General features: G+C 60.8%; 46 protein-coding genes and 5 tRNA genes (1 of these 51 running past the window's edge). 40 read left to right on the top strand and 11 right to left on the bottom strand.

The window, feature by feature from the left end:
• The 8 genes from gyrA to typA form a co-directional block, all read left to right on the top strand.
• Positions 1 to 1269: the final stretch of a DNA gyrase subunit A gene (gene gyrA, locus DXD77_RS04030; protein ID WP_199408999.1), read on the top strand. Its footprint begins 1443 nt before the window's first position; the window shows 1269 of its 2712 coding nt (coding positions 1444-2712); the start codon falls outside the window, past its left edge; the stop codon is at positions 1267 to 1269.
• 300 nt (positions 1270 to 1569) lie between these two features.
• A tRNA-Ile gene (locus DXD77_RS04025) sits at positions 1570 to 1646 on the top strand.
• A 67-nt stretch (positions 1647 to 1713) separates the two neighbouring features.
• Positions 1714 to 1789 (top strand) — tRNA-Ala (locus DXD77_RS04020).
• Between the two features lie 4 nt (positions 1790 to 1793).
• A tRNA-Ile gene (locus tag DXD77_RS04015) sits at positions 1794 to 1870 on the top strand.
• Between the two features lie 159 nt (positions 1871 to 2029).
• The gene (locus tag DXD77_RS04010; RefSeq protein WP_117647795.1) at positions 2030 to 2530 is read left to right on the top strand and encodes a bifunctional nuclease family protein; all 501 of its coding nucleotides are present in this window, start codon (positions 2030 to 2032) and stop codon (positions 2528 to 2530) included.
• Positions 2531 to 2560: 30 nt separating this feature from the next.
• On the top strand, positions 2561 to 2917 hold the full coding sequence (locus tag DXD77_RS04005) for a hypothetical protein (protein WP_117647793.1): 357 nt from the start codon (positions 2561 to 2563) through the stop codon (positions 2915 to 2917).
• A gap of 30 nt (positions 2918 to 2947) precedes the next feature.
• Positions 2948 to 3397 (top strand): hypothetical protein, encoded by a 450-nt coding sequence (locus DXD77_RS04000; protein WP_055251344.1) that lies wholly within the window; start codon positions 2948 to 2950, stop codon positions 3395 to 3397.
• A 117-nt stretch (positions 3398 to 3514) separates the two neighbouring features.
• Entirely contained in the window at positions 3515 to 5353 is a 1839-nt protein-coding gene (typA, locus tag DXD77_RS03995; protein ID WP_055287536.1) for a translational GTPase TypA, read from the top strand.
• A 129-nt stretch (positions 5354 to 5482) separates the two neighbouring features.
• Here typA and DXD77_RS03990 read toward each other — a convergent pair whose 3' ends face one another.
• The 4 genes from DXD77_RS03990 to DXD77_RS03975 all read right to left on the bottom strand — a co-directional run bounded on the left by DXD77_RS03990 (position 5483) and on the right by DXD77_RS03975 (position 8083).
• Positions 5483 to 6628 (bottom strand): polymer-forming cytoskeletal protein, encoded by a 1146-nt coding sequence (locus DXD77_RS03990; RefSeq protein WP_117564022.1) that lies wholly within the window; start codon positions 6626 to 6628, stop codon positions 5483 to 5485.
• Positions 6629 to 6734: 106 nt separating this feature from the next.
• Positions 6735 to 7406 (bottom strand): trimeric intracellular cation channel family protein, encoded by a 672-nt coding sequence (locus DXD77_RS03985; RefSeq protein ID WP_233506731.1) that lies wholly within the window; start codon positions 7404 to 7406, stop codon positions 6735 to 6737.
• 447 nt (positions 7407 to 7853) lie between these two features.
• A tRNA-Ser gene (locus DXD77_RS03980) sits at positions 7854 to 7944 on the bottom strand.
• A gap of 48 nt (positions 7945 to 7992) precedes the next feature.
• Positions 7993 to 8083: transfer RNA gene (locus tag DXD77_RS03975), tRNA-Ser, on the bottom strand.
• Positions 8084 to 8587: 504 nt separating this feature from the next.
• Between DXD77_RS03975 and rpsF the strand changes: the two genes are divergently transcribed.
• From rpsF to DXD77_RS03950, 5 genes are all read left to right on the top strand, one after another.
• Positions 8588 to 8881: a 30S ribosomal protein S6 gene (gene rpsF, locus DXD77_RS03970; protein WP_117647792.1), complete on the top strand. Its 294-nt coding sequence runs from the start codon at positions 8588 to 8590 to the stop codon at positions 8879 to 8881.
• A 48-nt stretch (positions 8882 to 8929) separates the two neighbouring features.
• Positions 8930 to 9382: a single-stranded DNA-binding protein gene (locus tag DXD77_RS03965; RefSeq protein ID WP_006235830.1), complete on the top strand. Its 453-nt coding sequence runs from the start codon at positions 8930 to 8932 to the stop codon at positions 9380 to 9382.
• Between the two features lie 72 nt (positions 9383 to 9454).
• Complete coding sequence (rpsR, locus tag DXD77_RS03960; protein WP_006235829.1) at positions 9455 to 9721, top strand: 30S ribosomal protein S18; 267 nt, start codon at positions 9455 to 9457, stop codon at positions 9719 to 9721.
• Between the two features lie 15 nt (positions 9722 to 9736).
• On the top strand, positions 9737 to 10276 hold the full coding sequence (gene rplI / locus DXD77_RS03955) for a 50S ribosomal protein L9 (protein WP_117647790.1): 540 nt from the start codon (positions 9737 to 9739) through the stop codon (positions 10274 to 10276).
• A 217-nt stretch (positions 10277 to 10493) separates the two neighbouring features.
• A complete protein-coding gene (locus tag DXD77_RS03950) occupies positions 10494 to 11576 on the top strand; it encodes an IS1595 family transposase (protein ID WP_158549079.1) in 1083 nt (360 codons plus the stop codon).
• Positions 11577 to 11647: 71 nt separating this feature from the next.
• Here the strand turns inward: DXD77_RS03950 and DXD77_RS03945 are convergent, their stop codons facing one another.
• Complete coding sequence (locus tag DXD77_RS03945) at positions 11648 to 12142, bottom strand: nucleotidyltransferase domain-containing protein (RefSeq protein WP_117629780.1); 495 nt, start codon at positions 12140 to 12142, stop codon at positions 11648 to 11650.
• Positions 12143 to 12332: 190 nt separating this feature from the next.
• Here DXD77_RS03945 and dnaB point away from each other — a divergent pair, with 190 nt between their 5' ends.
• The 12 genes from dnaB (at position 12333) to DXD77_RS03880 (ending at position 34678) form a co-directional block, all read left to right on the top strand.
• Positions 12333 to 13730, top strand: a complete 1398-nt coding sequence (dnaB, locus tag DXD77_RS03940; protein WP_117647787.1) for a replicative DNA helicase — start codon at positions 12333 to 12335, stop codon at positions 13728 to 13730.
• Between the two features lie 93 nt (positions 13731 to 13823).
• Positions 13824 to 15110 carry an adenylosuccinate synthase gene (locus DXD77_RS03935; RefSeq protein WP_055251352.1) on the top strand — a complete coding sequence of 429 codons (1287 nt, stop codon included), beginning with the start codon at positions 13824 to 13826 and terminating at the stop codon, positions 15108 to 15110.
• Positions 15111 to 15228: 118 nt separating this feature from the next.
• Positions 15229 to 16533 carry a phosphoribosylamine--glycine ligase gene (gene purD / locus DXD77_RS03930; RefSeq protein WP_117647786.1) on the top strand — a complete coding sequence of 435 codons (1305 nt, stop codon included), beginning with the start codon at positions 15229 to 15231 and terminating at the stop codon, positions 16531 to 16533.
• Positions 16534 to 16554: 21 nt separating this feature from the next.
• Positions 16555 to 17250: an NUDIX domain-containing protein gene (locus tag DXD77_RS03925; protein ID WP_199408997.1), complete on the top strand. Its 696-nt coding sequence runs from the start codon at positions 16555 to 16557 to the stop codon at positions 17248 to 17250.
• 184 nt (positions 17251 to 17434) lie between these two features.
• Positions 17435 to 19207, top strand: a complete 1773-nt coding sequence (locus tag DXD77_RS03920; protein ID WP_117647785.1) for an ABC transporter ATP-binding protein — start codon at positions 17435 to 17437, stop codon at positions 19205 to 19207.
• Between the two features lie 19 nt (positions 19208 to 19226).
• Positions 19227 to 20186: a hypothetical protein gene (locus DXD77_RS03915; RefSeq protein WP_117647784.1), complete on the top strand. Its 960-nt coding sequence runs from the start codon at positions 19227 to 19229 to the stop codon at positions 20184 to 20186.
• Positions 20187 to 20395: 209 nt separating this feature from the next.
• Positions 20396 to 21835 (top strand): glutamine-hydrolyzing carbamoyl-phosphate synthase small subunit, encoded by a 1440-nt coding sequence (gene carA, locus DXD77_RS03905; protein WP_117647783.1) that lies wholly within the window; start codon positions 20396 to 20398, stop codon positions 21833 to 21835.
• 1 nt (position 21836) lies between these two features.
• Complete coding sequence (gene carB, locus DXD77_RS03900) at positions 21837 to 25151, top strand: carbamoyl-phosphate synthase large subunit (RefSeq protein WP_117647782.1); 3315 nt, start codon at positions 21837 to 21839, stop codon at positions 25149 to 25151.
• Between the two features lie 947 nt (positions 25152 to 26098).
• Positions 26099 to 32479: a discoidin domain-containing protein gene (locus DXD77_RS03895; RefSeq protein ID WP_158549078.1), complete on the top strand. Its 6381-nt coding sequence runs from the start codon at positions 26099 to 26101 to the stop codon at positions 32477 to 32479.
• A gap of 217 nt (positions 32480 to 32696) precedes the next feature.
• Positions 32697 to 33161 carry a 5-(carboxyamino)imidazole ribonucleotide mutase gene (purE, locus tag DXD77_RS03890; protein ID WP_006235810.1) on the top strand — a complete coding sequence of 155 codons (465 nt, stop codon included), beginning with the start codon at positions 32697 to 32699 and terminating at the stop codon, positions 33159 to 33161.
• Positions 33162 to 33196: 35 nt separating this feature from the next.
• Positions 33197 to 34195, top strand: coding sequence for a class B sortase (locus DXD77_RS03885; protein ID WP_117647780.1), 999 nt, complete (start codon positions 33197 to 33199; stop codon positions 34193 to 34195).
• A 66-nt stretch (positions 34196 to 34261) separates the two neighbouring features.
• On the top strand, positions 34262 to 34678 hold the full coding sequence (locus tag DXD77_RS03880) for a molybdenum cofactor biosynthesis protein MoaE (protein WP_117564036.1): 417 nt from the start codon (positions 34262 to 34264) through the stop codon (positions 34676 to 34678).
• A 90-nt stretch (positions 34679 to 34768) separates the two neighbouring features.
• Here the strand turns inward: DXD77_RS03880 and DXD77_RS03875 are convergent, their stop codons facing one another.
• Positions 34769 to 35998: a putative ABC transporter permease gene (locus tag DXD77_RS03875; protein WP_117647779.1), complete on the bottom strand. Its 1230-nt coding sequence runs from the start codon at positions 35996 to 35998 to the stop codon at positions 34769 to 34771.
• Between the two features lie 294 nt (positions 35999 to 36292).
• Between DXD77_RS03875 and purF the strand changes: the two genes are divergently transcribed.
• The 11 genes from purF (at position 36293) to DXD77_RS03820 (ending at position 46525) form a co-directional block, all read left to right on the top strand.
• On the top strand, positions 36293 to 37963 hold the full coding sequence (purF, locus tag DXD77_RS03870) for an amidophosphoribosyltransferase (RefSeq protein WP_117647778.1): 1671 nt from the start codon (positions 36293 to 36295) through the stop codon (positions 37961 to 37963).
• Between the two features lie 157 nt (positions 37964 to 38120).
• Complete coding sequence (purM, locus tag DXD77_RS03865) at positions 38121 to 39224, top strand: phosphoribosylformylglycinamidine cyclo-ligase (RefSeq protein ID WP_117647777.1); 1104 nt, start codon at positions 38121 to 38123, stop codon at positions 39222 to 39224.
• Positions 39214 to 39915 (top strand): phosphoribosylglycinamide formyltransferase, encoded by a 702-nt coding sequence (purN, locus tag DXD77_RS03860; protein ID WP_117647776.1) that lies wholly within the window; start codon positions 39214 to 39216, stop codon positions 39913 to 39915. Before purM ends, purN begins: the two co-directional genes overlap by 11 nt.
• Before the next feature lie 125 nt (positions 39916 to 40040).
• Positions 40041 to 40505, top strand: a complete 465-nt coding sequence (locus DXD77_RS03855; RefSeq protein WP_117564041.1) for a PTS sugar transporter subunit IIA — start codon at positions 40041 to 40043, stop codon at positions 40503 to 40505.
• Between the two features lie 135 nt (positions 40506 to 40640).
• Entirely contained in the window at positions 40641 to 41861 is a 1221-nt protein-coding gene (locus DXD77_RS03850) for a peptidylprolyl isomerase (RefSeq protein WP_117647775.1), read from the top strand.
• 54 nt (positions 41862 to 41915) lie between these two features.
• Entirely contained in the window at positions 41916 to 42359 is a 444-nt protein-coding gene (locus DXD77_RS03845; RefSeq protein ID WP_117564043.1) for a GatB/YqeY domain-containing protein, read from the top strand.
• 345 nt (positions 42360 to 42704) lie between these two features.
• Positions 42705 to 43436: an amino acid ABC transporter ATP-binding protein gene (locus DXD77_RS03840; RefSeq protein ID WP_055251548.1), complete on the top strand. Its 732-nt coding sequence runs from the start codon at positions 42705 to 42707 to the stop codon at positions 43434 to 43436.
• An 8-nt stretch (positions 43437 to 43444) separates the two neighbouring features.
• The gene (locus DXD77_RS03835) at positions 43445 to 44320 is read left to right on the top strand and encodes a transporter substrate-binding domain-containing protein (RefSeq protein WP_082435536.1); all 876 of its coding nucleotides are present in this window, start codon (positions 43445 to 43447) and stop codon (positions 44318 to 44320) included.
• Between the two features lie 25 nt (positions 44321 to 44345).
• Positions 44346 to 45092, top strand: coding sequence for an amino acid ABC transporter permease (locus DXD77_RS03830; RefSeq protein WP_035136546.1), 747 nt, complete (start codon positions 44346 to 44348; stop codon positions 45090 to 45092).
• Between the two features lie 3 nt (positions 45093 to 45095).
• Positions 45096 to 45734, top strand: a complete 639-nt coding sequence (locus DXD77_RS03825) for an amino acid ABC transporter permease (RefSeq protein ID WP_055285379.1) — start codon at positions 45096 to 45098, stop codon at positions 45732 to 45734.
• Between the two features lie 167 nt (positions 45735 to 45901).
• A complete protein-coding gene (locus DXD77_RS03820) occupies positions 45902 to 46525 on the top strand; it encodes an AAA family ATPase (protein WP_055251542.1) in 624 nt (207 codons plus the stop codon).
• Positions 46526 to 46983: 458 nt separating this feature from the next.
• Here DXD77_RS03820 and gltA read toward each other — a convergent pair whose 3' ends face one another.
• The 5 genes from gltA to glmU form a co-directional block, all read right to left on the bottom strand.
• Positions 46984 to 48393 carry an NADPH-dependent glutamate synthase gene (gene gltA / locus DXD77_RS03815; protein WP_117647774.1) on the bottom strand — a complete coding sequence of 470 codons (1410 nt, stop codon included), beginning with the start codon at positions 48391 to 48393 and terminating at the stop codon, positions 46984 to 46986.
• Positions 48384 to 49223, bottom strand: coding sequence for a sulfide/dihydroorotate dehydrogenase-like FAD/NAD-binding protein (locus DXD77_RS03810; RefSeq protein ID WP_117647773.1), 840 nt, complete (start codon positions 49221 to 49223; stop codon positions 48384 to 48386). Before DXD77_RS03810 ends, gltA begins: the two co-directional genes overlap by 10 nt.
• Positions 49224 to 49596: 373 nt before the next feature.
• A complete protein-coding gene (gene pth / locus DXD77_RS03805) occupies positions 49597 to 50226 on the bottom strand; it encodes an aminoacyl-tRNA hydrolase (protein WP_199407887.1) in 630 nt (209 codons plus the stop codon).
• 239 nt (positions 50227 to 50465) lie between these two features.
• Positions 50466 to 51452, bottom strand: coding sequence for a ribose-phosphate pyrophosphokinase (locus tag DXD77_RS03800; RefSeq protein ID WP_089573682.1), 987 nt, complete (start codon positions 51450 to 51452; stop codon positions 50466 to 50468).
• A 192-nt stretch (positions 51453 to 51644) separates the two neighbouring features.
• A complete protein-coding gene (gene glmU, locus DXD77_RS03795; protein ID WP_099432438.1) occupies positions 51645 to 53057 on the bottom strand; it encodes a bifunctional UDP-N-acetylglucosamine diphosphorylase/glucosamine-1-phosphate N-acetyltransferase GlmU in 1413 nt (470 codons plus the stop codon).
• A 199-nt stretch (positions 53058 to 53256) separates the two neighbouring features.
• Here glmU and DXD77_RS03790 point away from each other — a divergent pair, with 199 nt between their 5' ends.
• From DXD77_RS03790 to tnpA, 4 genes are all read left to right on the top strand, one after another.
• Positions 53257 to 54144, top strand: a complete 888-nt coding sequence (locus tag DXD77_RS03790) for an energy-coupling factor transporter transmembrane component T (protein WP_233506729.1) — start codon at positions 53257 to 53259, stop codon at positions 54142 to 54144.
• A complete protein-coding gene (locus DXD77_RS03785; RefSeq protein WP_117564049.1) occupies positions 54144 to 55787 on the top strand; it encodes an ABC transporter ATP-binding protein in 1644 nt (547 codons plus the stop codon). Before DXD77_RS03790 ends, DXD77_RS03785 begins: the two co-directional genes overlap by 1 nt.
• A gap of 4 nt (positions 55788 to 55791) precedes the next feature.
• A complete protein-coding gene (locus tag DXD77_RS03780; RefSeq protein WP_117564050.1) occupies positions 55792 to 56505 on the top strand; it encodes a DUF6580 family putative transport protein in 714 nt (237 codons plus the stop codon).
• Between the two features lie 556 nt (positions 56506 to 57061).
• On the top strand, positions 57062 to 57532 hold the full coding sequence (tnpA, locus tag DXD77_RS03775; RefSeq protein ID WP_117647772.1) for an IS200/IS605 family transposase: 471 nt from the start codon (positions 57062 to 57064) through the stop codon (positions 57530 to 57532).
• The last annotated feature ends 139 nt before the right edge of the window (positions 57533 to 57671 follow it).

Below are 57671 nucleotides of genomic sequence, written 5' to 3'. Positions count from 1 at the left end.
ACGGCCATCCTCGAGATGAAGCTGCGCCGCCTGACTGGCCTGGAGCGCGACAAGATTCAGGAAGAGCTGGACGGCCTGCGCCGCGCCATCGCCTACTACGAGGACCTGCTGGCGCACGAGGAGAAGATCCTGGGCGTCATTAAGGAAGAGATGCGCGAGATCTCCAAGAAGTTTGGCGATAAGCGCCGCACCGAGATCAGCCAGGTCGAGAAGGACCTGGACGTCGAGGACCTCATTGCCGACGAGGACATGGTCGTGACCATCACCCACACCGGCTATGTCAAGCGCATCCCGGTGGCCGCCTACCGCGCCCAGAAACGCGGCGGCAAGGGCGTGTCGGGCGTCAACCTCAAAGAGGACGATGTCATCGACGAGATGTTCATCGCGTCCACGCACGAGTACGTGCTGTTCTTCTCGAGCAAGGGCAAGGTCTATCGCCTGAAGGTGCACGAGCTGCCGGTGGGTACGCGCCAGGCGCGCGGTACCGCGATCGTCAACCTGCTGCCCTTCGAGGAGGGCGAGAAGATCGCGAGCGTCATCAGCTGCCGCGAGTTCCCTGCCGACGAGTACCTGATGTTTGCCACCAAGAGCGGCATGGTCAAGAAGACCGTGATGAGCGCATATGACCGCAGCCGTCGCGACGGCCTGATCGCTATCAACCTGCGTGACGACGACGCGCTGCTGAACGTGCGCCGCGTGCGCGAGGGCGACAAGATTATCCTGGCCACCACCGCGGGCAAGGCGATCATGTTCTCCGAGGAGCAGGTGCGCGCCACCGGCCGCGATACCAGCGGCGTTCGCGGTATCGGTATGAAGGACGGCGTGAGCGTTCTGGGCATGGAAGTCACTAACGGCAACGGCGATCTATTCGTCATCACCGAGCGCGGCTACGGCAAGCGCACGCCGGTCGCGGACTACCCGGAGCAGAATCGCGGCGGCCAGGGCGTCTACACCATCCAAATGACCGAGCGTAAGGGTAACCTCGCGGCCATGAAGACGGTGGGCCCGCAGCACGAGCTGTTCATCGTGACGGAGGGCGCGACGGTCATTCGCGTCAAGACCGATGAGATCAGCCAGACTGGCCGCGCTACCCAGGGCGTCAAGATGATGACCGTCGACGACAACGACCGCATCTGCGCCGTAGCCCGCATGACGGCCGCCAAGGAGAAGCCCGAAGGTGAAAGCGCCGAGGCCGCAGCCGACACCGAAGAGGCCCCAGTCGACCTAGGCGACGGCAACGACATGCCAGAGGATCTCCTAGACGAGTAAGAGGCCCTAGCTGGTAGAAAATATCAGACCCCATATATCGGCGGTCGGCGCACTGCGCGTCGACCGCTTTTTTGAAAACTTTGGGACTCGCGTACGCCCCGGCCGCACGGCGGCATGTGAAGTCGATCGCGAGTTCCGCACGAGCCAGAGAGCACTTAATGTGCTCTCTGCGCGAGTCAGGACTGTCCGAGCAGGCGACTTCACATGCCGCCGTGCGGCCAGGGCGAACACCCTCCAAAGATTTTCAAAAAAGTTGTTGACGCGCGCGTAACGACTCGTCTAATATATCCCTTGCGCGATGGACCTGTAGCTCAGTTGGTTAGAGCGTCCGGCTGATAACCGGGAGGTCACAAGTTCGAATCTTGTCAGGTCCACCACTTTCTTTCGCAATAAACACCCCAGCGAGAGCCGAGTCGCCGCTGGGGTGTTTATTACTGTCTCCGTGGGGGTTTAGCTCAGCTGGGAGAGCGCGGGCTTTGCAAGCCTGAGGTCAGGGGTTCGATCCCCCTAACCTCCACCATGATGGACCTGTAGCTCAGTTGGTTAGAGCGTCCGGCTGATAACCGGGAGGTCACAAGTTCGAATCTTGTCAGGTCCACCATCAAAACTGTGAAGAGCCTCGGGGCAATTGCCTCGGGGCTTTTTTCTTGTCTGCGATAAATCTCATTTTGGTTTTGTGTGCTGGGCGAAAGATTGGGTAGTATAGCTATTCAATGCGGCGGGCTGCCGCGTGTTAACCGCTACGTACCGGAGGTGTTCCATGGTTCGTGTCGACATAGAGACCATCGTCATGGCCGCCGGTCCCGTGCCATCGCTTATCGTGCTTCGCGAGCGCTGCAGCAAATCGGACTCGCCCGCGCCACTGCGCTCCCTTTCCATTCAGACTGGTTCGTTTGAAGCTGCTGCCATCAGCCGCGGCATCGATAGCGGCCGCGCCGAGCGCCCGATTACCCATGACCTGCTGCTCGATACCGTTGACGCCCTGGGCGCCAAGCTCGAGCGCATCGAGATCGTTCGCGCCGAGCCGCCGGTGTTCTACGCGACGATCGTCGTACTGGCCGATGGCGCCGAGCGCAAGATCGACGCCCGCCCCAGTGACGCCATTGCCCTTGCCGTGCGCAGCAATGCCCCCATGTTTGTGGAGGACGACATCATGAATCGCCTGGGCACTGTTTCCACCCACGCCGAGGATGTCGACGACGAGCAGGAGTTCGAGAAGTTCGACGAGTTCGTCCATACGCTCTCCCCCGATGACTTCTAAATGTCTGGCACGCGAGCGGAGAGGTCGCTGATGGGTACCCGCGTATCGGCTGAAGCGGCCGCCATCGCGCGTGAAGCCCAGATGCGCTCGGAGGCTTCTGAGGCGGCTCGCATTGCCTATGTGACGCAGGCCCGCACGCTTCGCGAGCGCCGCGGCTCGTTTATCAAGATGGTTGTCGTCTCCGTCCTTGTCGCGGCAATCTGTTCGCGCCTTCGTGGTACAGTTGGTGCGCTTGGGTTTTCGATTTCAACAGGCTTGGTAATCTGGGGTGTGGTCGATGCAGTAATGCTGACCAGCCAGATCAAGGTACTCGACAAGCGCGCGATGGATATGATGCGCGCCCGCGACGCTGCCGCCAAGATCGCTGCCGAGGCACAAGAACTGTAACGACGCCAGACTCGATGGGAAGGTCTAAAGATGGCACAGGATATGCAGGACGCCGGTAACGTCTCCGCCGAGCTCGACGCCATGGTGTGTGACCTGATTGGTGCGTTCTTGGACGACCTTGCCGCCGGCGAGAATCCGGGTGTAGTTGTGGCGATCGAGGACGCTGCTTCCAACCGTTATCTGGCGGCGCTCGATGAGGATGGCGAGGAGGCGTGCCTCGAGGCTGCCACCAACTTTATCTCCGAGCACAAGATGGGTCTTAAGGACGAGGGCCTGGGCCGCATCGCCCGCTATGCCATCGGCTACACCGGTTGTGTCGAAATTGACGGCGGCTATCACGACGCCCTGCTCGTGAGTTTCTTTGAGACGGCGCTCGAGAGCGGTTTTTCGGCATACGTGCTGTATGAGGGCATGGGTGCCGGCGATGGTTTTATGTGGAGCGACCCTGAACCTGCAGGTGAGGAAACCCCTCTTATCTAAAATCGCTAAAATAAACGAGTTTTCGGTAAAAGGCTCAATATTCCCGCTGAGCGTTGTATCGCTGGGCGGGCCGCATACGCGTGCCGTTTGTATATGGATAGAAGATAGGGGAACTACATGCGCGTAGACAATCTGAGGAACATCGCCATCATCGCCCACGTCGACCACGGCAAGACGACGATGGTCGACAAGCTCCTGCGTGCCACGGACGCCTTCCGTGCCAACCAGCAGGTCGAGGACCGCGTCCTGGACTCCAACGACCAGGAGCGCGAGCGCGGCATTACGATTCTCGCCAAGAACATCTCTATCGAGTACAAGGACGTCAAGATCAACGTCATCGACACCCCGGGCCACGCCGACTTTGGCGGCGAGGTCGAGCGCGTGCTGCGTATGGCCGACGGCGCCCTGCTGCTGGTTGACGCTTTTGAGGGCCCCATGCCCCAGACCCGCTTCGTGCTGCGTCACGCTATCGACACCGGCCTCAAGATCATGATCGTTATCAACAAGATCGATCGTCCGGGCGCCAACCCCGAGAAGGCCTACAACGACTGCCTGGACCTTATGGCCGACCTGGGTGCCACCGACGACCAGCTCGAGTTCGCCATGGAGCACGTGGTCTACGCCAGCGCCATGAACGGCTTTGCCCGTCTTGACCCCAACGACGGCAACATGGACATGTATCCGCTGCTTGATATGATCATCGACGACATGCCCGCCCCCGAGGTTGACGAGAACGCCCCGCTGGCCATGCAGTGCGTGACCATCGACCACTCCAACTTTGTCGGCCGCATCGGCATCGGTCGCGTGTATTCCGGCGCCATTCACCAGGGCGATCAGATCCTGGTTGTCAAGAACGACGGCTCCAGCGCAACTGCTACCGTCAAGCAGCTCTTTACCTTCGACTACCTGGGCCGCACCGAGTGCCAGGAAGTCGGCGCCGGCGACATTGCCGCCGTTGTCGGTATTGACCGCACCGATATCGGCGATGTCTACACCGACCCCGAGAACCCCGTTGAGCTCGAGCCCATCGAGATCGACCCGCCGACTCTGTCCATCGTCTTTGAGGCTTCGACCTCCCCGCTCGTCGGTCGCGACGGCGACATCGTGGGCGCCCGTCAGCTCAAGGAGCGCCTGTTCAACGAGGCCGAGAACAACGTGACCATGAAGATCGAGGAGCTCGAGGACAAGAGCGGCGTCGAGGTCTCGGGCCGCGGCATCCTGCACCTGTCCGTCCTGATGGAGTCCATGCGCCGCGAGGGCTTTGAGTTCCAGGTCGGCCGTCCCCGCGTTCTGTTTAAGAAGGACGAGAACGGCAACAAGATGGAGCCCGTCGAGCAGGCCGTCGTCGAGTGCCCGGACGAGTACTCGGGCAAGGTCGTTGAGGTCTTCGGTACCTCCGGCGGTATCATGACGAGCATGGATACCTCGGGCATCGTGACGCACCTTGAGTTTAAGATCCCGACGCGTGGCATCATGGGCCTTAAGAACCGCATCATGAACGTCACCCACGGCGAGGGCGTGTTCTACCACACCTTCCTGGAGTACGGTCCCTACGCCGGCGAGATCGGCAACCGTCAGAACGGTGCCATGATCTCCATGACCACCGAGAAGGCCGTCGCCTACGCTCTGGGCACGCTGCAGGAGCGCGGCCAGCTGTTTGTTGAGCCGGGCACCGAGTGCTACGAGGGCATGATCGTGGGCGAGCGCAGCAAGGCCGGCGACATGGTCGTCAACATCGCCCGTACCAAGAACCTGGGCAACCAGCGTTCCTCGACCTCCGACATCTCCGTGCAGCTGGTGCCGCCTCGCACCTTCTCTCTGGAGGAGGCGCTGGAGTACATCGCCGACGACGAGCTGGTGGAGATTACTCCCAAGAACATCCGCCTGCGCAAGCGTCTGCTCAACGCCACCGACCGTAAGAAGGCAGCCGTCCGCGCCGGCCAGGTCAACAAATAAGCGCTGGGGCTTATAACTGCCAATAAGAAAGGGCGTCGACCGCAATGGTCGGCGCCCTTTTTGGTGCAATGGGATCAGGTTGCTTTGCGCCACCACAAAGGTGCCTGGCCCTTTTGTGGTGGTTGGCGGCTAGGCGGTGGGGAGTCCTGGCGTGTTAGCCGGCTGCTGCGGCTTGAGGTGGGCGTTGCGCCAGATGATCTGGATGGCGTAGCCGAGCGTGAAGACGAAGGCTACACCGCTGACAAAGTTGCCCATAAGAGGAAGTGCCGTGAGTGCGCCCGCGACGATACCGCCCACGGCGGCCATGGCGTAGCGGTTTTGGTTGTGTCCGACCATGCGCGCGACCGCGGTGCCCGTAAATGCCGCCGAGACCAAAGCGATGCCGATGACGCCGCACATGAGGGCGGCGGCGAGCGACAGGCCTGCAATCGAGATGATGAGCAGCAGCACGGCGGGAGCGACGGCGACCGTGCCCAGAAGACCACTTACCCACAGCGGCATGGGACGCTGATGGAGCATGCCGGCAGCGCTGGCGGTTGCGCGTGGAAAGACAAGCTCAAGCAGGATGGCGACAAAGCAGGTGGAAAGCGCCGCGGCAACGATGCCGCCGATAATGTCGTTGGCCGTAGAGGTGTTCTCGTTCTCGGTCCGGTCGATCTTGAGAGCTCCGACCTGGGCGCCCTCGGCCCGCTCGGGGTCCTGTGAGACGTGGGCGTTCACCGTGCCGGTGATGCGGGCGTTTTTACCCAGGATGAGCTTGTCGGCCCAGACCTCAACATCGCCATCGACGGTGCCGTCGATGGTTACGGTGTCGCCGGCAAGCGCCGCCGATTTGGCGGAGCCGCGCAGGGCGACCGTTTCGCCTGCCGCGTAAAAACAGTTGGCGGTGCTGCCGGTGTTGAGCACGACGTGCTGGCCGGCCACCGTGACGCTGCCATCGATTGCGGTTTTGGCGATATCGATGGTGCGTGCCGCCAGACGAACGGCGCCGCCTACGGTGCAATCGCGAATCGACAGGTTCTCACCCGCCGCGATAATATCGCGGCCGATGGAGGCGTCGTCTAGGTTGAGACTTTGGCCGGCCCAGTACAGGTCGCCTTCGATACCGGACGGAGTTGAGTCAACTTCGGTTGCGAGCACGTTTCCCGCGGTGTCGGTGCCGGCGAACGACACCGTGGGAAGTGCGGTGAGCGCGAGCGCAATCAGCGCGAATAGGATGGTGATGCGGGCCTGCGCTTTGTGGCGCCGGATCGACGGTACTTGGTTGCAAGGCATAGTGAATCCTTCGTTAGATACTCGACAGGTATCTAACAGGGTACCCAACGCGCGGGCGCTCTAAAAGAATCTCTCGGTTGCATTTCGAGGGGTTGTGCTGTGCTACCTACTTTTTACGGTGCAAAAAGCGCGCGATGTCTTCCTCGGTAGGGCTTTTAATGTCAAAGCGCAGTGATAGCCAACGCAGCCCCATGGTCACCACAACGCATACGACCAGCGCGGCAACATTGCTCATGAGGCCGCTCATGACGAGGGCTACATAGCTTGCCGATCCGGCGATGGCCGCGATGGCATAGAAGTTGGTGCGTTGGAAAATGCCCGGGACCACGCCCATAAAGCCGTCGCGCAGCATGCCGCCGCCCACGGCGGTAAAGAAGCCCATCATGATACATACGGCGGGCGCAAATCCGTACACCAACGCCTTGTCCGCGCCGGTTGCTGCATAGATGCCGACCGAGATGATGTCGAGCAGGGGAATGAGTTTTTCGGGCTTATCGACGATTGCCGGGAAGATATAGATGATGGCGGCTGTGGCGATGGAGAGCGGTAGTGCCATGGGCTGGTTGAGGATGTAGACGTTGCCGACCTGGAGCGTCATATCGCGCAAAAGACCGCCTCCCAGACCGCAGACCACCGCGAGCGCGACCGCGCCCACCAGGTCGAGCTTGTGCTCGCGAGCGACCAGCACGCCCGAGATCGATGCCGCGACAACGGCGAACATCTCGAGCCAAAATGGGATAGCGACCATGGCATCCGAGGCGTGTGAAGTAACAGTCATAGCGGCGACGACGGGCAAGATGAGGTCCTTTGATTCTCGGGTTTGAACAATGCCCGTACATAGTACATGGTTGGCGGCGATTGAGACCCTATTGCTCGGCAAACGGTAGGGACTGGGAACGGTCATGGGTACCAAACATGTACATCAGCCTCCAAAGATGCCGAAAAATGTCGTTTTTGGAGGGTGATGTACATGTTTGAGATTCAAGGTGAAATCGAAAGCAATGGGGGACGTGGCTGAATAGGAGGGATGTCCAAATTTTGAGCGGAGCTCAAAATTTATTCGGTCGGCTTGCGCCGACCGCGCTGCGCTAAAAACGCGCCACTGGCGCGTTTTCTTTACGCTTTGCGTCCTGACGGGTTCGAATCCCTCCTCCTCCGCCGTATTTGCTTGTAAGGGACTCTAAACCAAAAAAGCCCCCGTTTTCGGGAGCTTTCTCAACCAAAATGGCGGAGGAGGAGGGATTCGAACCCTCGTGACCTTATACAGGCCAAACGGTTTTCGAGACCGCCGCATTCAACCACTCTGCCACCCCTCCGCGTGGGGTAAAAACAAAGCAGGCTCGAAGGCCTGCTTTGGAATTAACTGGCGGAGAGTCAGGGATTTGAACCCTGGAGACGCTTTTGACGCCTACACGATTTCCAATCGTGCTCCTTCGGCCACTCGGACAACTCTCCGTTAAATGCGAAAGTCAGTATACACGAGGAATCGCAAAGTGCAAACAGAAAAGTTGGCATTTTTTAAAACGCTTGGCCGCGCTTGGCGCTGCAGTGGGGTTTGAGGTGCCAAAAAACGGCATCCGACCAGCGTGGTTGATCAACTCAATTGTTCAAAAGGGGTATTCATAAGCGACTTGGCAATGAATTTAAAAATCTTTGAGCGATGTTATGAACCACCGGTATGCATTTTGCGACCACAGCCTTGTGCCCGTTAACCTGCGGCTTGGCTCAGCTTGTCCCCACGGCACCGTATCTTGTCCACAGATCCGTCAAGCTTTTGGTCAGCATTTGGTTGGAATGCGCATGAAGCGTCGTGCGAGTATGGGCATATGTGGAGGTCATGAGGTTGTAGCTGCATATTCTTGCGGCCTGGGAGGTTGAAAGATATTATTACCAAGTCTTTTCCTGCTTCAGGCGCACCTTCACGACCTGAAGCCACATTTGCCCAGAGGAGGTGACAATATGAAGGCTTATGAACTGCTGTTCTTTGTTGACCCGTCGCTCGACCCCGAGACTCGTCTCGCTGTTATGAAGCGTATCGATACCACGATCGCTGAGAGCGCTGGCAAGGTCGACTCCGTTGACGAGTGGGGCAAGCGCAAGCTCGCCTACGAGATCAACGACCTCACCGATGGTGACTACACCCTCATCAACTTCCACGCAGATCCCACCCAGATCGCCGAGCTTGATCGCGTCCTGCGCATCACCGACGCTGTGGTCCGCCACATGATCGTCCGTCGCGACGACCAGGAGTAAGACTGTCGTTTTGGACTGGGCTTGTGCCCCAAGAGGAAGTAGTGAGTAATGAGCATCAATCGAGTGAACATCACCGGTAACCTCACCCGCGATCCCGAGCTGCGCGCCACTGCCGGCGGAACCCAGGTTCTGTCCTTTGGCGTCGCCGTGAACGATCGCCGCCGCAATGCGCAGACTGGCGAGTGGGAGGACTATCCCAACTTTGTCGACTGCACTATGTTCGGCACCCGCGCCGAGGCCGTGAGCCGTTTCCTGGCAAAGGGAAACAAGGTCGCGATCGAGGGCAAGCTGCGCTACAGCTCTTGGGAGCGCGACGGTCAGCGCAGGAGCAAGCTTGAGGTCATCGTCGATGAGATTGAGTTTATGAGCTCCCGTGGTGGCCAGGGTGGCTACGATCAGGGCGGTTACGCCCCCGCAGCTCCCGCGCCCGCAGCACGTCCTGCCGCACCGGTGGCTACGCCGCCCGCGGTCGACGTCTACGATGAGGACATCCCGTTTTAAGGGTTGTTCACCTATTTTTGAGTGAGAGGCGGCTTCGGTTCGCCGAAGTTGCCAAATGAAAGGTATTTTGACATGGCTAATGATTTTTCTGCACGTCAGCCGCGTCGTAAGTACTGCCAGTTCTGCAAGGAGAACACTGAGTTCATCGACTATAAGGACACTCAGCTTCTCCGTAAGTACATGACCGACCGTGGCAAGATCAAGCCCCGTCGCGTCACTGGCGCTTGCACGCAGCATCAGCATGACATCGCCAACGCCATCAAGCGTGCCCGCGAGATGGCTCTCCTGCCGTACACCGTCCCCGTGGTTTCCTCTCGTGGCAACCGCGACCGCGGCTAAGAAGGGAGACGCATCATGAAGGTTATTCTTCTCGATGAGATCAAGGGCAAGGGCGGCGAGGGTGACGTCGTAGAGGTCGCTCAGGGTTACGCTGAGAACTTCCTGTTCCCCAAGAAGCTCGCTGTTGCCGCCACCAAGGGCAACCTCAAGCAGCTTGACGAGCGTCGCAACAACATAGCCAAGCGCGAGGCCGTCCGTCTGGCTACCGCCAACGAGACCAAGGCTGCCCTCGAGGGCAAGCAGGTCACCGTTGACGTCAAGGTCGGCGACGAGGGCATCCTCTTTGGCTCCGTCACCGCCGCTATGATCGCTGACGCCATCAAGGATCAGCTCGGTATGGACATCGACCGCAAGCGCGTCGAGCTCGGCAAGCCCATCAAGGTTGCCGGTGCCCACACCGTTGCCATCTCGCTGTACCGCGAGATCAAGGCCGAGGTTGTCGTTCTCGTCGGCGTTACCGCCGAGGAGCTCGCTGCCGATGCTGAGGTCGAGGAGGCCGCTGAGGTCGCCGAGGCCGAGACCGCCGAGGTCGAGACCGAGGCTGCTGCCGAGTAGCATTTGCTGCAACGCAACAATCTTGTTCTAAGAAGGGCGCTCTGAGAGACCGGGGCGCCCTTTTATTTTTTGCGCTGAGTGGGTGTCACGTCATACATTGAGATGCAGTCCCACATAAGCGTTGTGTTAGACCACTTTGGATAAGTGTCCTGCACGCAGTACACGCGACGGGGCCCCGGTTGCGACAATTCCATCATCAGGAGAGATGGAGGTTGCAATGGAAGACGTGCTCACCCAGCTGACGAGGCAGTTCCTCCCGCAGATGACGGCTGCCGAGAAGAGCAGGGCCCTGAGATCGCTCAAGGCGCTGATAGACGCGGAGCTTTTCGAACTCGCGGCAAGCGAGGGGGCGGAAGACGATCCCGACAGAGCCTGCCCCTGGTGCGGCTCCCCGCATTACGTGAAGAGGGGGCGAGACGGGAGCGGCCGTCAGCGGTTCCTCTGCCGAGGGTGCGCCAGGACCTTCACCGACGCCACCATGCGCGTCTTCTCCACCACCAAGCTCGACAGGTCGGCCTGGATGAGGTTCGCGGAGTGCCACGTGGACATGCTCCCGCTGCGCGAGTCGGCGGAAAAGTGCGGCGTGTGCCTCAAGACGGCGTTCTTCATGCGCCACAGGCTGCTCGAGGCCATGGCCAAGCGCATGCCCGCCTTCCGCGTGGAGGCCGGCGGCGGGGCCGAGCTCGACGAGTGCTTCTTCAGGGAGAGCTTCAAGGGAAACCGCTCCAGGTCGGAGTCCGGCATGCCCAGGAAGCCCCGCACAAGGTCGCAGGGAACCGACGGGCACGAGAAGATATGCGTGCTCACCGGCATCAACGACGCCGGCGACATCTTCTACGAGATCGCGGGGAGGGGCGGCCTCGACGAGGCGGCAGCCAGGGAGCTGCTCGCCGACAAGCTCGCGGTCGGCGCGATAATCTCGACGGACCGTGCGCACGTGTACCGCCGCGTCCTGCCCGCCCTCGGCGTCGGCGCGCACATCGCCAGCAAGAGGGAGGAGCACGCCATCAACAGGGTGAACAGCCTCCACTCCCAGATGAGGCACTTCATCGGCAGGTTCCGGGGTGTCTCCACGAGACGCCTCGAGAACTACCTCGCCTGGTTCAAGTGGACATGGTGCTTCAAGGTCCGCAGGAGCGCGGACGAGCTCGCCGAGCTCATAGTGAGGCAGGCAGCCCGCGGCACGTACGAGAAGACCTGGCGCCAGTACAAGGTGACCCCCTATCCGTTCTACGAGTACTGGATCAAGCAGGCGAAATGGGACTCGCGTGCGCGGAGGGCCATATACGGCGTGGCGTGATGTCCAGGGCGGTCTGGCGCAGCGCATCTGCGGCAAGCGCTGAAGTCGTGCCCCGATGCAAATAGCAACAGCTAGCGATATTCTTCGGGAACGTCGAAACCGTACTCACGGCATAGGAGCATGACATCGTGGGCGTCGTGCTCGTCATGCTGATAGCCCAAGTGAAACAACAGCTGGCTTTCGGGGTCGATGCACGACACCTCCACCTCGCCGATGCGCCCCCTCCCCGAAAAGACCTCCCCGGGAAAACGATCTCCCTGATACAGAATATCGCCATTCTCGGCGAAATCGAAGCAATGCAGGTCGACGATGCGCCCCGCCTCGTCTTGCCACACCGTGTGATCTTCGGTGGTGAAAGATGCAGCCACCTCGGAAAACCCCTCATCAGCAATTAGATCCACGAACCTTTGGTAATCCCCGCGCTGAACGAACAGGTCGATGTCGTTATGAGCCCTGGTCTCACGCCCGACAAGCGCATCGATGCCCCAGCCGCCATCAAGGTATACGCCAATGCCCGCACCTGCGGAAAGGCCGATTATCCAACACGCATCATCCTTGGTGACCATAGGAGCTCCTTCGCTTTCGCCTGCTATCTAAGCAAGAAAGATTATAGGAAAAGTCCCAGTATCCAAAGCGGTCTAACACAACGCACATAAGGGACCGTTCATCCGTTTGGTTCGGTGATGATTGTTAAGGCGCGCCTCGATTTAAAGCTGTGGCTGATACTATGGATGCTCGCAAGCGATATGAATGAGGATGCTCATGGCATATGACGATAGGGAGACATGGCTGACGGTCGAGGACCGCGGCTCCAAGTTGGGTCTCCCCCAAAACCAAGATGCAGAGGCCAACGTACTGGCCGCCATGCTGCTATCGCCCGAGGTGGTCGAAGAAGCCCAGGTCGAGCTGCAGCCCGATGATTTCTACCGGCCCATTCATAAGACCATCTATACCGCGATGGTCGATATGTACAACAGTCGCATTCCCATCGACTCCATCTCGCTGATCGATTACCTGCGAAGCATCAACAAGCTCGATGCCGTGGGCGGCGAGGCGTACATTTTGGAGCTGATGGGTCAGACCCTGTCGCTCGTCAACTGGCAGCACCATGCCGCCATCGTTCGTCGCGATTCGATGCTGCGTGAGCTGATTGGTGCCACCAACGAGATTAACGCGCTGGCCTACAACGCCCCCACCGATACCAAAGAGGTCGTGGAGCTGGCCGAGAGCAAGCTGCTCAAGGTTACGGCGCGCGAGGTTAAGTCGAGCTACAAGACACTGACCGAGTTTATGGTCGAGGCCTATAACGAGGCCGAGGAAGTGTGCCAGGCCGGTGGCCAGGCAGTGGGCGTTCCCACGGGCTTCCCGTCACTCGACCGCATGCTTATGGGCTTCCGTGAGGGCCAGCTCATCATTATCGGCGCCCGCCCCGCCGTGGGTAAGACCTCGTTCGCTCTAAACCTGGCGCTCAATGCCGCCGCTGCGGGCTACACCGTCGGCTTTTTCTCGCTGGAGATGTCGGGCAAGGAAATTGCCCAGCGTCTGATTTGCGCCTATGCCATGATTTCGATCAGTGATTTTCGCATGGGTCGCATTAGCCCCGAGCAGTGGGCCAATATCAACGAGGCCACGCAGACCTTGTCCAAGCTTGATATTCTGATTGACGATACGCCCGGCACCACGGTGACCGAGATTCGCGCCAAGAGCCGCCGCATGCTCCACAACAAGGAGAAGGCCATCATTATCTTGGACTACCTGCAGCTGGTGAGTCCTCCGCCGGGACGCCGTTCCGAGAGCCGCACCGTCGAGGTCTCCGAGATGTCTCGTGGCTTAAAGATTATGGCCAAGGAACTCAAGATCCCGCTCATCGCGCTGTCGCAGCTCTCGCGTCAGGTCGAATCCCGTACCGGCAAGCGCCCGCAGCTTTCCGACCTTCGTGAATCGGGCTCCATCGAGCAGGACGCCGATATCGTTATGTTCTTGGACCGCTCCGCCGACGAGGCCGAAGCCTCGCGCGACGATCGACCCGACGAGGGCGTTACGCGTATCGTCGTGGCCAAGAACCGTTCGGGCCCGATCGGCGACGTCGACCTGATGTTCCTGCCGGCATCCACCAAGTTCTATGAGCTTGATGGGGCACATGCCGAGGAGTAGGACAGGCGCCCGTTGCACGGGTATACTGGGAATGTTTTGTGCTTCTGCGTGCCGGCGTGGCGCGTAGACAGTCCATGAATGTAAGGAGTAAACATGCCGTCAACCGTTTTGGTCGGTGCCCAGTGGGGCGATGAGGGCAAGGGTAAGATCTGCGACCTGGTCGCCGGCGACTTCGATGCCGTCGTGCGCTACTCGGGCGGCAACAACGCCGGCCACACCATCGTCGTCAACGGCAAGAAGTACGGCCTGCACCAGGTGCCCTCCGGCATCATGTATTCCGACCACGTGTCGGTGATCGGTAACGGCTGCGTCGTCAACCCCAAGGTTGTCCTTGAGGAGATCGACATGTTCGAGGCCGACGGCATCACCACCAAGAATCTCAAGATCAGCGGCAACGCGCATGTCATCATGCCGTATCACATCGATCTGGATGGCGCCTTTGAGCAGAAGCTCGGCAAGAAGAACATCGGTACCACCAAGCGCGGTATCGGTCCGTGCTATCAGGACAAGATGGCCCGCATTGGTCTGCGCATGCAGGACATGCTGGACGAGGCGCTGTTCCGCGACAAGCTGGAGACCGCTCTCGCCCGCGTGAACCCTGAGCTCGAGCTCATCTACAACCTGCCCACCTACACCGTGGACCAGATTTGCGACGAGTACCTGCCCATGGCCGAGCGTCTGCGCCCCTACATCACCGAGACGAGCCTGCTGCTCAACAACATGATCGATGAGGGCAAGGACCTGCTGTTTGAGGGCGCCCAGGCGACGCTGCTCGACATCGATCACGGCACCTATCCGTACGTGACGTCTTCCAACTGCACCGCCGGCGGCGCCATCACCGGCTCCGGCGTGGGCATGAAGAACGTCGACCGCGTGCTGGGCGTCATGAAGGCCTATATCACCCGCGTCGGTTCGGGCCCCATGCCCACCGAGCTTTCCTATGAGTCCGAGGCCGGTCACACGCTGACCGAGGAGGGCTATGAGTACGGCGTGACCACCGGTCGCCGTCGTCGCTGCGGCTGGTTCGACGGCCCCATCGCCAACTACGCCTCGCGCGTCAACGGCCTCACCGATATCGCCCTGACCAAGCTCGACGTGCTTTCGGCCTTCGACACCATCAAGGTGTGCGTGGCCTACGACGTCGATGGCGAGCGCTACACCAGCGTGCCCGAGCATCAGGTGCGCTTTGAGCATGCCAAGCCCATCTACGAGGAACTCCCCGGCTGGAAGTGCGACATCACCGGTTGTCGCAGCTTTGATGAGCTGCCGCAAGAGGCTCAGGACTACGTGGCGTTTATCGAGGATCTGGCACACACCCGCGTGACGTTCATTGGCGTTGGCGCTGGTCGCGAGCAGATCATCAACCGATTCTGGAAGTAATCGGGACTATTTGGTTATTGCGATATACCCCTTTGCAGCCCGGACGGGCGGCCGAGGGGTATATTTGCTTGCAAAGGGCTCGCGCGGAGCGGGCCATTCATCCATAGAGGAGGCACCCTTGAAGGCGGACACTCAAACCATCGACATCCTGTTGTTGGGCAGCGGCGGCCGTGAGCATGCTTTGGCAGCTAAGCTCGCAGCATCACCGCGCGCCGGCAAGCTCTACATCGCGCCGGGCAACGGCGGCACCGCGAGCTGTGGCGAGAACGTTGTTCTCGACGATTGCGATCCTGCGGCCGTGGCGGCGTTTGCGCAGAGCCACGGATGCGGACTCGTGGTAATTGGCCCCGAGGCTCCGCTCGTGGCGGGCGTGGCCGACGCCGTGCGCGCGGCGGGTATTCCCTGCTTTGGCCCGGGTGCCGAGGGTGCCCAGATGGAGGGCTCCAAGCTATTCTCCAAGCAGCTCATGGAGCGTGCGGGCATTCCGACGGCAGCCTATGGTTCGTTTACCGACGAGGCTTCGGCTCTCGCCTACGTGCGCGAGCAGGGCGCTCCGCTGGTCGTGAAGGCCGACGGCCTTGCCGCGGGCAAGGGCGTTATCGTGGCGACCGAACTTGAGCAGGCCGAGGAGGCCGTGCGCGAGTGCTTTGGCGGCACCTTTGGCGATGCCGGCAACACCGTGGTTATCGAGGAGATGCTCGTTGGTCCCGAGTGCTCGCTGCTCGCCTTTACCGACGGCAAGACCGTGCGCCCCATGGCCACCTCGCAGGACCACAAGCGCGCCCTCGAGGGCGACAAGGGCCCCAACACCGGCGGCATGGGCGTCTACAGCCCGGTGCCCATCGTGACCGACGAGGAGCACGCCACCATGGTGGCGGTCATGGAGCAGACCGTTGCCGAGCTTGCTGCCGAGGGCATCGACTACCGCGGCTGCCTGTATGGCGGCTTTATGCTCACGCCTGCCGGCCCCAAGGTGCTGGAGTTCAATGCCCGCTTTGGCGACCCCGAGACGCAGGTCGTGCTGCCGCGCCTTAAGAACGACCTGGTTGAGGTCATGCTCGCCTGCGCCAACTGCGAGCTCGATCAGATTGAGCTCGACTGGCGTGACGAGTGGGCTGTGGCCGTTGTCCTGACGAGCGCGGGCTATCCCGGCAGCTACGAGAAGGGCAAGGTCATCACTGGTATTGAGGATGCCGAGGCCATGGAGAACGTGACCGTGTACCACGCGGGCACTGCCGTGGTGGACGGCCAGCTCGTGACCAATGGTGGCCGCGTGCTTGCCGTGACCGCTCTGGGTGACACGTTCGAGAACGCTCGCAACCTTGCCTACGAGGCCTGCGAGAAGATTGCTTTTGAAGGCAAGACCCTGCGCCACGACATCGGCCTGCGCGCGCTGCGCGGCCGCGACGCCTGGGATGCCTAAAATCCGAGAGGAATGAGACGGATGGACGAGAAGAACGAAGAGCTCGTGGATGCGCAGATCGTCGAGGAGGACAGCCGCATGTATGGGCACGCCGAGGGCGAGCCTGGTGGCGAGGTCGCTGACGAGCCGGCGCTGGTGTTGGGCGACGACGACCCGCACGATGTCGAGCTGCACGAGAAGATTCTTTCGGAGGAGTGCGCCTGGAAGGGCAAGATCCTCGACGTCCACCGTCTTGAGGTTGAGCTGCCCAACGGTCGCCGCAGCGCCCGCGATATCGTTCGCCATCCGGGTGCGGCGGCCGTTGTGGCGCTGACCGAGAGCGGCAAGATCGTACTGGTGCGTCAGTACCGCACCGCTATCGACCGCGTGACGGTCGAGATTCCCGCCGGCAAGCTCGATCCAGGCGAGGACCCGCTCGATTGCGCCAAACGCGAGCTGCATGAGGAGACGGGCTTTAGGGCTGGTCGCATTCGCTTTTTGACGTCGATTGTCACGTCCTGCGGTTTTTGCGATGAGATCATCCACATCTACTTGGCTACCAAGCTCGAGTTTGATGCGCCCAACCCCGATGATGACGAGTTTGTCAACGTGGACCTGGTGCCGCTGCACGAGCTGATCGACGCCGTGCTCGACGGCAAGATCGAAGACGCCAAGACCGTCGTGGGCGCCTTGGCCTGCGATAGCATCGCGCATCGCCTTGGGGGTGCGGAGCTTTAACGAGCGGGGATGATCCCGCAGGTTTGTGTAAGTCAGCGAAAGTGCTCCATTTGAGACAAGGTGGCCTAAAAGAGGAGGGAAGCGTATGGATATACGCGACCGACGATTGAAGGCCAGATTGTCCAAATGGAGCACTTGCAGCGTCGAGACGAAACGCGGTTTGGTAAAACCGCGTAAGGTGATTATGTTTAAGAGGTTTCTTTCGTATTACAAGCCCCAGATGGGGCTTTTTGTTGCCGATACTGTTTGTGCCCTGGTGCTTGCCGCCATCGATCTGGCGTTTCCTATCATTCTGCGCAATCTGACCGGCGGGCTCTTTACCCAGGGTCAGGCTGCTATTATGCAGGCGCTCGGTATGATCGCGGTTGGCCTGGTACTGATGTATGCCATCCGTTGCGCCTGTCGCTACTTTGTGAGTTACTGGGGCCACGTGATGGGCGCGCGCATGGAGTCCAAGATGCGCGAGGACCTGTTCGATCAGTACGAGCGCTTTAGCTTTGCGTACTTCGATCGTAACAGCTCGGGTGACATGATGAGCCGCGTGGTCAACGACCTGTTCGATATCTGCGAGGCGGCACACCACGTGCCCGAGTGGATTATCATCTGCGGCATCGAGATCGTCGGCTCGTTTGTGATCCTCTTTGCTATTGCCCCGGTGCTGGCTCTCGCCATGGCCGTAGTGACGGCGGCTTTTGCGGTCATCATGTTTTGGCAGAACATGCGCATGCGCGAGGTCTTTAGCGACAACCGCAAAAAGATCAGCGGTATTAATGCTCAGCTGCAGGATTCGCTGGCAGGCATGCGCGTGGTCAAGAGTTTTGCGAACGAGGAAGCTGAGCGCTCCAAGTTCCGCGCCTCTAACGACCGCTATCTTTCGTCCAAGGAGAATATGTATCACGCCATGGGCGTCTACACTGCGACGTATGGCCTGCTCTCGGGCGTGTTGTACGTGATCGTGGTGCTGCTGGGCGGTTGGCTGGTCGCCCAGGGACAGCTGCAGGCGGTCGATATGGCGACCTTTGCGCTCTATATTTCGCTGTTCTGCACGCCGCTCGAGACACTCGTCAATTCGGCCGAAATGTATCAGAAGGCCATCGCTGGCTTTAAGCGTATGGACGAGGTGCTCTCGACCGCGCCGGATATCCAGGACAAGCCGGGCGCCACGGATCTGCAGGTGACCGCCGGCGCCGTGGATTATCACGACGTGTGCTTTAACTACGAGGACGTTGAGCTGGGCGAGGGCGATGCCGAAGAGCGTCCCGTTATCGACCATATGAATCTGTCCATCAAGCCCGGGCAGACCATCGCTTTGGTTGGCCCTTCGGGCGGTGGCAAGTCCACGACCTGTTCGCTGCTGCCGCGCTTTTATGACGTGGCTGCCGGATCCATTAGCATCGACGGCCAGGACGTGCGCGATGTGACGCAACAGAGTTTGCGCCGTGCTATTGGCCTGGTGCAGCAGGATGTCTACCTGTTTGACGGTACGATTGGCGAGAACATCGCCTACGGCAAGCCGGGCGCCACGGCAGAAGAGGTCGCCGAGGCCGCCCGCCGCGCCAATATCGATGCCTTCATCGAGTCGCTTCCACAGGGCTATGACACGGTCGTGGGCGAGCGCGGCAGCCGTCTTTCGGGCGGACAGAAACAGCGCGTCGCCATCGCGCGCGTGTTTCTCAAGAACCCCAAGATCCTGATTTTGGACGAGGCGACGAGTGCTTTGGATAACGAGAGCGAGGAGGCGGTGCAGGAGTCACTCGAAGAGCTGGCACGCGGCCGCACCACGATTATCATCGCCCATCGTCTTTCGACCATTAAGCATGCCGATGAGATTGCGACCGTTGAGCATGGTCGCGTTGTGGAGCGTGGCACGCACGAGGAGCTTCTCGCCCGTGGCGGCACCTATGCCCGTTACTATCGAATGCAGTTCGAAGGTGCGCGTGCGCACGAGCTCGACTGATTGATATGACAGGAAGTTTATGGCTGACAAGAACCCTTTGACTCCGGAAGAAGTGACGGAGTTATTCTCCGAAATCGATGCATCCGGCGTCTTGGATCCCACGCTTGCCAAAAAGCGAACCGAGCGCATGCGTGAGAAGGAGGCTGCGGCCAAGCGCGGTGACAAAGCGGCGCTAGCGCAGCTGCGCAGCGAGGACCGCGCGAGCCAGGCAAAACATATCGACCCGCTGTCCGAGGACGACCCTTCGGGCTCGCAGGTGAGTCATACCATTACGAAGACTGCTATGGCTGTGGTCATCGGCATCTTGGTGCTGATTGTTGGCATGCAGATTGGCTACGGCGTGATGCGACGCCTGAACACCGCCAATCTGTCCGAGAGCGTTTCGGTGGATACCGTCTCGACCGCGCTCAAGGGTGGACTCGAGTGGGGCAACGGCTTTACGCAGTTCCCGCTCGACTTTACCGTCGATGAGGCCGATGAGCGTACGGGCACGGTCGAGGTGACGGTGTTGGACACGTCGTCTGCCAACGAGCTCGAGCTGCTGTCCAACGGGCAGATCCAGGCCGCGGCGCTTGCGACCAACGCGCTGCTCAACGATAAGATCGACCGCGTGGTGTACAACGTGCACGCCTATATCGATGAGGACAGCAATATCCAGCATGATTCCTTCTTTGGCATGTTCCCCGCGCGGGGTCATCAGAGCGCCATTTTGACGTTTGTGTGGACCAAGAGCTCATCGAGCGCCACGAACATCGACTGGAAGATGCATATCGTGAGCATGGACGATACGATTGCCGAGCGCATTCAAAAGCAGGTGAACTCGGTGTCGTCGCTGATTGAGGACCCGGCGGTGAGCCAGACCAAGATTGACGAGGAAAAGGCCGAACGTGACCTGGAGCATCGTCTGCATGGCCGCGAGATTTTCCGCGGCGGCAAGCCCGATCGCGCGCCGTCCGATCTGCTGGAGCAGGACAAATAAGAAGTCATCATCCCGCGTGAGCTACAAGCCCACGCGGGATGATTTTTTAATCCCCGTTCCAGAAAAATCATTTATGCATGGGAAGTCATAATTATCATTTTGTAAACAATTCTATGTAATTAATGCCATGGAGCATACTTGCGGTTACAATACCGCGAGGCCTAACTACCACCCTTTAAGCCGGTCCTGTGAGACCGGGAAGGAGAATTATGGCGAACAACCATACCGCGGGCGCTGCCGCCCGCACCATCGCGCCCAGCGAGCTTTGCCAGCGTATGCTGGCAAAAACCAGTAAGGGCATCTGCGGTCCCTGCATCCTGTACCTTGAGGATGGGACCATTTTTTATGGACGTTCATGCGGCGCCGAGGGCACCGCGACCGGCGAAGTCTGCTTCAACACCTCGCTCGAGGGCTATTTTGAGGTCATGACCGATCCGAGCTATGCCGGTCAAATCGTAACCATGACCTATCCGCAGATTGGTAACTACGGCATCGATGAGACCGACGTCCAGTCGGCCTTCCCCGGTGACGCCGCTCACCCTGCGAGTGCTCCGGCCATGCGTGGCATGATCGTGCGCGACATGTGCGCCACGCCTTCTAACTGGCGTTCTGCCGAAAGCGTGCCGGAGTACCTGCGCGCCCACGGTATCGTCGCTATCGAGGGCGTCGACACCCGCGCCTTGGTGCGCCACCTGCGCGATAACGGCTCCAAGATGGGCATTATCTCGACCGAGGTCTTTGACGTCGACGAACTTGCCGAGCGTCTGGCCGCAGCCCCCACGTTGGTGGGTGAGAACTTGGTCAAGACCGTGAGCTGCCCTGAGCCTCATGCCTTTGCTGCGGGCGACCTGCCTGCTACGCATGATTTTGCGCTCACCGCCGCCGCCCCTGCCCGCCACAAAGTGGTTGCCTACGACTGCGGCGTGAAGCGCGGCATTCTGGAGGGTCTGGTCCGCGCCGGCTGCGAACTGACCGTCGTGCCGTGGGATACGCCCGCCCAGCAGGTGCTCGACATGAATCCCGATGGCGTCTTTTTGTCCAACGGCCCCGGCGACCCCGATGCCGTGGTGGAGACCTACGAGCAGGTGCAGCAGCTGATCGGCAAGGTGCCGGTCTTTGGTATTTGCCTGGGTCATCAGATGATCAGCCTGGCCTGCGGCGCCCAAATGGAAAAGCTTAAATTCGGTCACCGTGGCGGTAACCAGCCGGTTATGAATCTGGTGAGCCGTCGCGTGGAGATCACCGCGCAAAACCATGGCTTTGGCCTGCTGTTCCCCAGCTTGGGCAAGCTTGTCCCCGAGCTTTCCGGTGGCGAGACCGACCACGCGGCCGATGGCGACCTGCGCGTCTGGGTGCGCCGCGGTATCGCGCCGGTCGTGATGAACGAGCGCTTCGGCCGCATTCGCCTGACGCATGTGAACCTCAACGACGGCACCGCCGAGGGCATCCAGCTGCTCGACGCGCCGTGCTTCTCGGTGCAGTACCACCCCGAGGCCTCGCCCGGCCCCACCGATGCCCACTATCTCTTTACCGCCTTTACGCGACTCATGGACGGCGAGGAGAACTACCTGGACATCGACACCGCGAAGGACCGCCTCGCCGGCTGGAATTTTGCCGAGTCCGAGAACGCTGCGACCGAGGAGAACTAACATGCCTAAACGTACTGACATCAAGCGTATCCTCGTCATTGGTTCGGGCCCCATCGTTATCGGTCAGGCCTGTGAGTTTGACTACTCCGGCGCCCAGGCCTGCAAGGTGCTCAAGGAGGATGGCTTTGAGGTCATCCTGGTCAACTCCAACCCGGCGACCATCATGACCGACCCGGGTCTTGCCGACCGCACCTATGTTGAGCCTATCACCGCCGAGTTCATTGAGCGCGTGATTAAGAAGGAGCGTCCGGACGCGCTGCTGCCCACGCTGGGCGGCCAGACCGGTCTGAACGCCGCCGTCGAGCTGGCAAAGGACGGCACGCTCGACAAGTACGGCGTCGAGATGATCGGTTGCGACCTGGCCGCCATCGAGCGCGGCGAGGACCGCAAGCTCTTTAACGAGGCCATGGCCGAGATCGGCCTGGAGGTCGCGCGCTCGGGCTACGCCTATAGCGTGGCTGACGCCGAGGCCATCGCCGAGCGCGTGGGCTATCCCTGCGTGCTGCGTCCGAGCTTTACCCTCGGCGGTGCCGGCGGCGGCATCGCGCATACCCATGAGGAGCTCGTCTCTATCGTGAGCCAGGGCCTTGAGCTTTCGCCCGCCCACGAGGTGCTGGTTGAGGAGTCCATCGAGGGCTGGAAAGAGTACGAGATGGAGGTCATGCGCGACCACGCCGGCAACGGCATCATCGTGTGCTCCATCGAGAATCTCGACCCCATGGGCGTGCATACCGGTGACTCCATCACCGTGGCACCGGCGCAGACCCTCTCCGACCTTGAGTATCAGCGCATGCGTGTCGCCTCGCTCGCCATCTTGGAAAAGATCGGCGTCGAGACCGGCGGATCCAACGTGCAGTTTGCCGTGAACCCCCAGACCGGCCGCCTCATCGTCATCGAGATGAACCCGCGCGTGAGCCGTTCGTCCGCACTGGCCTCCAAGGCTACGGGTTTCCCCATCGCCAAGGCCGCCGCTCGCCTGGCCGTGGGCTATACGCTCGACGAGATTGTCAACGACATTACCAAGGCAACGCCTGCTTGCTTTGAGCCCACGATTGACTACTGCGTGGTCAAGGTGCCGCGCTTTGCCTTCGAGAAGTTCAAGGGTACCGATCCCACGCTCACCACGCGCATGAAGGCCGTGGGCGAGATTATGGCGATCGGCCGCACCTTCGAGGAAGCCCTTGGCAAGGCCATGCGCTCGCTGGAGGATGGGCACCAGGGTATTTGTGCCGGTGGCAAGGAGGGTGCCGATAAGCTGAGCGACGATGAGCTCGCCCAGGCCGTGGGCACCCCGACTGAGCACCGCATCTTCTTTGTGGTCGAGGCCCTGCGCCGTGGTTGGGATGTTGCGCGCATCCATGCTATCTGCGGTATCGATCCGTGGTACCTCAACCGCATCAACGATATGGTGCAGGTCCAGGAGAGCATTCGCGGCCTGCGCGTGGAGGACATTGACGCCGACGCGATGCGCCTGCTCAAGCAGTATGGCACGAGCGATGCCGAGATTGCCGCGCTGACCGGCTCCGATGAGCGCTTTGTGCGCGCTTACCGTAAGGGCCTGGGCGTGGTTCCCAGCATGAAGACGGTCGACACCTGCGCGGCCGAGTTCTCGAGTGCCACGGAGTACCACTACAAGACCTACGAGAACATCTACCGCACGAGCCCGGTCGCCAAGAAGTGCGTGGCCCCCGACGAGACCACGCCGGCAGATAAGCCCAAGGCGATGATTCTGGGTGCCGGCCCCAACCGCATTGGCCAGGGTATCGAGTTTGACTACTGCTGCGTGCATGCGAGCTATGCGCTGGCGGCCCGCGGCTTTGAGACCATCATGGTCAACTGCAACCCCGAGACCGTCTCGACCGACTACGACACGTCCGACCGCCTGTATTTTGAGCCGCTCACCTACGAGGACGTCATGGACGTCATTGACGTTGAGCGTCCCGACGGCGTCGTGGTGACGCTCGGTGGCCAGACCCCGCTTAAGCTGGCGCGCATGCTCGAGGAGAGCGGCGTCAACATCATGGGCACCAAGCCCGATGCCATCGACTTTGCCGAGGACCGCGAGCGCTTTGCCGCCCTGCTCGACAAGCTGGGCATTATGTATCCGCCGGCGGGCCAGGCAACCTCGTTTGAGGAGGCCGAGGCCGTGGCCGCGCACATCGGCTACCCGCTGCTGGTGCGTCCGAGCTACGTGCTGGGCGGCCGCGGCATGATGATCGCCTACGATGCCGAGCATCTGCGCGATTACATGGCCGAGGCCGCGCGCATTAGCCCCGACTACCCGGTGTATCTGGACCGCTTCCTGGAGGGTGCGATCGAGTCCGATGTCGACGCCCTGTGCGACGGCGAGGAGGTCTACATCGGCGGTATCCTGGAGCATATCGAGGAAGCCGGTATCCACTCCGGCGACTCCGCGACTTGCATTCCGCCGTTTAGCTTTAGCGAGAGCCTGCAGGCGAAGCTCCGCGAGACCACGCGCCGCATCGGGATGGCGTTGGGCGTGCGCGGCCTGGTCAACGTGCAGTACGCCATTAAAGGCGAGACCGTTTACGTGATCGAGGCCAACCCGCGCGCAAGCCGTACCGTGCCGTTTATCTCCAAGGCCACCGGTGTGCCGCTCGCCAAGTGTGCCGCACGTATCATGGCGGGCGATTCCATCGCGAGCTTGGGCCTGCCGAGCGACGAACGTCAGCTCGATTGGTTCTGCATGAAGGAAGCCGTTATGCCCTGGGGCCGTTTCCCGGGAGCCGACGTTATCCTGGGGCCCGAGATGAAGTCGACGGGCGAGGTCATGGGTATCGCCAAGAGCTATCCCGAGGCATACGCCAAGACGCAGCTGGCGATCGACTACAAGCTGCCCGACCCCAGTGCCGGCAAGGTATTCATCAGCGTGTGCGACCGCGACAAGCGTCACATCCTTTCGGTCGCGCGTATCCTGCGCTACCTGGGCTTTGATATCTGCTCCACCGAGGGCACGGCGCGCGTGCTTCGCGGCGGCAACGTGACGTGCGAAGTCGTGGAGAAGATCAGCGGCCCGCACGACGGCGAGTGCCCCAACATCGGTGACCTCATCGCCGATGGCAAGATCGCGGTAATCATCAACACGCCGTACGGTCCGGGCTCGCGTGGCGATGGCTACCTGCTGCGTACCGAGGCCGTGCGCCGCGGCGTGACCTGCGTGACGGCGATGTCTGCGGCCAACACGTACGTGAGCGCCATCGAGGCCGTGCGTGAGGACCAGCAGGGTCACGGCAGCGCCAACGACATGGGCATGGACGTCATCGCCCTGCAGGACCTGCCGCAGTACACGGTGTAGTGTGACCTGGTCGGCCGGGGCGGGAGGGGCCGAGATTTCCCCCTTTCGCTCCGGCTGCAAGCAGAGTCGCTCAGGAGGAAACTCGGCCCCTCCCGCCCCGGCCTGCGGTGACTTGGCCGCACCGTGTGCTGCGGAAGGGGCTTTGCGTGATGACTAGGGCTGAATAAAAAGTGAGTGTGGGCAGAGCCCACGTTTTGTATGGGGTCCTCCGGTGAATTGCATTCACCGGAGGACCTTTTTGTGGCTGGCTGAGAGTGCCGCTGGACAGTTAGTTCAGATTTGTATTTTTGTGAGGGTGGAAAAGGCCGATTTGAGCTCAAATGAGTCGTTCTTGGCGGTCTGATGCGACAAGGATGCGCAGTCAGGAATGAGAAAAGGGCGTTATTGGGTCTAAAACGGCTTCAAAACGATACGTTTGCACGTAAGGACCCGGCCAAAAAATACAAATCTGAACTAACTGTCCACCATCCTCCGTCAACCTCTCATTCCAAACCAAATCAGTCAACGTACGTCATGGCAATATCCGGTAGGTCGCAGGGTGGCGGCTGAGCCTTTCCCTCGGGAAACTTCGCGAAGCCCAGTTCCCGAGGGAAAGGTATGGTCTGTGTAATACCAGATAAACAGTACATTTTTGCTAGATTGGTATTTGACTGAAGAACCAATTGGTATGGCTTATTAAGCCCACCTTGTCGTTGACGCTCATTTTACTGCCGCTGGGAGAATTCCGAACTTGGTTGCGCAAGTGCTCCCATATATTGATATGACCTAGTAGGTGGCTATCTGGTTACTACCAGTTGGCCCCTTGGTAACGGGTGGCCCCATTGTGCGGAATGTACCGAACATCCCCGTTTGATACGTTTTCCCATGCTGCCGGGGGGGGGGCGTCCTCGGCATGTCGGAAGAAAGGAGCCCAGGTGCGCAGGAATTCCATTTTTACGAAACGGTGGGTGAAGGGAAGCGCGGTCCTCGTTGCCACTGCAGCGACGCTCGTGTTTGCCAATCCCCAGCAGGCGATTGCCACGCCACTCAAGGGCGTCGACTCAGCGACCGTGTCCCAGTCTGCCTCGAATGTCGTCGACATCGATTTCGCTGACGGCATCAAGGGCCGTATTACGTTCCTCGAGGACGGTATTTTCCGTTATAACGTCGACCCCAAGGGTGAGTTTTCCGATTACGCCACACCGCGCAGTAAGTCCCACACGGCTAAAATCCAGGCTCAGCCCGATACCTCGGACACCTACAGCAAGCCGAGCGCGACGGTTGCCGACAAGGGCGACACTATCGAGATCACCGGCGGAAAGGCGACCGTGATCCTGGACAAGGCGACTGGCAAGATGAGTATCAAGTCAGGCGACCGTGTCGTGGTTTCCGAGTCCGCGTCCCTCGACCTTGATAAGAAGGGTACCGTCCAGACGCTCGCCAAGGAGAAGTCCGAGAACTTCTTTGGCGGCGGCACCCAGAACGGACGCTTCCTGCACACCAACCAGACCATCGCCATCTCCAACACGAACAACTGGACTGATGGCGGCGTTGCCTCGCCCAACCCGTTTTATTGGACGAGTGACGGCTACGGCGTACTCCGAAACACGTTTGCAGAGGGTTCCTACGACTTCGGTTCCACGGACTCATCGACGGTCACGACTTTGCACAGCGAGAATGAGTTTGATGCCTACTACTTCGTGGCGACCAACGAGGGCGCTTCGAACGTGGCAACCGAGATGCTGCAGGACTACTACAAGGTGACCGGTAACCCGGTACTGCTGCCCGAGTACGGGTTCTACCTTGGTCATCTTAATGCCTATAACCGTGATGGCTGGTCAACGACCTCGGGTCAAAAGAAGTGGGAGACCAAGGGCAGCAAGTCCTCGAGCGAGAAGGGCGACGTTAAGTACGAGTCTGGCATGTCGACGGGCTACAAGCTCGACGGCACACTTGCGGCCGAGACGCTCAACGGTGAGGGCCCTTCGGTTGATACCGAGAACATGAAAGCGACCGATTTCGACCGCCAGTTCTCTGCTCGGCAGGTTATCGATGACTACGAGGACAACGACATGCCGCTCGGTTGGTTCCTGCCGAACGACGGCTACGGCGCCGGCTATGGCCAGAACGGTTACTACAAGACCGGCGGCGTCAACTCCGACGGAACGAGCTCGGCCGACCGTCTTAACGCTGTGCGTGCCAATGTCGACAACCTTAAGAAGTTCACCGAGTATGCCAACTCCAAGGGTGTGAGCACGGGCTTGTGGACCCAGTCCAACCTTGAGCCCGACAGCAACTCCGAGACCCCGTGGCACCTGCTTCGCGACTTCGACGCCGAGGTCAAGACGGGAGGCATCTCTACCCTTAAGACCGACGTCGCCTGGGTTGGATCTGGCTACTCCTTTGGTCTTAATGGCATCAAGACAGCTTATGACACGGTGACGACCGGCGCCAACAAGCGCCCCAACATCATCACACTCGATGGTTGGGCCGGCACGCAGCGCTTTGGCGGCATTTGGACCGGCGACCAGTATGGCGGTAACTGGGAATACATTCGCTTCCATATCCCCACGTATATCGGTCAGAGTCTTTCGGGCAACCCCAACATCGGCTCCGACATGGACGGCATCTTTGGCGGCGACCCCATCATCTCTGCGCGTGACTACCAGTGGAAGACGTTCACCCCCTCTATGCTTGACATGGACGGTTGGGGCACCTACCGCAAATCGCCCATGACGCACGGCGATCCCTACACAGGCATCTCGCGCTTCTACCTCAAGCTCAAGGCGCAGCTTATGCCCTATATCTACACGAGCGCGGCCTCGGCGGCCAACATCGACACGGGTAACGGCGATGCCGGCCTGCCCATGATCCGCGCCATGCTGCTTTCCGACAACTCCGAGTACGCCGCAAGCACTTCGACGCAGTACCAGTATATGTTCGGTGAGAACTTCCTAGTGGCACCGGTGTATCAGGATACCCAGGCAGATGAGAACGGCAACGACATTCGCAATGGGATCTACCTCCCCAACTACGGCACCGACGAGAATCCCACCATCTGGATCGACTACTTCTCGGGTAAGCAGTATCGCGGCGGCCAGGTTCTCAACAATTACGAGGCTCCGCTTTGGAAGCTGCCGCTGTTTGTGAAGGCCAACGCTATCGTGCCGATGTACGCCGAGAACAACAACCCCGAGGCCGTGAGCGACACCAACACCAAGGGTACCGACCGCAGCCAGCGTATCGTCGAGTTCTTCGCCACCGAGGGCGACGGCACCTTTACGCAGTACGAGGACGACGGCTCCTCCATCGAAAACAACACGACTGAGGACGATTCCTACGGTACGATCGACAACATCTCCTACGGTGAGCATGTGAGCACCGTTTACAGCTCCAAGGCCGCAGGCGGCACCGCGACCTTTACCGCCGAGGCCTCGCAGGGTAGCTACAACGGCTACGACTCCAACCGCACCACGACCTTCGTGGCCAACGTGTCCGCCAAGCCCATGAGCGTCGTCGCCAAGAACGGCGGATCCGCGCTCAACGTGGTTGAGGTCGACTCGCAGGAGGCCTTTGACGCCGCGACCCCCGCGGCCGGCCAGGCGGTCTACTTCTACAGCGAGGCCCCCAACCTCAACCACTACGGCAGCGATGCGGACGGCACCGAGGCCGAGCGGGGCGAGAGCTTTAACAACACCAAGATCACCACGAACCCCAAGGTCTACGTCAAGTTCGCGAAGACCGATGTTGCTGCAGCGGCGCAGACGCTTGAGCTGGGCGGTTTCGTGAACGCCGACGCAACGCTCACAGCCGATCGCCTCAACGAGAACCTCTCCGCACCCACGAACCTTGCTGCCCCCGAGGACGTCACGACCCCAACGAGCATCAAGCTCACCTGGGGAAAGGTCGATGGTGCTACCTCCTACGACCTTAAGGTCGACGGCACTGTGTTTGCCGTGGGTGATGCGGCCGAGTTCACGCACACCGACCTCGCCTACAATAGCAAGCACACCTACCAGATTCGTTCGCGCAACGCCGAGGGTTACTCCGCCTGGAGCGATGTGCTCGAGGCGAACTCCGCACTCGATCCGTGGCGGAACGTCCCCGACGCCGAGCAAATCACCTGGGAGGGCTCACTTTACGGCAGCCATAAGGCCGAGCTCGCCTTCGACCATGAGTTCCAGTCGGGCGACGGCGGTTTCCACTCCGGTGGCAACGATCTGGGCAAGGCGCTTACCGTTGACTATGGACGCGCTTACAAGCTCGATAAGCTCGAGTACTATCCGCGCGATGACGCCGGCAACGGCACTGTGACCAAGATGCGTGTTGAGACGAGTCTCGATGGCGTCCACTGGACGAGCCAGGAGGTCGATTGGGCACGTTCCGCTGATTGTAAGACGGTAGCGTTTGACGGCACCGTGGCCGCCCGTTACGTGCGCATGACACCGCTCGCCTCGGTCGGCAATTTCTTCTCCGCGTCCGAGATTGCCATCTACAAGACCGACGGCACGGATGGCTTCGCCGTGGGCTCCAACCTCAACAAGGCCACGATCTCCGACGGAGACTACTCCAACATGAAGAACTATCTGGGCCTCGAGAATCGCGATCCCGATACCCCGACGTTCGGTTCGCAGATCCGCGACCACTTCGCCGACCTCAACGATAACGGCGTTTACGACGTCTACGATTACTCGTTCACCATGGCGGGTCTTGACGGCGGCACTAAACAAAAGGGCAAGGTCGCAGGTTCGCTCGCGGTGATTCCGAGCAAGACCGAGGTCGAGGCCGGTGATGAGATCACCGTTGATGTCTATGCGGCCGACGCCAAGAACGTCAACGCCCTGGGCGCTCTCGTCAACTTCAAGAGCGACCAGTTCGAGTTTGTGTCCGAGAGCATCGCGCAGGACGGCTCGACTGCCGGCATGGAGAACCTGTCTCGCGAGAAGGTCCAGTTCGCGGACAGAACGCAGACTATCAATCTCGCCTTCGCCAACCGCGGCGATGGCAAGCTCTACAACGGTACCGGCGCGGTGGCGAGTTTCAAGCTCAAGGCCAAGACCGCCGGCAAGGTCGAACTGCCCTCGACATCTTGGCTCATCGGTCCGGCATGCGACGCACTTGAGTTTGCGAGCGACGGCACGGTGACGATGCCGGATGTTCCTCAGCCAACGGTCGCCGAGTACGGTCAGGATGCCTTCAACATCACGATGACCAACGATGAGCTCACGACCGACGACGGGACCAACGTCGAGAAACTTATCCAGCAGAAGAGCTATAACGCGCTGTTCGATAATAACGAGGGCGACAACGGCTTTGAGTTCCTATGGAACTGGGAGCCCAACTATGACAGCGAGGGTAAGTTTCCGAGTTACGTGAAGCTTCCCACCACGATGACATTCGCATTTAAGACGCCGTCGAAACTCGATAGTGTCGAGGTCGTTAACCGCAACGGTGGCAACGGAACCGTGCAGAAGATCAAGGCTGTCGTGACGTTCGAGGATGGCTCGACCCAAGAGTTCGCGGGCGGGGAGTACGATTCCTTCCGGGCTCGCTACGCCTTTGGCCTCTCTGCCGAGAACAAGGGCAAGAAGGCGACCAAGGTCGAGGTCACGCCGCTTGAGGCATCGGGTGACCAGATGCTCACACTGCGTGAGGTCAACTTCAACTACACGCAGGGTGTCGAGGCCATCGAGGGTGTCGAGCTAGGCAAGAACCAGACCGAGTTCTTTGAAGGCGACGTTACGCTCGTCGACGCCAAGGCCACGCCTGAGAGCGCCGGCTACCCCTATGTGACGGTCGAGAGCTCCGACCCCTCTGTGGTAAGCGTCTCCGCTGTTCAGGCTGGCGATAGCGTGAGCTACTACCTGCGTGCCAACAAGGCCGGCAAGGCAAAGATCACGGTGGCGTCGGTACTCGACCCCTCCAAGACCGCATCCTATGAGGTCGAGGTCAAGGCTGGTGTCGATACCTCTGCGCTCGTGGCAGCGCTTTCCGAGGCCGCGGGCTACAGCGAGTCCGTCTACACTAAGGATTCCTATGCAGCTCTCACCGCTGCGGTCGAGGCGGCTCAGAAGCTTCTCGACGGCGGCCAAGGCAGCTATAGCAAGAAGGATGTCGCAGACGCCACAGCCAAGATCGAGAAGGCAATCGACGGCCTCAAGATGCGCCCTGTCGATGAGAAGATTCTTATCAACACGCCCGAGAACCGCAAGAACGTCAAGGTGGCCGGCTTCTCGAGTGAGGCCGACTACGAGGGCAGCAACGCCGTCAACGCTCTCGACGGCGACGAGCGGACGCTTTGGCACAGCGACTGGGCCCATGGGACCGGTATGCCCCAGTATCTGAGTGTCGACCTGGGCCGCGACTACGATCTCACCGACGTTACATTCCTGCCGCGCCAGGACGGCGGCACTAACGGCGATATCTTCGAGGCCGAGATACTGGTCTCCGACACTGCCGACGGTTATGAGATGGGCACCGCCGCGTCGATGGGTACGTTCGCCTTCGACAACGACGGCCGCGTGCTCACCGACCGTGGCGACTGGAAACAGATGAGCTTTGGCGCCGCGCGCGGTCGCTACGTGACCGTCAAGGTGATTCACGCCGGCGGTGGCAACGTTGATGCCTACTGCAGCATGGCGGAGCTCAAGTTCTACGGTACGGCCGTCCCCGATCCGGTGGCGAAGGATGATCTCGCTACCGCGATCGAAAAGGTTGATGCCGAGGTTGCTGCCGGCGACCTCAAGGCCGGTGACTACACCGAGGCCTCCTGGACGGCGCTCGAGAACGCCCTGGCGAGCGCCCGCGCCATCTTGAGCGACGAGAACGCCACGCAGGACGAGGTCGACCAGGCGCTCAGGGCGCTCGAGAGCGCCCGCGGCGCGCTCGAGAAGACCCCGGTGGCCCCGGTCGAGAATCCGACTAAGAAGCAGCTCAAGGCCCTGGTCAAGCAGGCGAAGGAGACTGACACCAGGGGCAAGACGGCCGAGTCTGTCAAGGCCCTGACGGATGCCATTACCTACGCCGAGGACGTCTTGGGTGATGAGAATGCTTCCGACACCCAGCTCCAGGCGGCCTATGACCAGCTCAAGCTGGCTATTGAGAGCCTCAAGGATGCCGATTCCGGCAATCAGGGCGGCTCGGGCAACCAGGGTTCCGGCAATGGCTCGAACGGCGGCAACCAGGCGGGCAAGCCCGCAGGCGACAAGGCCCAGGGCAGCAAGAAGAACGGTTCGGCGATTCCCAATACCGGAGACCAGACGGCGGCGACCGTCGCGACCGTCGGTGGTCTTGGCGCCATCATCGCCGCGATCGGCGCTTTCTTCCATCGTCGCAGCAAGGCTAAGTAGCCCCAGCAACAGCTAAGCAAGCGTGCCCGCCGTCCCACCCAAGGACGGTGGGCACGCTTTTTGAATGTAGGCGGAAAGCTCCGACCCTTCGGCCTTAATCTCGCAAAGCGTTCCGTCTCCCGCCGAACACATCAGCATCGGCGGCTATACTTGAATTATTTGCAGTTAAGGGTCGCGGATTCGCCGCGTCACCGCTCTCAACAGGAGGTCTTTGTTTATGGCAGATCAGAAGCCGGTTGTCGGGATCATCATGGGCTCCAAGTCCGATCTGGGCGTTATGGAAGGCTGCACCGCCGAGCTCGAGGCGCTTGGTGTGCCCTATGAGCTCGTCATTGCGAGCGCGCACCGCACGCCGGCGAAGGTCCACGAGTGGGCCTCGACTGCTGCTGACCGCGGCATCAAGGTGATTATCGCTGCTGCCGGCAAGGCTGCTCACCTGGGCGGTGTCGTGGCGGCCTTTACGCCGCTGCCGGTCATCGGCGTGCCTATGAAGACGAGTGACCTGGGCGGTATGGATTCGCTGCTGTCGATGGTGCAGATGCCTTCGGGCGTGCCTGTGGCCTGCGTTGCCATCAACGGTGCCAAGAACGCCGCCATCTATGCCACGCAGATTCTGGGTGCTTGCGACCCCGAGTACCGCAAGGTTATCGAGAAGATGAAGCAGGAGATGGCCGACGCCTAAGCGTTCCGCCGTTTCACCGCAGTATAAGGAGAGCCATGTCCGATTATCAGGGAAAACGATTCAAGGCTTCTCAGATTCCCGATCCGTCGAAGCCGGGTGCTGCCCGTGCGGCACAGCAGGGTCGGACATCCTCTCCTCAGCAGCCGCGCGCGCCGCGCCCCGTGACGCCGGCGAAGCATCGCCGTCAGGATACTCCTGCTGCATATCGCCCTTCGTCATACAGTACGGCCAAGAAGTCACCTCGCTCTTCGGCGCATACCGCGCCATCGAGCTATACCGAGACGCCGCGCAAAAAGCGTCGCTCCGTTATTCCCATTCTGCTCATCATCATCGGTATCGGTCTGATTGTCGCCGCCGCCGCTATTTTTATTAATGCCCAGATTGGCTATAAGCAGGCGAGCGATTCGTATCAGAAAATCGAGAAGCAATATGTGAGCGATAAGGACGCCAGCGGCGTGCCGATTATCGACTTTGATGCGCTTGCTCAGACAAATCCCGAGGTTGTGGGTTGGATTTACGTGCCGGAAACCAACATCAACTATCCCGTGGTGCAGACCAACAACAACTCCAAGTACCTCAACACGCTGTTCGATGGCACGTCTAACGCCTCGGGTGCCATCTTCTTGGATAGCGATGACACCGCGCCGGGAATGGTCGACCAGCAGACCACGATCTACGGCCACCATATGAACGATGGGTCGATGTTCAACGTGATTTCGGATACGACTGACCAGGCAACGTTCGATAGCATTGAATATGTGTACTACATCACGCGCGATGCGACGTATAAGTTGCGTCCGCTGGCGACCAAGGTGGTCGAGGACACGTATGCCAAGGCGCGCACGACCAATTTTGAGGGCGACGACGGACTCAAGAACTACCTGTCCGAGATGCTCGACGGCGCTTCTGCCGTGGCGAGTGATGCCACCGATCGTGCCGCTTCGGCAACTAAGGTTGTAACGCTTGTGACCTGTCGTTCGCTGTCGCTGAGCAACACACGTGCCGTCATGGTGCTCACGCCGGTCGAGGAATAAGTTGTTCGAGAGTAGCTAAAAAGGCCCGTCCCAAATTGGCTACTCGACGACGGTAAGGGAGAAATGATGCTCGAGAGTGGCAAATTGATGCCTTCGATTGATGCTTGGCTGCGCGAGGCCAAGGCCGATGCTTCGGCGGCAGGCTGTGGGATGTATCTGACGCATAACGGTGTGGTGCGCGCGACGCCCAAGGCTGAGGTGCGCGGGGTCGAGACCGATGGCGTGGCGCCTGGGCATAAGGTGGGCGGCATGGTGTTTGGCTTCGATGCTCAGAAGGTGCAGGCTGCTATCGAGGCGACGCGTGCGATGCCGGGTATCGGCTATGTGCGTGTGTGGCTGGCGAGCGGCGAGCTTGCCGTAGGTGACGACATCATGCTCGTGCTCATCGGCGGGGACATTCGCCCGCACGTGGTCGATGCGCTGCAGGCGCTCGTTGGCACCATTAAGAACGAATGCGTGAGTGAGGTCGAGCGCGAGGCGTAGAGGCTTGCGTCGATAGAAGGATCGTTTATAAAAATGCCCACCGGTACGTGTGATACCGGCGGGCATTTTGCGTTTTGGGCGCGGTGGGCGCTACACGCGCGTCGCATCCTTGGGGCTCATGGTCATGCTCTGGAAGCGGTTTTCCATGTGTTCGTTGTCGAAGTGCTCTCCGTAGAACTGTGCGACGGGAATGTCCGGCTCCGTGCCGTTGACGCGCTGGTACCAGTAGTCGAGCGACTGCAGCGTCATGACGCCGTCGACCAGCATAATGACGGTAAAGATGACGGTGGCCGAGTAGCGGCTCTTCCAGGGGATCTTGTTGATGAGCTTGAGCAGCCTCGGCAGCAGCAGCTTGATCCAGATGAGGCCGCCCAGGCCCCACAGGCAGGCGAAGCCCGTGCAGGTGCGTCCGCCCGTGAGGACCACGAGCGGATCGGGCAAACCGAACAGCGTTATGTGCGAGTAGCTCCACGAGACCACGCCAAACGCGGTCTGCATAAACCAGCCCACGAACACCTCAAAGCTGGCGCCGAGCAGGGCGCTCACCAGGAAAATGATGATGGGGTTCTTTTTGTAGAAGCGGTTGAGCACCATGGTCATGAGCACGGCGCCAAATCCGTAGATGGGGCTGAAGGGGCCAAACAGCATGCCGGCGCGGTTCTGGTAGACGCCCGGGTCGTCGACCGTCATGTGCCAGATGTCCTCGGCGATCAGGCCGAGCACGCAGCAGACAAAGAATACCCAGAACAGGTTGAAGTAGTTGAGCTTGATGTAGCCTTCGCCGGTTTCATCGCGCCCGAGCATGCCCTCGGCGGCGGCGTCGCGGTCGAGCATCTCCTGCAGGCGGCGCTGCAGTTCGCGCTCCTGGCGCAGCGTGGGGTCGACGGTGGCCGAAAGCGCGATGAGGATGCCGAGCTGGATCGCAGGGCGCAGCAAGAAGGGCCCGATGCCCTGGAGCATCACGTCGACCAAAAGCTCGACGACGGTAAATGCGATGAGGATATAGGACAGGCGGGCGGCGTTGCGGCGCTGGTTTTTGATAAGGTCCAGGCCAAAGATGATCAGGATGACGGCGCTTGCCGCAGAGAGCATGATGCCGGCGACGATAAGGCCGACCGCGACGAGCGTGTTGTCGCCGAGCTTGGCGGCGGCGTTGCCGTTGATGAGCGCGGTGATGACCTGCCACATAAAGGCGCCGACCGAAGGGAGCGTGCCCACGCCGGACAGGATGCACAGGACGGCGTACACCTTAATGATGAGGGGGATCTTCTTGACCTCCGTGGCGCTGGGGACGCTGGGGTCGAGTTCGTTTCGATCCATACAGAACCTTTCTCGTTTTGCTGTAGGTACAAGGATACGCCGCCGACCTGCCAAAAGACAGGACGAACGTCCCAATTGCAACAATGCAAGCCCCAGCGGCGGGTGAGACGCGTCGTAACGGAAGTATGCGGGATCGTCGGCCCCGAGGCGGTTGCCCAATAAAATGTTTGGCTGCAAAACGGATTATTAGCTCGGTGGGCTTTTAAAAAGCGCTGCTCATGCGCTGGGGAGCGCGTCGCACCGTGCGTATAATAAGGCGGGTAACGCCAAATAACGAGGCTCTGAGGGGATGCCATGTCTCAAGAAACCATCCGCGCGGCCGAGCGTGCCGCGGGACAGGTGAAGACCATGTCGACGTATGATCCGGACTCCGACCAGCTGCATGAGGAATGCGGCATTTTTGGTGTGTGGGCACCCGATCGCGATGTGGCTCGACTGACGTACTTTGGTCTGCGCGCGCTGCAGCATCGCGGCCAGGAATCGGCGGGAATCGCCGTGGGTGATGGCGGCACGGTTATGGTCCGCAAGGATCTGGGCCTGCTCGACCGCGTGTTCTCCAACGCCGACCTGTCGACGCTCTCCGGTCAGCTGGCCGTGGGTCATGTGCGCTACGGCACTGCCGGCGCCAAGAGCTGGGAAGCCTCTCAGCCGCATCTTTCCACCATCAACAGCGTCATTATCGCGCTTGCTCACAACGGCACTCTGGTCAACACCGACGAGCTGCGCCGCCAGCTGATCGAGCTGGGCGTGCCGTTCCTCTCCAATTCGGATTCCGAGGTCGCGACCAAGCTTATCGGCTACTTTACCCAGCGTACGGGCCACCTGCGCGAGGGTATTCGCAAGACCATGGAGCTCGTGCGCGGTGGCTACGCCATGACGCTCATCAACGAGCAGGCGCTCTACGCATTCCGCGATCCACACGGCATTCGCCCGCTCGTGCTGGGCAAGCTGGTGGACGAGGGTCTGGACCAGGCCGATGCCGCAGCCGTTTCGCAGCTGCCGTCGCAGGACGGCGCCGCGACGGTCGACTCCGCCGTCCGTGTCACGCGCGCCGGCGGCTGGGTCGTTGCTTCCGAGACCTGCGCACTCGACATCGTGGGTGCCGAGTACGTCCGTGACGTCCGTCCCGGCGAGATCTTGCGCATCAGCGCCGAGGGCCTGGTATCCGAGCAGGGCGTGCCTGCTGCCGAGGAGCCCGCCAACTGCATCTTTGAGCAGGTCTACTTTGCCCGCCCCGACTCCATCATGAACGGCAAGAGCGTCTATGCCTGCCGTTACGACATGGGTCGTCAGCTGGCACATGAGGAGCCCGTCGAGGCCGACCTGGTCATCGGCGTGCCCGACTCCGGCCTGCCGCCCGCGGAGGGCTATTCGCACGAGAGTGGCATTCCCTTTGGCGAGGGCCTTATCAAGAACCGCTACGTGGGCCGTACGTTTATCGAGCCTACGCAGGAGCTGCGTGCCATGGGCGTGCGTATGAAACTCAACCCGCTGCGCGACAACATCGAGGGTAAGCGCCTGGTCGTTATCGACGACTCCATTGTGCGCGGCACCACCATGGTGCAGCTCGTCAAGATGCTGCGCAACGCCGGCGCCAAGGAGATTCACATCCGCATCAACTCGCCCGAGGTCATCTGGCCGTGCTTCTACGGTATCGATACCGACGTGCAGTCGCAGCTTATCAGCGCCAACAAGACGGTCGACGAGATTTGCGAGTATATCGGCGCCGATTCGCTGGCCTTCCTTTCGGTCGAGGGCCTGCTTAAGGTCATGCCCAAGGGCGGCTACTGCGATGCGTGCTTTACCGGCCGCTACCCCGTGGCGATTCCCGAGAGCTTTGGCCGCGACAAGTTTATGGAGGGCTTTAAGCCCCGCAACCTGGACAAGCCGCTGTACTTTGACGACGACGCCGTGGTCGAGAAATACGACGACCGCAGCTGGGAAGAGGAGCACGGCGAGGCCTAAAACCTGCCATGTAGGGACAGGTTTATTTTGGTAGGTTTTACCTGCTGTTTTGTTGATATGACGGCGCGTGCTGTTATGGCGCGCGCCGAAATGAACGCAACTATGAGCACCGTTTGGCGCCCGTGCGGCGCCACGGTAGTGGGAGAGGAAGGCTCAGATGAGCGACAGCAAGCATGTGACGTACGAGGACGCCGGCGTCGATACCGCCGAGGGCGGCCGCGCCGTCGACGCGATTAAGCAGATGGTCAAGGACACTAACCGTTCCGAGGTTATCGGTGGCATCGGCGGCTTTGGCGGCCTGTTCTCGGCTGCCGCGCTCAAGGATATGGAAGACCCGATCCTGATCAGCGGTACCGACGGCGTGGGCACCAAGCTCGTGCTCGCCCAGATCATGGACCGTCACGAGACGGTTGGCCAGGACCTGGTCGCTATGTGCGTCAACGATATTCTGGCTTCGGGCGCCGAGCCGCTGTTCTTCCTGGACTACGTTGCCATCGGTCACATCGAGGCCGAGCACATGGCAAAGATTATCAAGGGTGTGGCCGACGGCTGCAAGCTCGCGGGCTGCGCGCTCGTGGGCGGTGAGATGGCCGAGCACCCGGGCGTCATGGCTCCTGCCGACTACGACCTTGCCGGATTTACCGTGGGCGTCGTCGACCGTCCCAAGATGCTCGACCCCGCGAACGTCCGCCCGGGCGATGTGATCCTGGGCCTGCCTTCCACCGGCGTGCACTCCAACGGCTACTCGCTCGTGCGTAAGGTCATTGGCGTCGACGGCGTTAAGCCGGGCACGCCCGAGGCCGTCGCTAAGGCCGAGGAGCTGAGCCGTCCGCTCGAGGAGCTCGGCGGTGCATCGCTGGCAGACGCTCTGTTGGCCCCCACGCGCATCTACGTCAAGCCGATCCTGGAGCTGCTGCGCGGCGGCGCTCCGGTGCATGCCATCGCCCACATCACCGGCGGCGGCATCACCGAGAACCTCAACCGCGCGCTTGCCGACGACGTTGACGCCGTGGTCACCCGCAACGGTGCCGAGATGGGCTGGGACGTTCCGCCCGTCATTACCTACGTGTCGCGCCAGGCCGAGCTTGCGCCCAACGAGGCATGCAAGACCTTCAACATGGGCGTCGGCCTGTGCCTGATCGTCGCCCCCGAGGACGAGGCCGCCGTGACCGAGGCCCTGGTCGCGCTGGGCGAGAAGCCGTTCCGCGTGGGCGAGTGCGTCGAGGGTTCCGGTAAGGTCGTGTACTCCGATGAGCGCTAACGAGCAGATGGCTGCTAGTGAGGGCCTGGACTTTGTGCCCTATATCCGTCCGACTGGCACCGATACAGCTGAGCCGCTCAAGATCGGTGTGCTCATCAGCGGTTCGGGTACCAACCTGCAGGCGCTGATCGATCTGATTGCCGCCGGCAGGCTCAACGCCTCGATTGAGCTTGTGGTGTCGAGCCGTCCTTCGGCTAAGGGTTTGCAGCGCGCTGAGCGTGCGGGCATCCAGACGCTTACGCTGTCCAAGGATGTCTATGCCGACCCTATTGCCGCCGACGAGATCATCGCGCATGAGCTGCTCGAACGTGGCTGCGAGTACGTGGTGATGGCCGGCTATATGCGCATGGTGCACACGCCGCTGCTGGCGGCGTTCCCCAATCGCGTGGTCAACCTGCATCCGGCGCTGCTGCCGAGCTTTACCGGTGCCCATGCGATTGACGATGCGTTTGCGCGTGGCGTCAAGGTGACCGGCGTGACCGTGCACTTTGCCAACGAGATTTACGACAACGGCCCCATCATCGCCCAGCGTGCGCTGGCTGTCGAGGAAGGCTGGGACGTCGACACGCTCGAGGAGCACATCCACGCGATCGAGCATGTGCTGTATCCCGAGGCCGTGCAGATGCTTGCCGACGGCCGCGTCCACGTGCTGGAGAGCGGCAAGGTCGCAATTGATGCGCCCCGCGGCTAGCGGCGCACAGTACAATTTAGTTGAGTGGTCAGGGTGGTCATTGGCGCCAAGGCGCGCGTGGCCACCTTTTGTTTTGGGTAGTCATCGGGGACGTTCTTGAATGACTAGGTGAGAGAGGTGAGCGCATGGCGGATAACGAAGCGCTGTTTGCGCCTGAGCTGGTGTTTTTTGATTGGGAGTGTGCGACGCCGGATGAGGTGTTCGCGCGGCTTGAGGGCGAGCTTGTACCGCGTGGCTACATTGCCGACGGTTGGTTCGACGCCGTTCGCACGCGCGAGGATGCCTATCCCACGGGTCTTGCCATGCCGGCGGCAAACATTGCCATTCCGCATACCGATCCGGGGTTTGTGGCCAAGCCCTATATCGCGGTGGTGAAGCCCGCCGCGCCCGTGACATTTAACGCTATGGCTGGCATGGGCGCTCCGGTGCCGGCGCAGATCGTCATCAATCTGGGCATCGCCGAGCCGGGCGGCCAGGTCGAGGCCCTGCAGGCGCTCATGAACATCTTTATGGACGCCGATGCCGCAGCCGACGTGCTCGGCCAGACCACGTCCCAGGGCATGGTCGACGCCATCCGCCGTCACTTCTAAGGTGCCGGCTGCCAGAGCTGTCCCCTTTGCACCAAAATGGTGCAGATTAACCTGTCCCCAATGCACCAAGCGTGCCGCGGGGGCTGCGTTGTGACACAATGGCGTTTGTTCGATTCGTTATGCGAAAGGCCAACTATGGCAAATAAGAAAAAGAACCCCGCACCCGAGCCGACGCCCGAGCAGCAGGCTCGCGCCGCCTCCAGCTCTCGCAAGAAGCAGCGCAAGACCCGCGTGTCCAAGACCGTCAAGATTGTTCTGGTGGTTATCGGCGTGCTGGCAATGTTGCTTTCCGTCTCGGCCATGGCGTGCTCCGGTCTTATGTCGCAGACCGAGGACACCTCGGGCTACAAGCTGACCGGCGGTGTTGCCGCCACCATCAACGGCACCAACCTCACCGAGGACACCGTGACCGAGCAGATCATGAGCATGCGCACGTCCTATGGTTATACCAAGGACAAGGATTGGGCGCAGTACCTGGTCGACAACGACCTTACGCCCAAGAAGTACCGCAAGCAGCTCATCGATTCCTACACGCAGCAGATTCTGCTTCAGCAGGCGCAGAAGGAGAACGGCGTGACGGTGTCGGATGAGGAGGTCGAGAAGGCTTGGAAGGACGCGTGCAAGAGCGCGGGCGGTGCCAAGGCCTTTAAGAAGACCCTTAAGACTTACGGCTACACCGAGGACACCTATAAGAGCTCGCTCAAGGAGAGCCTGGCGCAGCAAAAGCTCAAGGAAGCCGTGGCGCCCACCAGCAAGCCCAAGGACAGCGAGATCGTCGATTACATCAACGAGAACCTGTCGAAGTACAACGATGCCCGCCGCTCGTCGAACATCCTGATCAAGGTCGATTCCGACGCATCCGACGAGGACAAGGCTGCCGCCAAGGCCAAGGCGCAGGAGTGCCTGGACAAGATTAACTCCGGCGAGCTGAGCTTTGAGGACGCCGTGAAGCAGTACTCCGACGATGCCGGCTCCAAGGATAAGAAGGGCGATGTGGGTTGGGACAAGCTCACCACCTTCGTCGACAGCTATCAGGCGGCGCTCGAGGGCCTTAACAAGGGCGACGTGAGCGACGTCGTCGAGTCGACGTATGGTTACCACATCATCAAGTGCACCGACTACTTCCATGTCGATAGCCAGGTCGATGACATTAAGCAGGTGCCCAAGGACATCAAGAAGTATGTCTCCAACGTGGTGAAGACGCAGGCAGAGAGCACTGCGTACAGCGAGTGGCTGGAGCAGTACAAGAAGGATGCCGACATCACCGTCAACCCCATGCCCAAGGACGTGCCGTACAACGTCAGCCTGAAGGGCGTCACCAAGAGTTCGACCGACAATTCGTCGACGACTGAGTAATCATGGGGCGGCGCTCGTGTGAGTGCCGCCCACGCTATTGAGGAGGATTTGCAGATGACCAACGAAGAGCTGCAGAAGGAAATGATCGCCGCCATGAAGGCTAAGGACAAGGTTCGCCTGTCCATCATTCGCCAGGTTAAGGCCGAGGTGAAGAATATCGAGGTCAACGAGCGCCGCGACGTGACCGAGGAAGACGTCAACAGCATGATCAAGCGTCTCATCAAGCAGACGAGCGAGACGCTGGAGATGTCCATCAAGGCCGGCACCGACCAGGACCGTACCGACAACCTGACCGAGCAGGTCAAGATTCTGGAGAGCCTGCTGCCCGCGCAGGTTTCGGGCGAGGAACTTGAGGCTCTGATCGAGCAGGTTATCGCCGAGCTGGGCGCCACGTCCAAGAAGCAGATGGGCCAGGTCATGGGAGCACTCGGCAAGGCCACCGGCGGCAACTTCGACAAGCCGGCAGCGGCAAAGATCGTCGGCGCGAAATTGGCGTAATTTGTTACGCGGTTTTACCAAACCGCGTAACGCCTCGACGCTGCAAACCCGTACACACGGCAATCTGACGTTCAATTTCAAGGGCGCGACCATAAGGTCTGCGCCCTTTCATTTCACGTCACCTTGCTCGCGTGTACGGGTTTTCGCTGACTTATGCTCAACAAGGGCGGTTGCACTCATTGGGGACGGACTTAAATGAGTAGCCACGGGGGTACTCATTTAAGTCCGTCCCCAATGAGTGGGTGGAAGATTGCGGGTTCTTTACGGGAATGTAGTGTGGGCTGCGGAAACGTGGTTCTTTCCGTACAATAGTTCAACTCGTGTAAACGCAGGGAAGGGACATTCATGGCAGACATGATCGAGATCAAGCATCTCAACAAGTACTTTGGCGACCTGCATGTGCTCAAAGATATCAACCTCACCGTCAAGCGCGGCGAGAAGCTCGTAATGATCGGGCCTTCCGGCTCGGGTAAGTCGACGCTCATCCGCTGTGTCGATTATCTTGAGGAGCCCACGTCGGGCGAGGTCATCATCGACGGTACGCCGCTCACCAAAAAGAACCACCTGGAGATGGCTCGCAAGTATAGTTCCATGGTGTTTCAGCAGTTCAACCTGTATCCCAACATGACGGTGCTCGGCAACCTGACGCTCGCGCCCATCAAGCTGCAAAAGAAGAGCAAGGAGGAGGCGACCGAGATCGCCATCGCCGCGCTCAAGCGCGTCGGCATGGCGCATAAGGCCGGCGAGTATCCGCAGAATCTCTCGGGTGGTCAGCAGCAGCGCATCGCCATCGCCCGTGCCCTGTGTACCAAGCAGCCCATCATCCTGTTTGACGAGCCGACCTCGGCGCTCGACCCCGAGATGGTCCAGGAGGTTCTGGACGTTATGATTGAGCTTGCGCAGGAGGACATCACCATGATCTGCGTGACGCATGAGATGGGCTTTGCGCGCCAGGTGGCCGACCGCGTCATCTTTATGGAGGACGGCCGCATTCTGGAGGAGGGCACGCCCGAGCACTTCTTCGATAACCCCGAGAACCCGCGCTGCCGCGAGTTCCTGTCCAAGATTCTGCACTAGGCGCGGTGATGGACATGACGGATATGACGAGGGCGGCTGTATCGCGCCGTCACTTTTTGCAGCTGGCGGGCGCCGGCATGCTTGCGCTGACGGGGACCGCGCTCACCGGTTGCGGCAACTCCACCAGCGGCGAGGGTTCCGACAAGGGATCCAAGCTTGCGGCCATCAAGTCGCGCGGCCATCTGAATGCCGGCGTTAAGAAAGACGTTCCCGGCTACGGCTATTACGACACCGCCAAGGGTCGCTTTGAGGGCATGGAAGTCGATTTGTGCTACCAGATCGCCGCTGCCGTCTTTGGCGTGAGCTACAAAGAGGCCCGCGCCCAGGAGCTTGTCGAGTTTACCGACGTAACGCCCAAGACGCGCGGCCCGCTGATCGATAACGGCCAACTCGACGTGGTCGCGGCGACCTACACCATCACCGACGAGCGCAAGAAGAGCTGGGATTTCTCGACGCCGTACCGCACCGACTACGTTGGACTCATGGTCAAGAAGCGTTCGGGCTTTACCTCGATTGAGGACCTGGACGGCAAGGTCATCGGCGTGAGCCAGGGTGCCACCACGCAGGGCCTGATCGAGCAGATGATCAAGGACAACGGCTTTAGCTGCAAGCCCGAGTTTAGGGCCTTTAGCGGCTACCCCATCATCAAGAGCTCGCTCGACGCCGGCAATATCGACGTCTTTGCCATGGACCGCTCCACGCTGGCCGGTTACATGAACGAGACCGTTGAGCTGCTGCAGCCCGAGGTCAAGTTTGGCGAGCAGGGCTACGGCGTGGCGACCAAGAAGGGCTGCGACCTTTCGGCCGTGGTCGATCAGGTGATTTGCGATCGTCTGGCCGACGGCTGGCTCGACCAAGAGGTCAAGACCTGGGGTCTTGTATAGGCGCATCGTCCAAGGAAGGAATCAAATGCTCGAAGGATTATTTGACGCCGACCGTTGGTCGACGACATTTCAAAACATGGGGCCCTTCTGGGAGGGCTTTGGCGTGACGCTACAGGTGGTCGTTGCCGGTCTGCTGCTGTCGCTGGTGCTGGGCACGCTGCTGGGTGTGTTCTCTACGACCCGTTCGCGCGTGCTGCGCGCCATAAGCCGCGTGTACGTGGAGTTTTACCAGAACACCCCGTTGCCCGTGCAGGTGCTCTTTATGTACATGGCTGGTCCGCAGTTTTTGCAGGCCATAACCGGTGCCGACCAGCCGGTGCGCATCGCGCCGTTCGTGCTGGGCTTCTTGGGCGTGGGTCTGTATCACGCGGCCTACATTTCGGAGGTCATCCGCACTGGTATCGAGGCGGTTCCGCGCGGTCAGATGGAGGCGGCCCAGAGCCAGGGCTTCACCCGTGCGCAGGCGTACTGGTACATCGTGCTGCCCCAGACATTCAAGATCATTCTGCCGCCGCTGTGTAACCAGGCGCTCAACCTGGTCAAAAATACGTCGGTGCTGGCGCTTGTGGCCGGCGGCGACCTTATGTACCGTTCCGACAACTTTGTGAGTCTGTACGGTTACCTGCAGGGGTACATCGTCTGCTGCCTTATGTACTTCATTATCTGCTTTCCGCTCGCCATGCTGGTGCAGTGGCTCGAGCGCCGCTCCAAGGAGCGTCCGCGCGGTGTGAGCCTGGCCGAGCTGGGGCTCGACAACGTAGAGGAGGCCTAGCGCATGGAAATCTTCAACGCGACCAACCTGCTCTACATTTGGGGCGGCTTTGTTAAGACCATAGAGATCTCGGCGCTGTCGATCTTTTTCTCGCTCATCTTTGGCACGGTGCTGGCGCTCGTTAAAAGCTATGCGCCCCGCCCGTTCCGTATTCTGGTGAGCGCCTATATCGAGCTGTTCCGCTGCACGCCGAACCTGCTGTGGATTCTGTTTATCTACTTTACGGTGCAGGGTTTGGACATTGTGATTTCGACCATCGCCTTTACGCTGTTTACCAGCGCCGTTATGGCCGAGATTGTGCGCGGCGGTCTCAACTCGATTCCGCGCGGCCAGTTTGAGGCAGCGCAGAGCCAGGGCTTTGGCTTCTTTGCCACCATGCGCTACATCATTCTGCCGCAGACGTTTAAGACGATCATTCCGGCGCTGTTTAGCCAGTGCACGACCGTCATCAAGGACAGCTCGTATCTTTCGGGGATTAACGTGGCCGAGCTCATGTACACGGCAAACGTCGTGATGGCCCATGCGATCGACCTGTCGCAGGTGCTTATGCTCTACGGCCTGGTGTTTGCGATGTACTTTGTGCTCAACTTTGGTATCTCGCTGCTGGTTCGAGCTTACCAACGCCGCATCGTAGCCGCATAGCCTGGCTTTCCCTGGCACCCAACCTTGGCCTTCAAACCGTCGCTCGCGTACCAAAGTACGCGTCGCTCCTCTTTCAGGCCAATCTTGGGCACCAGGAAAACCCAGGTACGGTATCGTGGGAATAAGAGATAAACAGCCCTTTTCTCATTTGTTAGAAAGGAATCGCGATGAGCGATCTGGAGAACAAGAAGAATCCTGTGGTCATTACCATCGCGCGCGATTTTGGTGCCGAGGGCCACGAGATTGGTCGCATGCTTGCCGACGAGCTGGGGATTCCGCTGTACGACAACGAACTGCTGGTACGTGCGTCGCTGCGTGCGGGCGAGTCGCTCGACAAGATGGCCGCCTACGACGAGCGCCTGGCTGTGGAGAACATGGCGTTTCTGCCCGACCGCTACGATGCCCGTTCGTACTCGGACAAGCTATTCCAAAAGATGAGCCAGGTGATTTTGGACTTGGGTGAGACCGAGAGCTGCATTATCGAAGGCCGCCTGTCCGATTACCTGCTTCGCAACAACCCCAACCACATTGCCGTGTTGGTGACCGCTCCCTTTGAGGACCGCGTCGAGATTGTGCGCAAGAAGCGCGGCCTTAACAAAAAGAAGGGTGCCAAGCTGGTCAAGCAGCAGCAGAAGGCGCGTGAGGCGTTCTACAAGCGCTACAGCGCCGGAAAGTGGAAGATGACGAGCGGTAAGGATATCGTCGTCAACCGCGCCAAGCTGGGGCGCGAAGGCTGCAAAGACGTCATAGCCGCTGCCTACCGCTACAAAGTCGCCCAGCTCGAAGGCTAACCGACCAAAACCACCACAAAGGGCAGGCACCTTTGTGGTGGTTTTTGTTTTAGGCGGAGGGGAAGGCCTTGGCGGCAGTGCCTATCCTCGGCTTTTGCAAATCTCGATCTGTAACACCAAGCCAGCGAAAATGGCTCTAACTGTTACAGATTTAGATGAACCGTTCGGCCGTCAGCCCAACGTCTTGATCTGTAACACCAGGCGGCATATTTGGTCTCTAACTGTTACAGATTGAGATGCAGCGTGGGCGGCCGGCACAATATCTCGATCTGTAACAACTACAAGGCTCAACAGGGCCTAACTGTTACAGATTGAGATAAAACGACCGGGCAAGTCCCCAACCACCACAAAGGTGCCTGTCCCCTTTGTGGTGGTTGGGGCGGTCGGCATAGAAAAAGTCCCCGCCGGGCGTGTGCTCGACGGGGACTTTGCCGTTTGATGGCGAGCGCTGTAGGTGATTACTCGCCCAGCAGGCTCTTGGTGATGGAAGCGGCGGCCTTCTTGCCGGCGCCCATCGCCAGAATGACCGTAGCGGCACCGGTGACGATGTCGCCGCCGGCCCAGATGCGGGGATCGGTGGTCTGGCCGGTCTCCTCGTCAGCGACGATGTAGCCCCACTTGTTGAGCTCCATCTTGCCGCCGATCTTGGCAGCGAAGGGGTTGGCGTTGGTGCCGATAGCCGAGATCGCGACGTCGCAGGGGATCTCCTCGATGGCGCCCTCGATGGGCACCGGGCGACGACGGCCGGACTCGTCGGGCTCGCCGAGCTCCATCTTCTGGACCTTGACGGCGCACACGGAGCCGTCCTCGCCAGCGACAAACTCGAGCGGGGAGACGAGCGGCAGAACTTCGACGCCCTCGGCCTTAGCATGGTGCAGCTCGGCGCGACGGCAGGGCATCTCGTCCTCGGTACGACGGTAGGCGATGATGGCGTGCTCGGCGCCCAGGCGCTTGGCGGTACGGACGGCGTCCATAGCCACGTTGCCGCCACCAAAGACGACGACGTTCTTGCCGTGCTTGGTGGGGGTGTCGTACTCGGGGAACTTGTTGGCCTTCATCAGGTTCACGCGGGTGAGGTACTCGTTAGCGAAGAAGACGTTGGGCAGGTTCTCGCCGGGGACGTTGAGGAACTTGGGCAGGCCGGCGCCGGTCGCCACGTAGATGGCGTCGAAGCCCTGCTCGAACAGCTCCTCGGCCGTGGCCATGTTGCCCACGACGGAGTTGTACTCAAACTTGACGCCCATGTCCTCCAGGCCGTCAATCTCGCGCTTGACGACTGCCTTGGGCAGACGGAACTCGGGGATGCCGTAGACCAGCACGCCGCCGCCGGTAAAGAAGGCCTCAAAGACGGTGACGTCAAAGCCGTTGCGGGCGAGCTCGCCGGCGCAGGTGATGCCGGACGGGCCGGAGCCGACGACGGCGACCTTCTTACCGTTCTTGGGAGCCATCTTGGGCGTGGAAGCGAGCTCGGGGCGGTCACCCAGGAAGCGCTCGAGCTGGCCGATGGCCACGGGCTCGGATTTCTTACCACGGATGCACTTGCCCTCGCACTGGTTCTCCTGCGGGCAGACGCGACCGCAGATAGCGGGAAGCATGGAGTCCTCGCGGATGGTATCGAGGGCGCCGCCAAAGTCCTTCTCGCGGATCTGCTCGATAAAGCGGGGAATGTTGATGTTGACGGGGCAGCCCTCGACACAGAACGGCTTCTTGCAGTTGAGGCAGCGCTCGGCCTCGGCCAGCGCCATCTCCTCGGTGAAGCCCTTGTCGACGGGGCGGAAGTCGCAGGCGCGCTCGGCAGCCGGCTCCTCGTTATCGGGGGTGCGGGGCGACTTCATATCGGCAACGAAACGACCGTTAACTAGTGGCATGCGCAGCTCTTTTCCTCATAGGCCTTGAGGGACGCGCCCTCTTCGGAACGATAAGCGGCCTGGCGGGCACGAAGGTCATCCCAGTCGACTAGGGTGGCATCGAAGTCGGGGCCGTCGACGCAAGCGAACTTGGTCACGCCGCCCACCTCGACGCGGCAACAGCCGCACATACCGGTGCCGTCAACCATGATGGGGTTGAGCGACGCGGTGATGGGGGTGTCGTACTTCTGGGCGGTGAGGGTCGAGAACTTCATCATCGGAACGGGGCCGACGCAGAAGACCTGGCTCACGGCCTTGTCCTGCAGCAGGCGCTCCAGCGGAGCGGTGACAACGCCCTGCTCGCCGTAGGAGCCGTCGTCAGTGGTGATGTGGATGTGGTCCTCGTCGAGGAGCTCGCGGAACTGGTCCTCCATGAGCAGGAGGTCCTTGGTGCGGGCGCCCATGATGGCGTGGACCTCGTGACCGGTCTCGACCAGGTGCTTGGCGACCGGGAAGGCAATTGCCAGGCCGACGCCGCCGCCAATGACGGCGCAGGGGCCCTCGGCCATCTCGGTGGGAACGCCCAGCGGACCCACGACGTCGCGCAGCGACTCGCCGGCCTCGTAGGTGGACAGCATCTCGGTGGTCTTGCCGATCACCATGAAGATGAACTCGACCCAGCCCTCGTCACCGTTCCAGCCGGCCAGGGTAAACGGGACGCGCTCGCCCGTCTCGTTGGCGCGAACCATGAGGAACTGTCCAGCGTGCGCATGCTTGGCGATTGCGGGCGCCTCGATGCGGAACTTGAACACCTTCTCCGAGAACTGCGTCTTCTCCAGGATCTTATACATAGAACCCCTCTCTTGTTAGGGCTGCCGAACCGTGCCTCCACGGAAATGGGCGGTAGCCCGAATAAAACCGTACGCGCACAGGCGTTGTGCAGACATACGGTGCAAATTATACCCTCATGGACATGCCGTTTACGTGTATCTTCGGCAGGTGGGAAAAGGGTTTATCCACTTCGGCCTACCAAAGGGGGAGAGGTTTATTTTGGCAGGTTTTATCAGGCAAAACGGCAAAGGGGGCCGGCCCGCGCATTGGTGAGGCCGGCCCCCTTTGGGGTGCTATGTGTGCATGGCGGCGCACGGTTTATTGCGATGCCGCAACTGGGGCGTTTCCGCAGGTAAAACCTGCCAAAATAAACCTGTCCCTAAATGGTAGGTTTTAGTGCTTGCCGTTGGCGGAGGCGGCGCCGTTGACGTGGTCGCGGGCGTAGATTACGCCGTGCACGATGGCCAGACCGGCGGCGTCGGCGGCGCGGGCGCAGGTGTCCTGGAAGTTCTCGGCCTCGCGGGCGCGCAGCTGCTTGAGCACATAGTCTGCCACGGCCATCTTGCCGGGAGGGTTGCCGATGCCGGTGCGGATACGGCTAAAGTCGCGGCTGCCCATCTTGTCGATGATGGAGCGCAGGCCGTTGTGGCCGGCGTGGCCACCGCCCACCTTGACGCGCACGTCACCGGCGGGAATGTCAAGCTCGTCGTGGATGACGAGCAGCTCCTCGGCCTTGATCTTGTACTCGCGGCAGAGCTTGGAGATGGGTCCGCCCGAGGTATTCATATACGACTGCGGCTTGACCAGCACGATCTGGCGCTTGCCACCCTCTTCCTCGGGATCGTTGATGTTGATGAGTGCGACCTCGGCGCCTGCCTGGTTTTTCCAGTAGGTGACACCGGCCTGACGGGCCAACTCGTCGATTGCTTTGAAGCCAGCGTTGTGGCGGGTCTCGGCATACTCATCGCCAGGGTTGCCAAGTCCGGCAACCATGCGAATCTTAAGCGGCTGTGCAGCTGCCATAGGCTTCCTTTCGTTACATAAGAAGTTCGTTCAACGACAAAGGCTACCACGCCCGCCGAAGGCGAGGAAAGGGCACGGCAAAGTCATTTCAGAAAACAGCTGCCCCGAGACAGCAGGAAGCCCGGTAGGCCGGGAGGGGTTATCTAAGCCGACATCCCGCAGCCGCGAAGCGGCGAGGACGTCGGCGTGATAACCCCGCAGGCCTACCGGGCTTCCGGTGGGATGCGAGGGTCAAGCGACTACAGCGCGAAGTCGCCGCCGACGAGCGTGGAGACGGGCTCCTCGTGGTAAACGGCGGAGATGGCCTGAGCGAACTCCTCGGCGACCGAGATAGTCTTGATCTTGCCGCCGACCTCGACGGGGATGGCGTCGGTGACGACGCACTCGACGATGGGGGCATCGTTCAGGCGCTCGATGGCCGGACCGGAGAAGATGCCGTGGGTGGCGCAGACGTAGATGTCGCCGGCGCCCATAGCCTTGAGCTCCTTGACGTTGGCGCACAGGGTGCCAGCGGTGTCGATCATGTCGTCGTTGATGATGCAGGTCTTGCCCTTGATGTCACCGATGATGCCCATGACCTCGGCGGCGTTGTGGCGCGGACGGCCCTTGTGGGCGATGGCCAGGTCGCAGCCGAGCATGTCGGACAGCTTCTTGGCGGCCTTGGCGCGACCCACGTCGGGGGAGACGACAACCAGGTTGTCGGTGTCGAAGTGCATGTCGTTGTAGTACTGGCCAAACAGCGGCAGTGCGGACAGGTGGTTAACCGGGATATCGAAGAAGCCCTGGATCTGGCCCTGGTGCAGGTCGAGGGTGATGATGCGGTTGACGCCGGCACGCTCGAGCAGGTTGGCGACGAGGCGGGCGGTGATGGGCTCGCGCGGGCCGGCCTTGCGGTCCTGGCGGGCATAGCCGTAGTGGGTGATAACGGCGGTGATGGAGCGGGCGGATGCGCGCTTGGCAGCGTCGGTGGCGATGAGCAGCTCCATGAGCATGTCGTTGACGTTGCCGCCGGCCACGGACTGAATCAGGAAGACGTCGGCGCCGCGGACGGTCTCGTCGTAGCGGGCGTAAATCTCACCATTGGCGAACTGCTTTAGCGTAAGGCCCGAAAGCTCGACCCCAAGGTACTCAGCAATCTTCTGAGCGAGGGGACGGTTGGAGGAACCGGAATACACGCGGATGGACTTGCGCATATTCTCCGACTTCTCGGGATCATTAATCGGCATTACCCTTCTCCTTTATACATCGAATGCCATATAGATGCCTTGTTGCATTGTAACCGCGCGGCGGGGTTTATCGGGTCCTGATAACGTCTTTACCGCCAACGGACACGAACCGACCACTCATCCGGTTGCGCAGGTCACGATAGAAAAAGGAGCCGCCCCCATGGAGCAGCTCCTTTTGTGCTTGGTAAAACGTTATACCTCGTCGTCCTCGTGCAGGCGGCGGCGGTAATCGGCGGCCCAGCCCTCAATATTTACCTGACGGGCGCGGCCCAGACCGAGCGCGTCTGCCGGGACCGGCTCGGTGATGACGGAGCCAGCGGCCACGAGCGCGCCGTCGCCGATCTGGGCGGGCGCGACCATCATGGTGTCGGAGCCAATGAAGGCGTCCTTGCCGATGACGGTCTTGTGCTTGTGCACGCCATCGTAGTTGCAGGTGATGGAGCCCGCGCCCACGTTGACGCCGGAGCCCATGGTGGTGTCGCCGATGTAGGACAGGTGCGGCACCTTTGAGCCCTCGCCGATCGTGGACTTCTTGATCTCCACGTGCGTGCCGGCCTTGGAGCCGTCGAGCATGTGGGTGCCCGGGCGCAGGTAAGCGCGCGGGCCGCAGTCGACGCCGTTCTCGATGACGGCCTCGATGGCGATGGTCTCATCGATGGTGCAGCCGCTGCCGACAGTGGTGTCGGTGAGGCGGCTGTTGGGGCCAAGCTGGCACTCCTCGCCCACGGTGACGTGGCCGATCAGGTGCGTCTGCGGCCATACGACGGTGTCGCGGCCGATGGTAGCGTCGGGGCCGATCCAAGCCTGCGTGGGGTCGATGAACGTGACGCCCTCGGCCATCCAGTGCTCGTTGATGCGGTCGCGCGCGATGGCGGTGAGCTGCGCGAGCTGGATACGGCTGTTGACGCCCAGACCGTCGCGGTAGTCGTCGCAGTGGAAGATGGAGACAGCCTGGCCGTGGCCTTTGAGGATCTCGAGCATGTCGGGCAGGTAGTACTCGGATTGCGCGTTGTCGTTGCCGATCTCGTTAATGTGGGCGGCGAGCTGCGCGCCGTCAAAGGCGTAGCAGCCGGCGTTGCACTCCAGCAGCGTGGCGGCCTGCTCGGGCGTGCAGTCCTTCTGCTCGATGATGCGCTCGATCTGACCATCGGCGCCCAGCTTGATGCGGCCGTAGCCAAAAGGATCGGGCGGGGTCATGGTCATGACGGTGCAGGCGAGCTCGCCGGTGGCGACGGTTTGCGCGAACTTGGCGACGGTGTCGGCGGTGATGAGCGGCAGGTCGCCGTTGAGCACCACGACGGGGCCTTGCGTGATGCCACAGGCCTCGAGCGCGACCTTCACGGCGTGACCGGTGCCCAGACGCTCGGTCTGCTCGACGCACTCGACCTTGGTGGCGCTGTTGGCGTAGGCGCCGTCGATGAGGGCGCGCATCTCGTCGGCGTGGCTGCCGATGACAACCACGACGCGGCTGCAGCCGGCCTTGATGGTAGCGTCGACGATCCACTGGACCATGGGCTTACCCAGGATCTTGTGCGAAACCTTGCAGTGGTTCGACTTCATGCGGGTGCCCTCGCCGGCAGCGAGGATAATTGCGGTTGCGTCCATGTGATCTCCTGTTACGTTATAGAGACGTGTGTTTGGAAACGATACACGGCGCAATATGATACCGCAGGCATATGACGAGCGCGTAACGATTGGTTTGCGGCGGTTGAGGCTTGCGCCGCCGGCGTGGCGTTTGCACTGCGTACGTGCGGCGTTGGTGGTGCTGCGGAGCTGTTGTTTGAGCGAGGGGACGGGGGTGCCCGTGGACAACATACGAGAGGAGTTTGGCGGCGAGCCCGTCGCGGCATTCTCGATGTCGCATCCGGCTGTGCCGGCACTCTATATAGTGCTGACGCTGGGGCTCACTATGTTCTCGATGCAGCCGGTACTGATTGCGCTGTCACTTGCGGGCGGGCTGGCGTATGGATTTGCGACGCGTGGGGCTGCCCGCACGCTGGGCGCACTCCGCTGGCAGCTGCCGGTGATTTTGATCGTCGCGGTGCTCAATCCGCTGTTTAGCGCCTCGGGCTCGACGGAGCTGTTCCGTATTGGCATGCGCGCGGTGTATCTGGAGAGCATGGTATACGGCCTGTGCATGGGCGGGCTGTTTGTGGCGAGCGTGCTGTGGTTTGAGGCGGCGGCGTCGATGCTCGAATACGACAAGGTGCTCGCGCTGCTGGGCAATGCCGCACCGGTGATTGCGCTCATGATCTCGATGTGCATGCGGCTTATCCCGCAGTTTTTGCGCCGCGGTCGTACGGTGCTGGCGGTGCAGGATGCGATTGATGTGCCGGGCCGCGCGCCGGCCGACCCCGTGCGCTCGCGTTTGCGGGCATCGAGTGTGTTGATGGGCTGGGGCATGGAAGATTCGCTGGAGCGCGCGGACGCGATGCGCTCGCGCGGGTGGGGTGCCGCGACGCGTCGTACGACGTATGCGCGGTATCGACTGGGGCGCAGCGACGTTGCCGCGCTGGCCGGGCTCGCACTGTTTGGTGCTGCCGCGGTGGCAGTGGCGTGGACCGCGACGACGCAGTATTCGTTTTATCCGCAGCTCTCGGTGCCGGCGCCGTGGCCGGGCTATGTCGTGTACGCTGCCTGGATGGTGCTGCCTTGCGCGTTTCATGCGATTGATGAGAAGAGGTTTGGCTGATGGCTCGGTTGGATAGGGGCCCGGTGTCGGGCGCGGCGTGCGGCCCGGATATTCCGGCGATTGAGGTGCAGGGCCTTAGTTTTGCCTATCCCGGGGCCGAGGCACCGGTGCTCGAGGGGCTTGATTGGCGTGTTCCCCAAGGTGCATTTGCGCTGCTTGTTGGCGGTACCGGTTCGGGTAAGTCGACGCTGCTGTCGCTGCTCAAGCCCGAGATCGCTCCGGCGGGCGAGCGCACTGGTGATGCGCGCGTGCTGGGCGAGAACGTTGCCGACATGGACGTGCGGGCATCGGCGGAGCGCGTGAGCTATGTGTTCCAGGATCCCGAGAACCAGATCGTGTGCGAAACCGTGTGGCACGAGATGGCGTTTGGCCTGGAAAACTTGGGGCTAGCACGTGATGAGATGCGCCGTCGCGTAGCTGAGACCAGCTATTTCTTTGGTCTGGAGGACTGGCTTCATCGCGATACCGATACGCTTTCGGGCGGCCGCAAGCAGCTGCTGTCGCTTGCCGCCGTCCTGGCGCTGTGTCCGCGTGTGCTGCTACTCGACGAGCCCACGTCTCAGCTCGATCCCGTTGCCGAGAAGAATTTTCTGCACGCGCTGTTTCGTGTGAATCGCGAGCTGGGCTGCACGGTTGTTGTGGCTACGCATCAACCGCGCCCAATGCTCGAGTATGCGACGTGTGCGTACCGGATTGAGGACGGTCGCGTGCGCGAGGTGGCGGATATGGCTTCTTTGGGGCGTCGAGAATCGCTGTTTTCCGACGACATGTTGGGGTGGGGTGCCGTCCGATGTGCAAAAAACGGAGTATTCAGCAGGCGTGAGGACAATTTGGGCTCTCTGGAGCCGCCCGGGGACGTATCGAGCGCGAAAAAAAGTTCGGAATTGGACAAATCGTCCGAATTTGTGGCGCAAACGTCGCTCGAGAACGGCTCAGAAGCCTTCCCGCGCACGGATGGGAGCAGAATACTCCAAAAAATGCACGGCGGGTCGGCTACCACCCTGGCAGGGAGCTGGTTTCGCTACGATCGCGCGGGCGGTTGGGTTCTGCGCGGGCTCGACGTGGCGTTTTCGGCCGGTGCGGTGCATGCGATCGTGGGCGGCAACGGATGCGGTAAGTCGACGATGCTCTCGGTGCTGGCGAAGACCGCCAAGCTGCAGCGCGGTCGCATGGTGCGCGGAGCGGCCTCGGCGGCGCTGCTGCCTCAGAACCCCAAAGCATTGCTGGTTGCCGAGACGGTTCGCGATGAGCTGATGGAATGGGCCTCGACCTGCGGATATGACGAGAACTTGGCGCGGGAGCGTGCGGCGAGCTTGGGGCTGTCGGGTCTGGATGGGCGCCATCCGTACGATCTTTCGGGCGGGCAGCGTCAACTGCTTGCATTGGCAAAACTGCTGCTAATCGGCCCCGAACTGCTATTGCTCGATGAGCCCACCAAGGGTCTAGACTTGTTCAGCCGCCGCATCATCGCCCGCGCCCTGCGTGACCATGCGAAGGTTGGTGGCACCGTCATCATGGCGACGCACGACCTGGACTTTGCCGAGCAGGTTGCCGATGACATTTCCATGATGTTTGATGGCGAGATCGCCTGCATGGAGCCGCCGACCGACTTCTTTGCCGACAACGTGTTTTATAGGGCGTGATGGGATGGCGGATTATCGCATCGTGCGCCTACTCGCAAAACTGGAGATACCGCTGCTGCTGGCGGTGCCAGCCGTGATGGCTGCGGCGTTGCTGGCGGGCGTTGAACAGGCGGCACTTGCCATGCTTGTCGTGGTGGCGCTGGTGCTCGCGCTGTTCTTTGCGGGTTACGAGGCGTCGCGCCCGGGACTGCGCCAGATTATGCCCACGCTGGTTCTGGCGGCGTTGGCTGCGGCGGGGCGTATTCTGTTTGGCCCCATTCCCGACTTTAAACCGGTGAGCGCCATCGCCATCATCGCAGGGGCGACGCTCGGACGCCGCAACGGCTTTATGGTTGGAGCGCTGGCGGCACTGACCAGTAATTTCTTTTTTGGACAGGGCATGTGGACGCCGTGGCAGATGTATGCCTGGGGGCTGGTTGGCTATGTTGGCGGCGCGCTAGCGTATGCGGGTGCGTTCGACCGCGTCGACGGCACCGTGCGCATGCCAGCACTGCTGGCGTACGGCTTTGCGTCGGGCCTGCTCTATGGCGTCGTGATCAACGCATATGACATCATTGGTTTTGTACAGCCGCTTACTTGGGCGGGTGCCGTGGCGCGTCTTGCCACGGCAGTGCCGTTCGATATTACGCACGGCCTTGCGACCTGCGTGTTTTTGGCCGCCTTGTACAAGCCTTGGTGCCGTCGCATTAACCGTGTCGTCGTGAAATACAGGCTGTAGGGCTGGTTGCGTCGGGGCGGGAATCAATACTGCCGAAGTGTCATTTCAAAACTATGCCGGTTTACGGGGCTAGATTGGCGCAGGCAGACCATGCCGGCTTTTTTCGAAATAGAGTAAGCCGTTCACCTGCGGTTTTATTATCTCGGAATTGCGTATGGTTGGGGGTTCGCGATTCAGCCCCGTAAACCGGCATAGTTTTGGAATGGCCGGCTGATATGACGGGCATCGTGGCCCTCAGAGAGCCAAATTGATCCATTTTCTTCCGTCCCCAGATGTCCCCAGGGGATCAGTTGACGGCGCTTGCCACGAAACTGGCCCATCTACTACGTTTAGCTTGATACTCCCGACCATGACCGCGTTTTATGAAAAACCGCAGGCTTTCTACCTGCGGTTTTCTTTTTAAAGGCTTTAGCCTGTGCGGGGCGCGCAGCGCGCCGCATCAGAAACCACCCGCTATGCGGGTGGGGACAACCGGCTTTACAAAGCCGCCCCCTCGCCGGACACTTGCGATTGTTCAGGCCGCAAGGAATCCGAGTCGAGAGGGCGGTGGTGGCGTATGGCCCAGAAGGCCTACAGCCTGTCGCACACGAAGTGGATGTGCAAGTACCACGTCGTGTTCACGCCGAAGTATAGGCGCAAAGTCATCTACAACCAAATAAGGTCCGACCTTGGGGAGATCTTCAGGAAGCTCTGCCAGTACAAGGGGATAGAGATCATCGAGGGGCACCTGATGCCCGACCACGTCCACATGCTGCTGGCGATACCGCCGAAGTACAGCGTGTCGAGCGTGATGGGCTACCTGAAGGGGAAGAGCTCGCTGATGGTATTCGACAGGCACGCGAACATGAAGTACAAGTTCGGCAACAGGAAGTTCTGGGCCGAGGGCCACTACGTTTCCACCGTCGGCCTGAACGAGGCGACGATCGCGAAGTACATCCGGGAGCAGGAGAAGGCCGACATCGCGCTCGACCGGCTGAGCGTCAAGGAGTACGAGGACCCCTTCGATAGGGGGCCGGGGCGCAAATAGCGCCGGTTTGACCGGCCCGTCACGGGTCAACCTGCAGTGCGGCCCGAACCCCGTGAGGGCCGGCGCCTTTAGACGCGTGCCGGAAATCCAAGGGTTATACCCTAAGAGCAAACCACCCCTTTTAGGGGTGGTTTTGATT

Source organism: Collinsella sp. TM09-10AT, from assembly GCF_003436275.1.
Classification (GTDB): Bacteria; Actinomycetota; Coriobacteriia; order Coriobacteriales; family Coriobacteriaceae; genus Collinsella.
Note: the sequence above shows the minus strand (reverse complement) of the source record. Positions and strands in the feature narration are given on the sequence as shown.

What these genes read in the sequence shown, in the direction of transcription:
- DXD77_RS03850 (WP_117647775.1), top strand. Translation starts at nt 40,641, where the DNA reads ATGGCAAATAAGAAAAAGAACCCCGCACCCGAGCCGACGCCCGAGCAG.
- DXD77_RS03990 (WP_117564022.1), bottom strand. Translation starts at nt 6,628, where the DNA reads ATGCCTTGCAACCAAGTACCGTCGATCCGGCGCCACAAAGCGCAGGCC.
- purE (WP_006235810.1), top strand. Translation starts at nt 32,697, where the DNA reads ATGGCAGATCAGAAGCCGGTTGTCGGGATCATCATGGGCTCCAAGTCC.
- DXD77_RS03920 (WP_117647785.1), top strand. Translation starts at nt 17,435, where the DNA reads ATGTTTAAGAGGTTTCTTTCGTATTACAAGCCCCAGATGGGGCTTTTT.
- DXD77_RS03830 (WP_035136546.1), top strand. Translation starts at nt 44,346, where the DNA reads ATGCTCGAAGGATTATTTGACGCCGACCGTTGGTCGACGACATTTCAA.
- carA (WP_117647783.1), top strand. Translation starts at nt 20,396, where the DNA reads ATGGCGAACAACCATACCGCGGGCGCTGCCGCCCGCACCATCGCGCCC.
- DXD77_RS03855 (WP_117564041.1), top strand. Translation starts at nt 40,041, where the DNA reads ATGGCGGATAACGAAGCGCTGTTTGCGCCTGAGCTGGTGTTTTTTGAT.
- DXD77_RS03785 (WP_117564049.1), top strand. Translation starts at nt 54,144, where the DNA reads ATGGCTCGGTTGGATAGGGGCCCGGTGTCGGGCGCGGCGTGCGGCCCG.
- DXD77_RS03820 (WP_055251542.1), top strand. Translation starts at nt 45,902, where the DNA reads ATGAGCGATCTGGAGAACAAGAAGAATCCTGTGGTCATTACCATCGCG.
- DXD77_RS03885 (WP_117647780.1), top strand. Translation starts at nt 33,197, where the DNA reads ATGTCCGATTATCAGGGAAAACGATTCAAGGCTTCTCAGATTCCCGAT.
- DXD77_RS03965 (WP_006235830.1), top strand. Translation starts at nt 8,930, where the DNA reads ATGAGCATCAATCGAGTGAACATCACCGGTAACCTCACCCGCGATCCC.
- rpsF (WP_117647792.1), top strand. Translation starts at nt 8,588, where the DNA reads ATGAAGGCTTATGAACTGCTGTTCTTTGTTGACCCGTCGCTCGACCCC.
- rpsR (WP_006235829.1), top strand. Translation starts at nt 9,455, where the DNA reads ATGGCTAATGATTTTTCTGCACGTCAGCCGCGTCGTAAGTACTGCCAG.
- DXD77_RS03915 (WP_117647784.1), top strand. Translation starts at nt 19,227, where the DNA reads ATGGCTGACAAGAACCCTTTGACTCCGGAAGAAGTGACGGAGTTATTC.
- carB (WP_117647782.1), top strand. Translation starts at nt 21,837, where the DNA reads ATGCCTAAACGTACTGACATCAAGCGTATCCTCGTCATTGGTTCGGGC.
- DXD77_RS03835 (WP_082435536.1), top strand. Translation starts at nt 43,445, where the DNA reads ATGGACATGACGGATATGACGAGGGCGGCTGTATCGCGCCGTCACTTT.
- DXD77_RS03935 (WP_055251352.1), top strand. Translation starts at nt 13,824, where the DNA reads ATGCCGTCAACCGTTTTGGTCGGTGCCCAGTGGGGCGATGAGGGCAAG.
- dnaB (WP_117647787.1), top strand. Translation starts at nt 12,333, where the DNA reads ATGCTCATGGCATATGACGATAGGGAGACATGGCTGACGGTCGAGGAC.
- purF (WP_117647778.1), top strand. Translation starts at nt 36,293, where the DNA reads ATGTCTCAAGAAACCATCCGCGCGGCCGAGCGTGCCGCGGGACAGGTG.
- DXD77_RS03840 (WP_055251548.1), top strand. Translation starts at nt 42,705, where the DNA reads ATGGCAGACATGATCGAGATCAAGCATCTCAACAAGTACTTTGGCGAC.
- DXD77_RS04010 (WP_117647795.1), top strand. Translation starts at nt 2,030, where the DNA reads ATGGTTCGTGTCGACATAGAGACCATCGTCATGGCCGCCGGTCCCGTG.
- DXD77_RS03845 (WP_117564043.1), top strand. Translation starts at nt 41,916, where the DNA reads ATGACCAACGAAGAGCTGCAGAAGGAAATGATCGCCGCCATGAAGGCT.
- DXD77_RS03800 (WP_089573682.1), bottom strand. Translation starts at nt 51,452, where the DNA reads ATGCCGATTAATGATCCCGAGAAGTCGGAGAATATGCGCAAGTCCATC.
- DXD77_RS03950 (WP_158549079.1), top strand. Translation starts at nt 10,494, where the DNA reads ATGGAAGACGTGCTCACCCAGCTGACGAGGCAGTTCCTCCCGCAGATG.
- DXD77_RS03945 (WP_117629780.1), bottom strand. Translation starts at nt 12,142, where the DNA reads ATGGTCACCAAGGATGATGCGTGTTGGATAATCGGCCTTTCCGCAGGT.
- DXD77_RS03810 (WP_117647773.1), bottom strand. Translation starts at nt 49,223, where the DNA reads ATGTATAAGATCCTGGAGAAGACGCAGTTCTCGGAGAAGGTGTTCAAG.
- glmU (WP_099432438.1), bottom strand. Translation starts at nt 53,057, where the DNA reads ATGGACGCAACCGCAATTATCCTCGCTGCCGGCGAGGGCACCCGCATG.
- tnpA (WP_117647772.1), top strand. Translation starts at nt 57,062, where the DNA reads ATGGCCCAGAAGGCCTACAGCCTGTCGCACACGAAGTGGATGTGCAAG.
- DXD77_RS03825 (WP_055285379.1), top strand. Translation starts at nt 45,096, where the DNA reads ATGGAAATCTTCAACGCGACCAACCTGCTCTACATTTGGGGCGGCTTT.
- DXD77_RS04005 (WP_117647793.1), top strand. Translation starts at nt 2,561, where the DNA reads ATGGGTACCCGCGTATCGGCTGAAGCGGCCGCCATCGCGCGTGAAGCC.
- DXD77_RS03925 (WP_199408997.1), top strand. Translation starts at nt 16,555, where the DNA reads ATGGACGAGAAGAACGAAGAGCTCGTGGATGCGCAGATCGTCGAGGAG.
- DXD77_RS03880 (WP_117564036.1), top strand. Translation starts at nt 34,262, where the DNA reads ATGCTCGAGAGTGGCAAATTGATGCCTTCGATTGATGCTTGGCTGCGC.
- gltA (WP_117647774.1), bottom strand. Translation starts at nt 48,393, where the DNA reads ATGCCACTAGTTAACGGTCGTTTCGTTGCCGATATGAAGTCGCCCCGC.
- DXD77_RS03780 (WP_117564050.1), top strand. Translation starts at nt 55,792, where the DNA reads ATGGCGGATTATCGCATCGTGCGCCTACTCGCAAAACTGGAGATACCG.
- DXD77_RS04000 (WP_055251344.1), top strand. Translation starts at nt 2,948, where the DNA reads ATGGCACAGGATATGCAGGACGCCGGTAACGTCTCCGCCGAGCTCGAC.
- typA (WP_055287536.1), top strand. Translation starts at nt 3,515, where the DNA reads ATGCGCGTAGACAATCTGAGGAACATCGCCATCATCGCCCACGTCGAC.
- DXD77_RS03985 (WP_233506731.1), bottom strand. Translation starts at nt 7,406, where the DNA reads ATGACTGTTACTTCACACGCCTCGGATGCCATGGTCGCTATCCCATTT.
- rplI (WP_117647790.1), top strand. Translation starts at nt 9,737, where the DNA reads ATGAAGGTTATTCTTCTCGATGAGATCAAGGGCAAGGGCGGCGAGGGT.
- pth (WP_199407887.1), bottom strand. Translation starts at nt 50,226, where the DNA reads ATGGCAGCTGCACAGCCGCTTAAGATTCGCATGGTTGCCGGACTTGGC.
- purN (WP_117647776.1), top strand. Translation starts at nt 39,214, where the DNA reads ATGAGCGCTAACGAGCAGATGGCTGCTAGTGAGGGCCTGGACTTTGTG.
- purM (WP_117647777.1), top strand. Translation starts at nt 38,121, where the DNA reads ATGAGCGACAGCAAGCATGTGACGTACGAGGACGCCGGCGTCGATACC.
- DXD77_RS03875 (WP_117647779.1), bottom strand. Translation starts at nt 35,998, where the DNA reads ATGGATCGAAACGAACTCGACCCCAGCGTCCCCAGCGCCACGGAGGTC.